Origin of the sequence: Burkholderia pyrrocinia (assembly GCF_001028665.1) — a bacterium.
Lineage (GTDB): Bacteria > Pseudomonadota > Gammaproteobacteria > Burkholderiales > Burkholderiaceae > Burkholderia > Burkholderia pyrrocinia.
This window is the reverse complement of the sequence record NZ_CP011503.1, coordinates 1,809,320-1,865,578: the sequence shown is the minus strand read 5'-3', so window position 1 is coordinate 1,865,578 and position 56,259 is coordinate 1,809,320. Positions and strand designations below refer to the sequence as shown.

Below are 56,259 nucleotides of genomic sequence, written 5' to 3'. Positions count from 1 at the left end.
GCGCGTTTTCGCGCCCGGGTAATGGGCCAGCATCTCGCGGTAGTCGAGCACTTCGTCGCCGGTCGCCGCGAACAGATAGTAGCGTTCGGCGCGCGTGATCGCCGGCACGCGCAGTGCGTCGAGCTCGTGCAGGTGGTGGCGCTCGACGACGATCGTGCCGCCGCCGTGCCACAGCGGCTGTTCGCCCAGATGCTGCTCGAGATCGCGCTGCGGCACGATGGCCGGATTCAGCAGCACGGCCTTCCAGCCGTGCTTTTCGGCGAGCCACGTGGCGTAATAGCCGCCGAGCGAGCTGCCGATGACGGTCACGTCGCGCGCACCGGCAACCTCGGCTTCCGCAACGGCGATCGCGTCGAGCGGCGACACGGACAGCGACGGGCACCGCCACTCGTCCGTGCGGCCGAGTTCGGCCATGCGTGCGGCGAGCAGCCGCGACTTCTGCGATTCCGGCGACGACCGGAAGCCGTGCAGGTACAGGATCACGTGCGGCTCCCGAGCGCATCGAGCAGCTTCTGGTGCACGCCGCCGAAGCCGCCGTTGCTCATCACGAGCACGTGGTCGCCCGGACGCGCAGCCTCGACGACAGCCTTCACCAGCACGTGCAGGTCGTCGTACGCGCGCGCTTTGTCGCCGAGCGGCGCGAGCGCCTCGCCGAGATTCCAGCCGAGCGCGTCGCGCCCGGTCGGCGCGCCGTAGCCGAACACGAGATCGGCATCGGCCAGGCTCGCCGGCAATTGCGACTTCATCACACCGAGCTTCATCGTGTTCGAGCGCGGCTCGAGCACCGCGAGGATGCGGGCATTCTGACTGCCGATACGCGCACGAAGGCCGGCGATCGTGGTGTCGATCGCGGTCGGATGGTGCGCGAAGTCGTCGTAGACGGTCACGCCGTCCACGCTGCCGCGCACTTCCATGCGGCGCTTCACGTTGCGGAACGAAGCGAGCGAGGCGGCAGCCTGCGCGGGCGGCACGCCGACGTGGCGCGCGGCGGCAATCGCCGCGAGCGCGTTCATCCGGTTGTGGTCGCCCTGCACCTGCCACGCGACTTCGCCGACGCGCTCCGCGTGCGAATACACGGCGAAGCGCTCGTCGACCGGCACGCCGTCCTCGGCCGGCAGCGCCTGCCAGCCGCCATCGACGCCGAACCGCTCGACCTCGCTCCAGCAGCCGCGCGCCAGCACGCGCTCGAGCGCGTCCGAGCGGCCGTTCGTGACGATCCGGCCGACACCGGGCACGGTGCGCACGAGGTGGTGGAATTGCGTCTCGATCGCGGCGAGATCCGGGAAGATGTCAGCGTGATCGAATTCAAGGTTGTTCAGCACCGCGGTGCGCGGCCGGTAGTGGACGAACTTCGAGCGCTTGTCGAAGAACGCCGTATCGTATTCGTCGGCCTCGATCACGAAGAAGCTCGAATCGGTGAGCCGCGCCGACACGCCGAAGTTCAGCGGCACGCCGCCGATCAGGAAGCCCGGGTTCAGGCCCGCGTCTTCCAGCAGCCACGCGAGCATCGACGACGTGGTCGTCTTGCCGTGCGTGCCGGCGACCGCGAGCACCCATTTGCCGGCCAGCACGTGCTCGCCGAGCCACTGCGGGCCCGACACGTACGGCAGGCCGCGATCGAGGATCGCCTCCATCAGCGGATTGCCGCGCGTGACGACGTTGCCGATCACGAACAGGTCCGGTTTCAGGTCGATCTGTTCGGCGCCGTAGCCCTCGATCAGCGTGATGCCCTGCGCCTCGAGCTGCGTGCTCATCGGCGGATAGACGCCCGCGTCGCAACCCGTCACCGTGTGGCCCGCCTCGCGCGCGAGTACGGCGAGACCGCCCATGAAGGTGCCGCAGATGCCAAGAATGTGGATGTGCATAGATGAATGCTTTCGCGCCGCCGGGCGCCGTCGATTCGGAAAAGATGCGTCTGCGGCGCGCCGGACAGGCCGTGCGACCGGCGCTCGTCGCCGCGACACAAAGAGCAGTATTGTAACTGACGGCCTGCCATGCCCGGCGGCCCGAACGATGCATGCAAACGCCGCCGGTGCGCCGGGCGGCAGGCCGCCGCAGCCGCGCTCTGGCGCTGCGGCGATCTAGTATGATTGCCGGATCATGTCTCGCAAACCTCTTGTCGACCCGCGGCGCGTCCGCGAGGAAATCGCCCAGTCCGCCGCCCGCCTGATCGCGGAGGACGGGCTGGACTACGCCAGCGCGAAACGCAAGGCCGCACGCCAGTTGCTGGGTGATTCTCGCGTTGCCGGTGAATGGCTGCCGGATAACGACCAGATCGAGGAAGAACTCCGCGAGTACCTCGCGCTGTTCCAGAGCGACACGCAGCCGGACGAACTGCGCCTGCTGCGCGAGATCGCGCTCGACTGGATGCGCCGGCTCGCCGAGTTCCGTCCGTATGTGACGGGCGCCGTGCTGAACGGCACCGCGAACGCGCATTCGGACATCCATTTGCAGGCATTTACCGACAACCCGAAGGATGTTGCGATCTACCTGCTGAACCAGAACGTCCAGTACGACGTATCCGAGACGCGGCACTTCGCGGGCCGCGGCGATGTCGAGACGCTCAGTTTCCTGTGGCGCCCGCGGCGCGACGTGGACGCGATCGGCATCCACCTCGCGCTTTATGCGAGCGACGACCTGCGCGGCGCGGTCAAGGCCGACTCGCGCGGCCGTGTCGCCCGCGCGGATGCCGCCGCGCTGCGCGCGCTCGTCGAAGCAGGCAAAGCCCCTTCCGAACCGGAATGATTCAACGATGATGATGAAACGCATGTTGGCGCTCGCGGTGGTCGCGGCCGCCGCCGTCGCCGGCGGAGTCGCCGCCGGCCATTGGTTCCGCGGCACGGCCGACGACGGCGTCGCCGTCGCCGCGCCCGCCGCACAGGGCAGCCCGGTCGACCAGTTGTGGGCGGCGTCGCTGACGAGTGTCGACGGCAAGCCGGCCACGCTGGCCGCCTTCAAGGGCCAGAAGGTCGTCGTCAATTTCTGGGCGTCATGGTGCGGCCCGTGCGTCGAGGAGATGCCCGAGCTCGTCGCGCTGTCGCACCAATACAAGCAGAAAGGCATCCGTTTCATCGGGATCGGCGTCGATTCCGATCAAAACGTGAAGACCTTCCTGCAGAAAGTGAAGGTCGACTACCCCATCTTCGTCAGCGGTTATGCGGGCGCAGATCTGGCCCGTAATTTCGGAAATACCGCTGGCGCGTTGCCGTTTACGGTCGTCATCGACGAAACCGGCAAGATTCGCGAGACAAAATTAGGACAAATCCAGCCGGCCGAGCTGAAAAAGACCCTCGACGCGCTGTAACCCGCCTGAACGGCGGCCCGCACGTTGGCGGCGATTTGTGCGTCGATCGACGCAATTTCGCGTGAATTCGCCGATACTTTGCGTCCGCATCGGTAATTCTTGCGGGTCCGACGCGCCCGGCCGTTCGGCAAAACTAGACAAATTTCTCTAAATAGCGCTAAAGTTCGCGCAATTCCGCAGAAATAGAAGCGACCATGACACGATTGCTGGTGCTGCACGGCCCCAACCTGAACCTTCTCGGCACCCGGGAACCGGAGGTGTACGGCCGCGTCACGCTGGCGCAGATCGATCAGGCGCTTGCCGCGCGCGCCCGGGAAGCCGGCGCCGAACTGTCGTCGTTCCAGAGCAACCATGAAGGCGCGCTGGTCGACCGCATCCAGGCCGCGCGGGAGGAACAGACCGATTTCATCCTGATCAATCCGGCCGCGTATACGCACACGAGCGTCGCGATCCGGGACGCGATCGCCGGCGTTGGCATCCCGTTCGTCGAGGTTCATTTGTCGAACGTGCATCGCCGCGAAGCGTTCAGGCACCACTCCTACTTTTCCGACCAGGCCGAAGGCGTGATCTGCGGGCTCGGCTGGAAAGGTTATCTGTACGCGCTCGAGTACGCGCTGGACAAGCTGCAAGGCACGTCGCGCGGCTGAATTCGCGATCTAGATTCAGCGCCGGCCCCTAACCGGCGCTTTCACGTATTGAAAGGGGAATTCCCGATGGATCTTCGTAAGCTGAAAACTCTGATCGACCTCGTTTCCGAATCCGGCATCTCCGAGCTGGAAGTGACGGAAGGCGAAGGCAAGGTGCGCATCGTCAAGAACGCGCCGCCGGTCTACGTGCAGCCGACGGCTGGGTATGCCCCGCAATTCAGCGCGCCCGCTCCGTCGGTCGCGCTGCCGGCCGAAGGTGCCGCTGCGCCGGCAGCCGGCGCCGCAGCCGCGCCGGCCGTCCCGCAGGGCCACGTCGTGACGTCGCCGATGGTCGGCACGTTCTATCGCGCGCCGTCGCCGGGCGCGGACCCGTTCGTCCAGGTCGGCGACACGGTCAAGGAAGGCCAGACGATCTGCATCATCGAAGCGATGAAGCTGCTCAACGAGATCGAGTCGGACAAGGCTGGCGTGATCAAGGAAATCCTCGTCGAGAACGGCCAGGCCGTCGAATACGGCCAGCCGCTTTTCGTGATCGGCTAAGTCCGCCGCGCGGCTAACCCGGCCGCGCGCCGCCGATGCTCGCCAGGCGCCGTTCGCGCGCCCCTCGAAGAGACGAATACTCGCTATGTTTGAAAAAATCCTCATTGCCAACCGCGGTGAAATCGCGCTGCGCATCCAGCGCGCGTGCCGCGAGCTCGGCGTCAAGACGGTGGTCGTCTACTCGGAAGCCGACAAGGAAGCCAAGTACGTGCGCCTCGCGGACGAAGCCGTCTGTATCGGCCCGGCCCCGTCGAACCTGAGCTACCTGAACATGCCGGCGCTGATCAGCGCCGCGGAAGTCACCGACGCCGAGGCGATCCACCCCGGCTACGGCTTCCTGTCGGAGAACGCCGATTTCGCGGAACGCGTCGAGCAGTCGGGCTTCACGTTCATCGGCCCGCGCCCGGAAACGATCCGCATGATGGGTGACAAGGTCACCGCCAAGCAGACGATGATCAAGACCGGCGTGCCGTGCGTGCCGGGCTCGGAAGGCGCGTTGCCGGACGATCCGAAGGAGATCGTCAAGATTGCGCGCGCGATCGGCTACCCGGTCATCATCAAGGCGGCAGGCGGCGGTGGCGGGCGCGGGATGCGCGTCGTGCACACCGAGGCCGCGCTCGTCAACGCGGTCAACATGACCCGCGAGGAAGCCGGCCGTGCGTTCGGCAACCCGCAGGTGTACATGGAGAAGTTCCTCGAGAACCCGCGCCACATCGAGATCCAGGTGCTGTCCGACGCGTACAAGAACGCGATCTGGCTCGGCGAGCGCGACTGCTCGATGCAGCGCCGTCACCAGAAGGTGATCGAGGAAGCGCCGGCGCCCGGCATTCCGCGCCGCCTGATCGACCGCATCGGCGACCGCTGCGCGGACGCGTGCAAGAAGATGGGCTACCTCGGCGCGGGCACGTTCGAATTCCTGTACGAAAACGGCGAGTTCTACTTCATCGAGATGAACACGCGCGTACAAGTCGAGCACCCGGTGTCGGAACTGATCACGGGCGTCGACATCGTGCAGGAGCAGATCCGCATCGCGGCCGGCGAGAAGCTCGCGCTGCGCCAGCGCGACATCCAGTTCCGCGGACATGCGATCGAATGCCGGATCAACGCAGAAGATCCGTTCAAGTTCACGCCGTCGCCGGGCCGGATCACGTCGTGGCATACGCCGGGCGGCCCCGGCGTGCGCGTCGACTCGCACGCCTACAATGGTTATTTCGTGCCGCCGAACTATGATTCGATGATCGGCAAGCTGATCACCTACGGCGCGACCCGCGAGCAGGCGATCAGCCGGATGCGCATCGCGCTGTCGGAGATGGTCGTCGAAGGCATCCAGACCAACATCCCGCTGCACCGCGAGCTGATGATCGATTCGAAGTTCGTCGAAGGCGGCACCAGCATCCACTACCTCGAAAACCGGCTCGCGCAGAAGCAGCAGGTCGCACCGGAAGAAGCGTAAGCATGAGTTATCGCGAACTCGTCGTCGAACTGGCCCGTGAGCATGCGGAGGCACTGTCCGACGCGCTGCTCGACCTCGGCGCGCTGTCGGTGTCCGTCGAGGACGCCGACGCCGACACGCCCGACGAACAGCCGCTCTTCGGCGAGCCCGGCCTCGTGCCCGATCGCACCGCGTGGCAGCACTCGCGCGTGGTCGCACTGCTGTCGCCCGACCATGAGCCGGCCGTGCTGCTCGCGGCCGCCGCGAACGAGATCGGCCTCGCCGGCGCGCCGAAGTTCGACGTCCGCGAAGTCGAGGAACAGGACTGGGTGCGGCTCACGCAATCGCAGTTCGAGCCGATCCCGATCGGCGAGCGGATCTGGGTCGTGCCGTCGTGGCACGACGCGCCCGATCCCGACGCGCTCGTACTCGAACTCGACCCCGGCCTCGCGTTCGGCACCGGCAGCCATCCGACCACGCGCCTTTGCATGGAATGGCTCGAACAGTCGGTGAAGCCCGGCCAGTCGGTGCTCGACTACGGTTGCGGCTCCGGCATTCTCGCGATCCTCGCGAAGAAATGCGGGGCGAACCCCGTCATCGGCATCGACATCGATCCGCAGGCGGTCGAATCGGCGCGGCAGAACAGCGAGCGCAACCGGGCGGAAGTCACGTACGGGCTGCCCGATGCGTGCCCGGACGGCGAATTCGACATCGTCGTCGCGAACATCCTGTCGAACCCGCTGAAGCTGATGGCATCGATGCTGGCGTCGAAGGTCAAACCGGGCGGGCGCATCGCGCTGTCGGGCGTGCTCGCGCGCCAGGCGGACGAAGTCGCGGCCGTCTATGCGCGCTACATCGACATCTCGGTCTGGCGCGAACACGAAGGTTGGGTATGCCTCGCCGGAACCCGGCGGGAAAGCCATTAGAATAGCGCTGTCCTTCACTCTGGCCAGCAGGCCGCCCGGCTCGACATGCTTCTTGCGACGCGCTGCCCTCATTGCGAAACCGTCTTCCGGCTGCAGCAGGAACAGCTCTCGCTGCATCAAGGGCTCGTGCGCTGCGGGCATTGCCACGAAGTCTTCAACGCATCGGAATCGCTCGTCCCCGAGCACGCGCAGCAGCCCGAACCGGCATTGACCGAAACGGCTGCCGCGCCGCACGACGGCGACGCGCACCACCCGGCCGCGCCCGCACGACTGTTCACGGCCGACGCGCCGGCCGGGTCGCCGTCCGACCTCGACTACAAGCCGGAAGGCTGGGACATGTGGGCGCCTTGGCTCGACGCCGGCGTCGATCCGTCGTTGCAGCACAACGTGCAGACCGTGCGCACCGAACCGCTGGTGCCGGTCGCGCTCCCGTCCACCGACGCCGGCGTCGTTCACCTGTCGGGTACGCCCGCGTCGTTCCCGTCCCCGGCCGAGCTGGACGCATCGGCTGACGCCGCGCAACCGACCGAACCGCATTCGAAGCAGACGGAACAGGAAACCGAAGCAGCGCCCGTGCCCGTCGATCGCGACCCGCACGAGCCCCGCTTCGTCGCCCACACTCCATCGGAAGCAGAAGCCGCTACCAACGACGCCGAACCCGTGGGCAACGCGCACTTCGCAGTGCCGGACGACGAGCGCGCTCCGCGCGAACCGCGTTTTGCGTTCACGCCGGCGCCGGCCGTAACCGCACCCGAAACCGGATCCGAACCCGATGCCGTCACCCGGCACGAAAAAACGCCTGCCGCGCCCACCGACACGCCCGCCGCGCCGTTCCCGGCCGCGCTGACCGACGACGATCGCCCGCACTTCGCCGTCACACGCGAGACGCGCGCGCCGCAGCGGCGCGGGTTGCTCGGCGGCTTTTTCGGCGGCCTCGTCGCCGCGGTGCTGGCCGTGCTGCTCGTCGCGCAACTCGCGTGGTGGCAACGTGAAACGCTGATGATCTACTGGCCCGTAACGCAGGGCTGGTTCCGTCAGGCCTGCGCGCCGCTCGGCTGCACGGTCGCGCCGCCGCGCGCGATCGACGGCCTGCGGCTCGACGCGACCGACCTGCGCCAGCTCGACGGCCCGCGCGTGCTCGAGCTGAAGGTGCCGCTGACGAACCGCTACCACGTCGCACTCGCGTACCCGTCGCTCGAACTGACGCTGCTCGACGACACCAATCACGTCACCGTGCGCCGCGTGCTCGCGCCGCGCGACTACGTGCGCCCGGGCACGCCGATCGACGCCGGGCTGCCGCCCGGCACGACGCAGACGATGGTCGTCCGCATCGAAACGAACGGCGCGCCCGCCTCGAATTTCCGCGTCCAGATCTTCTATCCGTGACGCGCCGCGGCGCGCGCCTGCGCGCCCGTCTCAACCCGCGCGCCCAAGCGGCGCGCTATTTCGGAGCACGAACATGAGCAAAGTTACGCTGGGTGGCAACCCGATCGATCTCGCCGGCACGTTCCCGGCCGTCGGCGCCCAAGCCGCCGATTTCAAGCTGGTCGGCAAGGATCTCGCCGACCTGTCGCTCGCCAGCTTCGCCGGCAAGCGCAAGGTGCTGAACATCGTGCCGAGCCTCGACACGCCGACCTGCGCGACGTCGACCCGCAAGTTCAACGAAGCCGCGTCGTCGCTCGACAACACGGTCGTGGTGGTCGTGTCCGCCGACCTGCCGTTCGCCGCCACGCGCTTCTGCACGACCGAAGGCCTCGCGAACGTCGTGACGGCTTCGACGTTCCGCACTGGCCGCGCATTCGCGAACGCATACGGCGTCGACGTGACGAGCGGCCCGCTGAACGGCCTGACCGCACGTGCCGTCGTCGTGCTCGACGCGCAGGACAAGGTGATCCACGCGGAACTCGTCGGCGAAATCAAGGACGAGCCGAACTACGACGCCGCGCTCGCCGCACTGAAGTAACCCGCTGCCGCCCGGCCCTGCCGCGCGAGGCCCGACGGGCCCTCCGCGCCGGCCGGGCGGCCGCTTCCCTTTGCTCTCTACAGGAACGCACGCCTTGACTACGCTGATTTGCGGCTCGCTCGCCTACGACAACATCATGACCTTCGAAGGTCGGTTCCGCGAGCACATCCTGCCCGACCAGGTTCACCTTCTCAACGTGAGCTTCCTCGTGCCGACGATGCGACGCGAATTCGGCGGTTGCGCGGGGAACATCGCTTACGCGCTCCACATGCTCGGCGGCGACGCGCGCATCATGGCGACGGTCGGCGCGAACGACGCGGACCGCTATCTCGAACGCCTCGACGGCCTCGGCCTGTCGAAGGCCAGCGTGCGCGTGGTGCCGGAAACGCACACCGCGCAGGCGATGATCACGACCGATCTCGACAACAACCAGATCACCGCATTCCACCCTGGCGCGATGATGCAGTCGCACCTGAACCGCGCGGACGAAGTGGCGGGCGTGAAGCTCGGCATCGTCGCGCCGGACGGCTTCGACGGGATGGTCCAGCACGCCGAACAGTTCGCGAAGGCCGGCATCCCGTTCGTCTTCGATCCGGGCCAGGGCCTGCCGCTGTTCGACGGTGCGACGCTGCGCCGCATCATTGAACTCGCGACGTTCGTAGCGGTCAACGACTACGAAGGCAAGCTCGTCAGCGACAAGACGGGCTGGTCCGAACAGGAAATCGCCAGCCGGGTTCAGGCGTTGATCATCACGCGCGGCGAGCACGGCTCTACCATTCTTCACAAAAACGGCGAAGAACAGATTCCCGTCGTGGGTGCCGAGCGTGTCGTCGATCCGACCGGCTGCGGCGATGCCTTCCGGGGCGGCCTGCTGTACGGCATCGAGAATGGCCTCGACTGGGCAACCACGGGCCGCCTCGCGAGCCTGATGGGCTCGATCAAGATCGCCCACCAGGGGCCCCAGACTTACGTACTGACGCGCGCCGAAATCGATGCGCGCTTCGAGGCTGCATTCGGTTACAGTCTCAAATGAATATTGTGGGAGAGCAAAGATGTTGACGAAAAAAACCCTCACGCTCGCGGCCATGCTGACGGCCACGCTGACCCTCGCCGGCTGCTTCACGGCCCCCGGTTCGGCAGATGTCTATAGCGTCGGCCAGGCGCAGCGCGAACAGACGGTCCGCATGGGCGTGGTCGAAAGCGTCCGTGCGGTGCGCATCCAGTCCGACGGCGGCGGCAGCGCGATCGGCACGCTCGGCGGCGGCGCACTCGGCGCAGTCGCAGGCAGCGCGATCGGCGGCGGCAAGGGATCGATCCTGACGGCGATCGCCGGCGGCCTCGTCGGCGCGGTCGCGGGCAACGCGGTCGGCGAAAACCTCAGCACGGCGAACGGTGTCGAAATCACCGTGCGCCTCGACAACGGCGACCTGCGCTCGATCACGCAGGCAGCGAGCGGCGAAGCGTTCCGCGCCGGCGAGCGTGTGCGACTGCTGTCGAGCGGCGGCGTCACGCGCGTCACGCACTAACCAGGTACCTCAGCACGCGGCGCAAGCCGCGGTCGAACGCATGTGCGAAGCTGCACATGCGTTTTTTTTCGTCCGTACTCGCCGCGGCCGGCACATGGGCGTATACGGACGAAAAAAATCCCGCCACCTGAGCCAGATGGCGGGACTGATTGAGTAGCGCTACTCAACCCACGGACACCACGTGAGTGTCCGGGTGGTGCTGGTCAGCCGCGATTACGGACGGCTGCCGGTCGGGAACGGCCATGCCGCTGCCGGATTGAGCGCGGTCTTCACGCCCGATGCCGGCGCAACCGATGCGGTCGACGCGGTCGTTGCCGGCGCAGCCTTCTTCACGACGGCCTTCTTCGGAGCAGCAGCCTTCTTCGCAGGCGCAGCAGCCTTCGTCGCCGGAGCGGCAGCCTTCTTCGCAGGGGCGGCCTTCTTGGCAGGCGCAGCCTTCTTCGCAGCAGCCTTCTTCGCAGGCGCAGCCTTCTTCGCGGCGGCCTTCTTGGCAGGCGCGGCCTTCTTCGCAGCAGCCTTCTTAGCCGGTGCAGCCTTCTTCGCAGCAACCTTCTTCACTGCGACTTTCTTGGCTGCAACCTTTTTCGCAGCGGCCTTCTTGGCCGGCGCTGCCTTCTTCGCAGCAACCTTCTTCACTGCGACTTTCTTGGCTGCGACCTTCTTGGCTGCAACCTTCTTCGTTGCGACCTTCTTCGCGGCGGCCTTCTTCGCCGGTGCTGCCTTCTTCGCGGCAACCTTCTTCACCGCGACCTTCTTCGCAGCAACCTTCTTCACTGCAGCGGCCTTCTTCGCCGGAGCAGCAGCCTTCTTCGCAACGGTCTTCTTGGCAGCAACCTTCTTAGCAGCCGGTTTCTTCTTGGCGGTAGCCATGTTGTTCTCCTTCAGGTTCAGATGAGAGTCAGTTCAAACTACACCCTTCGTCAAAACCCGCTTCCCGCGGACGCTGTTCAGGACGTGCGCTTCGAAGCGGGCTATTCATCGGCGTACGCGGATACCGCGCGCTTACGCTAATGAATACGGTATGGCGCGCGTGGCCCCATGGCCTCGCGCGCCAAATCAAGTCGGTAGCCGGCGCACCTCGCGCCGCTACCCCTAATCGCTTGATCAAGCGGACCGCCACACGGCTGTCCGCTTTATCCGGAGGGAAGTTTGCCCATCCCACTGAAGGGTTCGCAAAGTGCCGGTCGTATCGTTGGGCCGCTAAGGCACCGGGCATGCTTTGCATCAGGCGTTCTTGCTCCTAAACCTTGGGCCGGGGCCGAGAGGCCGCCGGCTGCTCCATCATGTAACGGGTTCGCTGCTGCGGGTTATTCCCAGGACAGCGCGCCCCCCGTCTGATACTCGATCACACGCGTCTCGAAGAAGTTGCGCTCCTTCTTCAGGTCGATCATCTCGCTCATCCACGGGAACGGGTTTTCCTCGTTCGGGTACAGCGGATCGAGGCCGATCTGCTGGCAACGGCGGTTGCTGATGAAGCGCAGGTAGCTCTTGAACATCGACGCGTTCAAGCCCAGCACGCCGCGCGGCATCGTGTCCTCGGCGTAGCGGTATTCGAGTTCGACAGCCTGCTTGAACAGCTCGCGGATCTCGGCGCGGAATTCCGCGGTCCAGAGATGCGGGTTCTCGAGCTTGATCTGGTTGATCAGGTCGATACCGAAGTTGCAGTGCATCGACTCGTCGCGCAGGATGTACTGATATTGCTCTGCAGCACCCGTCATCTTGTTCTGGCGGCCGAGTGCGAGGATCTGCGTGAACCCGACATAGAAGAACAGGCCTTCCATGATGCAGGCGAACACGATCAGCGACTTCAGCAGCTTCTGATCCGCTTCGAGCGTGCCGGTCTTGAAGGCCGGGTCGGTCAGCGTGTGGATGAACGGGATCAGGAATTCGTCCTTCGCGCGGATCGACGTGACCTCGTGGTACGCGTTGAAGATCTCGCCTTCGTCGAGACCGAGCGATTCGACAATGTATTGGTACGCGTGCGTGTGGATCGCCTCTTCGAACGCCTGGCGCAGCAGGAACTGCCGGCACTCGGGCGCCGTGATGTGGCGGTACGTGCCGAGCACGATGTTGTTCGCCGCGAGCGAATCGGCCGTCACGAAGAAGCCGAGGTTGCGCTTCACGATGCGGCGCTCGTCCTCGGTCAGACCGTTCGGGTCCTTCCACAGAGCGATGTCGCGGGACATGTTGATTTCCTGCGGCATCCAGTGGTTCGCGCAACCGGCCAGATACTTTTCCCACGCCCACTTGTACTTGAACGGCACCAGCTGATTAACGTCAGTCTGGCCGTTGATGATGCGCTTGTCGGCGACATTGACCCGGGCTTCCGAACCGCCGGCGGGAACAGCCGATGCCTGCGGCGGCACCGCAAGATCGCCTTCGAAAATGTCGCGGACCTGATGGGCGGCAGGCGACGCAGCCTGCATTCCGACAGCCACTCCTGCGGGGGCGCGCATCGCGTTGTGCTGCGCTCCGCTCGCGGGAGTTACGGCAGTCTTCTCGTCATCCCAGTTGAGCATAAATTCTCACCATCAATTTAGAACGGTTTGTACCATCTTTTCCTGAGCGATAAAAGGGTTCGCTCACGAAAAATCCTTTTTTCGATTCGCGTTGCGACCTCGATACAACACTTTGAGCAACGCATCGTCGTTCATGCAGAGCGCGACGTGTGTCGCGCGTGTATCGCGAGGTGCGCTCGACGCATCGAACGCTGATCGAAACGCGACGTCGTCGGGGATGTTTCGATCGCTTGTCACTGCCTGCAACGCAGGTGCCGCGTTACAGATTCCTTATCATTTTTTTAGTTGAGAGCGGCGCACACTTCAACCTCGATCGGTCGTCGTGCGCGCCGCCCGGCACATCTTCAGGTCAGGCGCGCTGCGTTACTGGCACGCTTCGCATTCGTCGAAGCCCGGATCGCCCGGACGCATCGTGCACACCGGACCGTCGGCCTCGACCGGCGCGAGCGCCGCCGCTGCACCGATCGCGCCCGACGACGCGTTGCCGCCCGCCGCACCGAAGCCGCCTGCCGCGCCTTGCGCGCCGCCGCTGCTCGAACCGCCACCCGTCGGCACTGCATTCAGCGCGCCGTGTGCGACCGTCGACTTCTCGACGTGCGTCGCCGCCATCGTGCGGAGGTAGTAGGTCGTCTTCAGGCCGCGCAGCCATGCGAGCTTGTAGACCTCGTCGAGCTTCTTGCCCGACGCGCCGCCCATGTAGATGTTCAGCGACTGCGCCTGGTCGATCCACTTCTGGCGACGCGATGCCGCTTCGACCAGCCACGTCGGGTCGACTTCGAACGCGGTCGCGTAGATCGCGCGCAGGTCGGCCGGGATGCGGTCGATGCGCGACAGCATGCCGTCGAAGTACTTCAGGTCGGCGACCATCACTTCGTCCCACAGGCCGCGGTCCTTCAGGTCGCGAACGAGGTACTCGTTCACCACCGTGAATTCGCCCGACAGGTTCGACTTCACGTACAGGTTCTGGAAGGTCGGCTCGATGCATGCCGACACGCCGATGATGTTCGAGATCGTCGCCGTCGGCGCGATCGCGACGCAGTTCGAGTTGCGCATGCCGTGCGCGGCGATCCGCGAACGCAGCGTCGTCCAGTCGAGCGACTCCGACGTGTCGACCTCGACGTAGCCGCCGCGCGCTTCGGCCAGCAGCTTCAGCGTGTCCTGCGGGAGGATGCCGCGATCCCACAGCGAGCCGCGGTAGCTCGAGTAGCGGCCGCGTTCCTCGGCCAGTTCGGTCGACGCGTGGTACGCGTAGTAGCAGACCGCTTCCATCGAACGATCGGCGAACTCGACCGCCGCTTCCGACGCGTACGGCGTGCGCAGCAGGTGCAGGCAGTCCTGGAAGCCCATGATGCCCATGCCGACCGGACGGTGCTTCAGGTTCGAGTTACGCGCCTTCGGCACCGCGTAGTAGTTGATGTCGATCACGTTGTCGAGCATGCGCATCGCGACGCTGATCGTGCGCTTCAGCTTGTCGTGGTCGAGCGCGTAGCTGCCGTCGGCCTGCTTCACCAGGTGGGCGACGAGGTTCACCGAGCCGAGGTTGCACACCGCGATTTCGGTGTCGCTCGTGTTCAGCGTGATTTCCGTGCACAGGTTCGACGAGTGGACGACGCCGACGTGCTGCTGCGGCGAGCGCACGTTGCACGGATCCTTGAACGTGATCCACGGGTGGCCCGTCTCGAACAGCATGCCGAGCATCTTGCGCCAGAGCTGCGCCGCCGGGATCTTCTTGAACAGCTTGATCTCGCCGCGCGCGACCTTCTCTTCGTAAGCCGTGTAAGCCTTCTCGAAATCGGCGCCGAACTTGTCGTGCAGGTCCGGGCAGGTCGACGGCGAGAACAGCGTCCAGTCGGTGCCTTCCATCACGCGCTTCATGAACAGGTCGGGAATCCAGTTCGCCGTGTTCATGTCGTGCGTACGGCGGCGATCGTCGCCCGTGTTCTTGCGCAGCTCGAGGAATTCCTCGATGTCGAGGTGCCAGGATTCGAGGTACGCGCAGACCGCGCCCTTGCGCTTGCCGCCCTGGTTGACCGCGACGGCCGTGTCGTTCACGACCTTCAGGAACGGCACCACGCCTTGCGACTTGCCGTTCGTGCCCTTGATATGCGAGCCGAGTGCGCGCACGCGCGTCCAGTCGTTGCCGAGACCGCCGGCGAACTTCGACAGCAGCGCGTTTTCCTTCAGCGCCTCATAGATGCCGTCGAGATCGTCCGCGACCGTCGTCAGGTAGCACGACGACAGCTGCGAGCGGTGGGTGCCCGAGTTGAACAGCGTCGGCGTCGAGCTCATGAAGTCGAAGCTCGACAGCACGTTGTAGAACTCGATCGCGCGCGTTTCGCGGTCGATCTCGTTCAGCGACAGGCCCATCGCGACGCGCATGAAGAATGCCTGCGGCATTTCGATGCGGGTGCCTTCGACATGCAGGAAGTAGCGGTCGTACAGCGTCTGCAGGCCGAGGTAGCCGAACTGCAGGTCGCGGTTCGCGTCGAGCGCTTCACCGAGGCGCTTCAGGTCGAACTGCAGCAACTTGTCGTCGAGCAGGCCGGCGTCGACGCCGCGCTTCAGGAACTGCGGGAAGTATTCCGCGTAGCGGGCCGACATCTCTGCCTGCACCACTTCCTCGCCGAGGATCTCGCGACGGATCGTGTGCAGCAGGATGCGGGCCGTGACCTGGCTGTATGCCGGATCCTTCTCGATCATCGTGCGCGCAGCGAGGATCGCCGAGTCGTAGACCTGGCTCATCGGCACGCCGTCGTACAGGTTCTTCACCGTCTCCGCGACGATCGGCTCAGGGTTAACCGCAGCGCCGAGGCCATCGCACGACGACACGATCAGCGCGCGCAGCGCGTTCAGGTCGAGCGGGCGCGAAACGCCGTTGTCGACGACGTTGATGCCGGTGCTCGACTCGCCGCCTGCCGCCGCTGCTTCCTCGCCTGCATGCTGGCGCTCGAGGTGACGCTTCTCGCGATACAGCACGTACGCACGCGCGACGTTGTGCTCGCCGCCGCGCATCAGCGCGAGTTCGACCTGATCCTGGATGTCTTCGATATGGAACGTACCGCCGTTCGGGCGGCTGCGCACGAGCGCGCGCACGACGCTGTGCGTCAGTTGTTCGACCTGCTCGCGTACGCGCGCCGATGCCGCGCCCTGCCCGCCGTTGACGGCCAGGAAAGCCTTGGTCACCGCGATCGCGATCTTCGAAGGCTCGAACGATACGACGCTGCCGTTGCGGCGGATCACCTTGTAGTCGGCGAACGTAGCCTGCGGCGCGAGCGCCTTCGCGCCCTGTTCGGTCCCGCCGAGCGGACGGCTCGAGGCGCTCTCGTACTGGGACGTCGCGTTGTCGGTGGTTTGCATGTGCAAAGCTCCTGGTGTTGGATGGTGCGGAGAGAACCGCGGATTAAAACGAACGCTGCGCAATGCGGTGCGCGAGCGGTAAGAGGCGAGCGATACGCCGGGGAAGCCGGTTCGGTCGATGCGCGACAACCGAGCCGGTCGTGTGCTTCGTCATGTGTACCCTGCCCCGTCGAAGTTCGCTGCGCTGATCGCGACGCCCGGACCGCCCGGCCTGACGCGCCGCCCTGAGAACCCTGTCCGCCGGCGTTGCCCGCCGGCCGGTGCCGCTCGGGTTTTCCCCTGCGACACACACTATATCTAGTGCAGAACTGCTCAACTGGCACCAAGTATAGTGGACATTCGGACGACGTCCAAACGGATAATTTGCGGTGAAGGTCTTGACATCGCTCACGCGCCGACACGACAAGGCATTGGTCGGAGAAAAAACTTTCTCCGATCAAAAAACCCCGCGATCAGTGCTGACGGAAAGGAAAGTATCCGGCGGAAAAACCGGCATCGCTCGCGAAGCGTTGCCAATCGAAGTGCGGGCCCGGGTCGGTCTTGCGGCCCGGCGCGACGTCCGAGTGCCCCGCGAATGCGTCGACCGGATAACGTGCGGCGAGCGCACGGGAGAGCGCGGCGAGCATCGCGTACTGCGCGTCGTCAAACGGCACGTCGTCCGCGCCTTCGAGCTCGATGCCGATCGAGAAGTCGTTGCAGCGCGGCCGGCCGAAGAATTCGGACGAGCCCGCATGCCACGCGCGCTCGTCGCACGACACGAACTGCACGAGTTCGCCGCTGCGGCGGATCAGGAAGTGCGCGGACACGCGCACGCCGCGCAGGTGGCTCTGGTAATAGGGGTGTGCATCGCAATCGAGGCGATTCAGGAACAGCGCCTCGATCGCGTCGCCGCCGAATTCGCCGGGCGGCAGGCTGATATTGTGGACGACCACGAGCGTCGGCACCGCACCCGCGGGCCGCGCCTCGAAGTTCGGCGACGGTGCATGGCGCGCTTCGCGCACCCAGCCGTTCGCGTCGACCGACAACGGCGGCGCGTCGCTCATCGTGCGTCGTGACCGCTCGCGCGCGCGGCGTGGCGCTGTGCGTGCTCGGCGCTGCAGAAGTATTCGCCGCCCGCGGCGACGGCGTCGCCCTTCGGTGCATGCACGCCGCATTCGGCGCAGCGCACCATCGGTTCGGGCAGCGACCGCGCGTTGCCATTCGGGCGCGCAGCGCCGGCACCCGGCGCGCCGTCGTCACCCGCGCCGCGGCCGCTGCGCGCCTGCGCGTGCTCCTGGGCCTGGCGCACCTTGCGCGCGAGCCACGAGCCGGCGAAGAAGAGAAGAATCAGGAGAAGAATCTGTCGCATCGGAAACCTGCGGTCAAACCACGGAACGGTGCAGCAGCACCTCGAAAACGAACCGGCTGCCGACATACGCGAGCAGCAGCGCGGCGAACGACACGAGCACCCAGCGCGCGGCGCCGCGCCCGCGCCAGCCCGACGTCTTGCGGGCGACCAGCAGGCCGCCGAACATCAGCCACGACAGGATCGCGAACACGGTCTTGTGATCGAGCCGCAGCGCGCGCGCGTCGACCTGCTCGCTGAACAGGATGCCCGACGCGAGCGTCAGCGTGAGCAGCACGAAGCCGGCGCCGATCAGGCGGAACAGCAGCTTCTCGAGCGTGAGCAGCGGCGGCAGCGTTTCGAGCCAGCTCGCGATCCAGCCCGTCGAGCCGTCGCGCCCGCCGTTGCGCAGCGATTGCAGGCGCCGCTCGACCATCAGCATCAGGATCGCGTGCAGCGCGGCGATCGCGAACAGGCCGTACGCGATGTTCGCGATCAGGAAGTGCAGCTTGAACAGCGGTGCTGCGGCATAAGGAAGCACCCGCACGCCGCCGAACACGAGCGGCAGCAGCGACGCGCCGCACGCAAGCGGCAGCACCAGCAGGCGCAGGCTGTCGAGCGGGAAGAAAAAGCTCTCGATCCAGTAGATGCCGGCGCCGAGCCAGAACATCGCGGACAGCGCGAACGCGAAGCCGAACACCATCGCGTCGTTCGGAAAAATCGTCGTGTGGAGCAGCACGCCATGCGCGACGAGCGCGGCGAACAGCAGCGCGCGACCGGCCCCGCTCATCCCGGACGCGGCGGACGCGGGAACCGGCACGGCCGGCACGCTCGCGACGAGCGGCGTCGCGCCCTGGCGGTGCGTGCGCCAGCCTGCGACGGCGAGGCCGCCGTACAGGAATGCGGTGAGGGCATACAGTACAATATCCATGTTCGAAGTTTACACTAGGCCCCCTTCCCGCGACGGCTCCCTTTATTCGGTTCCGCCGCGCCTTCGGGCCCCACTGTCCATCGCTCCCCATGCTCGACAATCTCACTCAACGGATGGCGCGCGTCGTCAAGACGCTGCGCGGCGAGGCCCGCCTCACCGAGGCGAACACGCAGGAGATGCTCCGCGAGGTGCGTCTCGCGCTGCTGGAGGCCGACGTCTCGCTGCCGGTCGTCCGCGAATTTATCGCCAAGGTCAAGGAAAAGGCGCTCGGCGAAGAAGTGATCAGCAGCCTGTCGCCGGGTCAGGCGCTCGTCGGCGTGGTCCAGAAGGAACTGACCGCCGTGATCGGCGGCGACTACGAAGGCAAGGCCGCCGAGCTGAACCTCGCGGTCACGCCGCCCGCCGTGATCCTGATGGCCGGCCTGCAGGGTGCGGGCAAGACCACGACCGTCGGCAAGCTCGCGAAGCTGCTGCGCGAGAAGTACAAGAAGAAGGTGCTGACCGTGTCGTGCGACGTGTATCGCCCGGCCGCGATCATGCAGTTGAAAACGGTGAGCGAACAGGTCGGCGCCGACTTCTTCCCGTCGACGCCGGACCAGAAGCCCGTCGACATCGCGATCGCGGCCGTCGACTGGGCGAAGCGCCACTACCATGACGTGCTGATCGTCGACACGGCCGGCCGCCTCGGCATCGACGAGGCGATGATGCAGGAAATCGCCGCGCTGCACGGCACGCTGAAGCCGGCCGAAACGCTGTTCGTCGTCGACGCGATGCTCGGCCAGGATGCGGTCAACACCGCGAAGGCGTTCAACGACACGCTGCCGCTCACCGGCGTCGTGCTGACCAAGCTCGACGGCGATTCGCGCGGCGGCGCCGCGCTGTCGGTGCGCCACATCACGGGCAAGCCGATCAAGTTCGTCGGCGTCGCCGAGAAGCTCGACGGCCTCGAGGTGTTCCACCCCGACCGGATGGCGAACCGGATCCTCGGCATGGGCGACATCCTCGCGCTCGTCGAGGAAGCGCAGCGAGGCGTCGACGTGCAGGCCGCGCAGAAGCTCGCCGACAAGGTCAAGAAAGGCGGCGACTTCGACCTGAACGACTTCCGCGCGCAGATCTCGCAGATGAAGAACATGGGCGGCCTGTCGTCGCTGATGGACAAGCTGCCCGCGCAATTCCAGCAGGCGGCGGCCGGCGCCGACATGGGCCAGGCCGAGAAGCAGATCCGCCGGATGGAAGGGATCATCAGCTCGATGACGCCCGCCGAGCGCGCGAAACCCGAAATCATCAAGGCGACGCGCAAGCGCCGCATTGCGGCCGGCGCGGGCGTGCCGGTGCAGGAAGTCAACCGGATGCTGAACCAGTACGACCAGATGCGTACGATGATGAAGAAGCTGAAGGGCGGCAACATGCAGAAGATGATGCGCGGCCTGAAGGGCATGATGCCCGGCATGCGCTGATTCCGCCCGTCGGCCGGCGCGCGGGTTTTTGCTGTAGCGCGCGCCGTCCGTTCTGCTTCATTCTTATTTGTATACCGACTGCCCGCCAGAACACATGAACCGCGAAGAAGCCCTCCACATTTTCGACCACTCCGAAGAGATCGTCTCGGCCGACGCCGTCAATGCGTCGATCGCCCGGATGGCCGACGCGATCCGCGCCGAGATCGGCGATGCGTTCCCGCTCGTTCTCTCGGTGATGGGCGGCGCCGCGGTGTTTACCGGGATGCTGCTGCCGCATCTCGATTTCCCGCTCGAATTCGACTACATCCACCTGACCCGCTACCGCAACACGACGCAGGGCAGCCCCGAGATGCACTGGCGCGTGGCACCCCGCGAATCGGTGAAGGACCGCATCGTGCTCGTGCTCGACGACATCCTCGACGAAGGCGAGACGATGGCCGCGATCCGCGACCGCATCCTCGACATGGGCGCGCAGCGTTTCATGTCGGCCGTGCTGTGCGAGAAGACGCTCGCGAAGGCCAAACCGCTGCACCCCGACTTCTGCGGCTTCTCGGTGCCGGACCGCTACGTGTTCGGCTGCGGGATGGATGCGAAGGGCTACTGGCGCAACCTGCCGACGATCCGCGCGCTGACCACGAACGTCTGATCGCCGCCCTGCCCGCCGTATAAATAGAAAGCGGCGCTCCGGTTTCCCGGAGCGCCGCTTTTTTTCGTGCGCGCGCCGCCCTACAGCTGGTGCACGAACGCGCGGATGCCGGCCAGCAGCATCTCGACCGAAATCGCGACGAGCACAAGGCCCATCAGCCGCTCGAACGCCGCGACCGTCCGCTCGCCGAGCCACTGCTGAATCCGTTCGGCCAGCACCAGCGTGATCGCGCAGACGATCATCGTGACCGTCAGCGCGCCGACCCACTCGAGCATCTTGCCCGGCGCCTGCGACGTCAGCAGCATCACCGTCGCGAGCGCCGACGGCCCGGCAAGTGCCGGAATCGCGAGCGGCACGATGAACGGTTCGCCGCCCGCACGCGGATCGCTGCCGAGCGCGCCGTCCGGATGCGGGAAGATCATCCGCAGCGCGATCAGGAACAGCACGATCCCGCCGCCGAGCCGCAACGACAGGTCGGTGAGGTTCATCATCCGCAGGAAGCGGTCGCCGACCACCATGAAGAACAGCAGGATCACGAACGCGATCCCCACTTCACGCAGGATCAGCTTCACGCGCCGTTCGCGCGGCACATCCCGCATCGCCGTAATGAACAGCGGGATGTTGCCGAGCGGATCGGTGATCAGCACCAGGAGCACGGTGGCCGACAGGAACGTGTATTCCATCGTGTCCCCCGGTCGCCGTGCTTAGTGCGCGAGCGCGGCGCGGATCTTCTCCGCGACCGTCGCCGCAGCCGCGTCGGCCGGCAGCAGCGTCGCTTCGGCGTCGCGGCGGCCCTGGTACTCGATCTTGCCTTCCTTCAGGCCGCGCTCGCCGATCACGAGGCGATGCGGCACGCCGATCAGTTCCCAGTCGGCGAACATCACGCCCGGGCGCTCGCCGCGATCGTCGAGGATCACGTCGATGCCGGCCGCGGCGAGTTCCGCGTACAGCTTGTCGGCGGTCTCGCGGACCATTTCGCTGCGGTCATAGCCCATCGGGCACAGCACGACCTCGAACGGCGCGATCGACTCGGGCCAGATGATGCCGCGATCGTCGAAGTTCTGTTCGATCGCCGCGCCGAGAATGCGCGTGACGCCGACGCCGTAGCAGCCCATCAGCATCGGCTGCGGCTTGCCCGACTCGTCGAGGAACGTCGCGCCCATCGCTTCCGAGTACTTGGTGCCGAGCTGGAACACGTGGCCGACCTCGATGCCGCGGCAGATGTCGATCACGCCCTTGCCGTCCGGCGACGGGTCGCCCTTCTGCACGTCGCGCACGTCGGCGACGTCCGGCTCCGGCAGGTCGCGGCCCCAGTTCACGCCCGCGATGTGATAGTCGACCTCGTTCGCGCCGACGACGAAGTCGCTCATGTTCGCGACCGTGCGGTCCGCGATCACCTTGACGGGCTTCTTCGTGCCGACCGGGCCGAGGTAGCCCGGCGGCGTGCCGAACCACTCGACGATTTCCTGCTCGGTCGCGAAGCGGTGGTTCTTCAGGCCCGGCAGCTTCGACACCTTGATCTCGTTCAGGTCGTGGTCGCCGCGCAGCATCACGAGCCAGATGGTCGGCTCGGCGCCTTCGTTGTCGGTCGCGAGCACGATCGACTTGATCGTGCGCTCGAGCGGGATGGCCAGCAGTTCGGCAACGGCTTCGCACTTCGCCTTGCCGGGCGTCGCGACCTTTTCCATCGCTTCGGCCGGCGCAGCGCGCTCGGCAATCAGCGGCAGCGCTTCGGCCGCCTCGATGTTCGCCGCGAACTCGGACGTCGGGCAGTAGGCGATCGCGTCCTCGCCGGTGTCGGCGATCACGTGGAACTCGTGCGAGAAGTTGCCGCCGATCGAGCCGCTGTCGGCCGCGACCGCACGGAATTCGAGGCCGAGGCGCGTGAAGATGCGCACGTACGCGTCGTACATCTTGCGATACGACTCGTTCAGGCCCGCTGCATCCTTGTCGAACGAATACGCGTCCTTCATGATGAATTCGCGGCCGCGCATCACGCCGAAGCGCGGCCGGATCTCGTCGCGGAACTTCGTCTGGATCTGGTAGAAGTTCACCGGCATCTGCCGGTAGCTCTTGATCTGGTTGCGTGCGATGTCGGTGATGACTTCCTCGTGCGTCGGCCCGATCACGAAGTCGTTGTCCTTGCGGTCCTTGAAGCGCAGCAGCTCGGGGCCGTACTGTTCCCAGCGGCCCGATTCCTGCCACAGCTCGGCCGGCTGCACGGCCGGCATCAGCAGCTCGATGGCGCCCGCCCGGTTCATTTCCTCGCGCACGATCGCCTCGACCTTGCGAATCGAACGCAGGCCGACCGGCAGGTAGTTATAGATGCCGCCGGCGACGCGACGGATCATGCCGGCGCGTACCATCAGCTTGTGGCTGACGATCTCTGCGTCGGCGGGTGCTTCTTTCAGGGTGCCGATAAAGAAACGGGAAGCTTTCATGCGGACGGTTCCAAAAACGGCGCCCCCAGGCGGGGCGCCCGAAAAAGTTTCAAGGTGAAAAAGCTGCGCGCGACGAACGACGATGGCGCAGATGACGTAGCAGACTAATCAGGGACAATTCAGCCGGCGCGCCCCGCGCGGATTCGCTCCGTCACGGTGCGCAGCGCCCGTTATCTGTTTATAATCAAAGCAATTTTAAAGGATTCGAAGGTGGTTGTATGCTGGATCGTGAAGGCTTTCGCCCGAACGTCGGCATCATCCTCTTGAACGCGCGCAACGAGGTGTTTTGGGGCAAGCGGCTCCGCGAGCACTCCTGGCAGTTTCCTCAAGGTGGGATCAAGTACGGCGAGACCCCCATGCAGGCGATGTACCGGGAACTGCACGAGGAAACGGGCCTGCATCCGGAACACGTCAAGATAATCGGCCGCACTCGCGACTGGTTGCGTTACGAGGTGCCTGACAAGTTCATCAAACGCGAAGTACGCGGTCATTACCGCGGCCAGAAACAGATCTGGTTCCTGCTGCGGATGGTTGGACGCGATTGCGACATTTGCTTGCGCGCGACCGATCACCCGGAGTTCGATGCGTGGCGCTGGAACGAGTACTGGGTGCCGCTCGATGCGGTGATCGAGTTCAAGCGGGATGTCTATCAGTTGGCGCTGACGGAACTGTCGCGCTTCCTGCGCCGCCCGGCGCAGCGAGCCGAAAAGCCGCGCGGGCCGCGTCTGTCGCGCTATCCGCGCGTCATTGGCGCACAGGCCCAGCAGACGTTGACGATTGTCGACACATCGGTAGTCTGTTCGGAGATCGAAGTGGAAGCGAGCACGCTCGACGCGATGCCGCCCCACGTGATCGTCGGCAAATGACGAGTCGGACTGCATGACCGGGCGCGACCTTGGTGTCGCGCCCTTTTTTTACGAGGAATGCATATTGAAAGCGATTGCTCTCGCGCTCGCATCGATTGCCGCGGCGGCCACGCTGGCCGGTTGCGCGAATTCGAAGACGCCGACCAACAAGGATGACAGCGAGTTCGTGTATCTGCTGGATCGCCAGGGTACCTGGAAGGAAAACACGGTCGACACGCTGCCGCCTATGCCGCAGACAGGCGACCTGCTGCCGTTCAACGTATCGCAGAACACGCCGCTCAAGTTCTTCGTCGACGCGAAGTCGCTCGCGGTCGGCACCGATGGTGTCGTGCGCTACGCCGTCGTCATCACGAGCCCGGCCGGCGCGCGCAATGTGAACTACGAAGGCATCCGCTGCGACACCTACGAATGGCGCCAGTACGCCGGCCTGAATTCGGATCACGACGGCTGGGACCGCACGGTCGAGAACGACTGGCGGCGCATCGAGAACGGCGAACTGAATGCGTACCACTCGTCGCTTTATCAGGACTACTTCTGCGCGAACAAGATGCCGCAGGGCTCGACCCAACAGATCCTGGAGAACATCCGGTTTCACCGCACCGCGATGAGCCAGTTGCGCTGACGGCGTACGGTACGGGCCGCCTGCCCGCCCCGCCGCATGAAAAAAGCCCGCGTCACGCGGGCTTTTTTATTTGGCTACCTGAACCGGAACGGGCAATCACACCAGCACGAGGTTGTCGCGGTGGATCAATTCAGGCTCCAACATGTAGCCGAGCACGCTCTCGATCTCGCCGCTCGGCTTGCGCTGAATCAGCTTCGTTTCCGAGCTGCTGTAGTTCGTCAGCCCGCGCGCCACTTCGCGCCCGTCGGGGCCGACACACGCGATCACCTCGCCGCGCGCGAACGCGCCCTGCACGTCGGTCACGCCGATCGGCAGCAGGCTCTTGCCGCCAGCCGTCAGTTTCTCGACCGCGCCCGCGTCGATCACGACATGGCCGCGCACCTGCAGGTGGTCGGCCATCCATTGCTTGCGCGCCGCCATCCGCGCCGTACGCGCGATCAGTTGCGTGCCGATCGCCTCGCCGGCCGCCAGACGCACGAGCACGTCTGACTCCCGGCCGCTCGCGATCACGGTGTTCGCGCCGCTGTGCGCCGCACGCTTCGCCGCGAGGATCTTCGTCAGCATCCCGCCGCGGCCGAGGCTCGAGCCCGCGCCGCCCGCCATCGCCTCGAGTTCCGGCGCGCCCGCGTTGGCCTCGGCAACGAGCGTCGCGTTCGGATCCTTGCGCGGATCCGCCGTAAACAGCCCCGACTGGTCGGTCAGGATGATCAGCGCATCGCCTTCGATCAGGTTCGCGACGAGCGCACCGAGTGTATCGTTGTCGCCGAACTTGATTTCGTCGGTAACGACCGTGTCGTTCTCGTTGATGATCGGGACAACGCCGAGCCGCAGTAGCGTGAGCAGCGTCGAGCGCGCATTCAGGTAGCGCTCGCGGTCCGCCAGGTCGGCGTGCGTGAGCAGGATCTGCGCGGTGCGGATGTCGTGTTCGGTGAAGCGGCTCTCATAGACCTGCGCGAGCCCCATCTGGCCGACTGCGGCGGCGGCCTGCAGCTCGTCGATTTCCCGCGGTCGCTTGCTCCAGCCGAGCCGCTGCATCCCTTCGGCAATTGCACCCGAACTGACGAGCACGACTTCCTTGCCCTGAGCGCGCAGTGCGGCGATCTGGGCAGCCCAGCGGCCGATTGCAGCATGATCGAGCCCTTTGCCGTCGTTGGTCACGAGGCTGGAGCCCACCTTCACCACCAATCGCTTCGAATCCGCGATGATCGAACGCATCCTGCACTGTCTCCTGTATCTGATGCCTGCCCGGCCGGGCGCGATTGAACGCCGACGCCGGGCGGCACGCCCGGCGCGTTCCGGAACCGCTCAGGCGTCGTCGCCCGGTGCTGCACCGCCGTTCGCAGGCGGCGCATCGCGGAAGCGCACGTCCGCCGCGAGATCTTCCGCTTCCGCCGCGCGATGCGCGTCCGAATGCTCGGACAGGTAGTCGTAGATCGCGTAGCACAGCGCTTCGCAGCCCTGGCCCGTCAACGCCGAAATCTCGAACACGGGGCCGTCCCAACCGAAGCGGTCGAGGAAATCCGCGACGCGCGCCTCGCGCTCGTCTTCCGGCACCATGTCGAGCTTGTTCAGCACGAGCCAGCGCGGCTTCTCGTAGAGCGCCTCGTCGTACTTGCGCAGCTCGCCGACGATCGCGGTCGCTTCCGCGACCGGATCGACGCTTTCGTCGAACGGCGCGAGATCGACAAGATGCAGCAGCACGCCGGTGCGCTGCAGGTGACGCAGGAACTGATGCCCGAGGCCCGCACCTTCGGCGGCGCCCTCGATCAGCCCCGGGATGTCGGCGATCACGAAGCTCTTGCTCGGACCGACGCGCACCACGCCGAGATTCGGCGCGAGCGTCGTGAACGGGTAGTCGGCGATCTTCGGTCTCGCGTTCGACACCGACGAAATGAACGTCGACTTGCCCGCATTCGGCATGCCGAGCAGGCCGACATCGGCGAGCACCTTCAGCTCGAGCCTCAGCATGCGCCGCTCGCCGGGCTTGCCGTCCGTCTTCTGGCGCGGCGCGCGGTTCGTGCTCGACTTGAAATGCAGGTTGCCGAGGCCGCCGGAGCCACCCTGTGCGAGCATCACCTGCTGGTCGTGCTCGGTCAGGTCGGCGATCAGCTCGCCGGTATCCATGTCGTTGATGATCGTGCCGACCGGCATGCGCAGCGTGACGTCGTCACCGCCCTTGCCGTAGCAATCCGAGCCGCGACCGTTTTCGCCGTTGCGCGCCAGGTGCTTCTTCGCGTAACGATAGTCGATCAGCGTGTTGATGTTGCGGTCGGCGATCGCGTAGACGCTACCGCCCCGGCCGCCGTCGCCGCCGTCCGGCCCGCCGAACGGGACGAATTTCTCGCGGCGCATCGACGCGCTGCCATCGCCTCCGTCGCCGGCGATGACTTCGATTCGTGCTTCGTCAATGAACTTCATTCGTCACTCCGCCCAGTATTTCCACTATTGTGCCGCGCGCCGGCGCGCTTGAACAATCTGCCGTTCGGCCGATCGTACGCCGGTTGCGCGACGGTCGCCGGAGCGCACATGCGCCCGGCGGCCAAATAAAAAAAGGCCCCGCGAAGACTGCGGGGCCTTTCGGCTACGAAGCCCGTGGGTGCCTGGTTAGGCAGCCGCCGGGACAACGATGACCAGATGCTTCTTGTCCGCGCCCTTCGTCGCGAACTTCACGTGACCGTCGACCAGCGCGAACAGGGTGTGATCCTTGCCCATGCCGACGTTCTCGCCTGCGTGCATGCGCGTGCCGCGCTGACGCACGATGATGCCGCCGGCATTGATTGCCTGGCCGCCGTACACCTTCACGCCGAGACGTTTCGACTCGGAGTCGCGGCCGTTCCGGGAAGAGCCGCCTGCCTTTTTGTGTGCCATCTGATTGCTCCTTTACCGAGGCGCTTACGCGTTGATCGCGTCGATGCGCAGCTCAGTGTAGTTCTGGCGGTGGCCGCCGTGCTTTTGGTAGTGCTTCCGGCGACGCATCTTGAAGATGGTGACCTTGGCATGACGACCGTGCGACACAACGGTGGCCTTGACGGAAGCCCCACTGACCAGCGGCGTACCGAACTTAATCGATTCGCCTTCGCCCACTGCGAGAACCTGGTCGAGCGTGATTTCAGCGTCAATGTCAGCCGGTATCTGTTCTACTTTGAGTTTTTCGCCAACGGCAACCTTGTACTGCTTGCCGCCGGTTTTTATGACCGCGTACATTGAGAACCTCACTCTGGATCCAAATTTTCCGCACACCACGCGCGGAAAACACGTGATTATACATGGGGTTAGCACCGAAGTCAAAACCGATCGACGATTGCCGCGCGCGGGCCTCTGCCGGACGGCCAAAATCGCTGCGGCGGCGCGTGCGACAGACCGGGAGATCTCGGATTCGACTTATAATCCGCGGCATCACCCAATTCGATCATCATGTCGTCGTCCACCGCCTCCCCCACCCTCAGCGCCGCCCACCTGCTCGCCCCGATCACCAGCGACATGGAGCAGGTGAATCGCGTTATCCGGCAAAGCCTCGCGTCCGACGTGCTGCTGATCAACCAGATCGCCGAGTACATCATCGGCGCGGGCGGCAAGCGGCTGCGTCCGGCGTTGCTGCTGCTCGTCGCCGGCGCGCTCGGCGAAACGTCGCACCAGCGGCACGTGCTGGCCGCCGTCGTCGAGTTCATCCACACGGCCACGCTGCTGCATGACGACGTCGTCGACGAATCCGAGCTGCGCCGCGGCCGCCAGACCGCCAACGCGCTGTTCGGCAACGCGGCGAGCGTACTGGTAGGCGACTACCTCTATTCGCGCTCGTTCGAGATGATGGTCGGCGTCGGCAAGATGCGCGTGATGGAGATCCTGTCGGAAGCGACGACGATCATTTCCGAAGGCGAGGTGCTGCAGCTCCTCAACATGCACGACGCGGACGTCGACGAAACGCGCTACATGCAGGTGATCCGCTACAAGACGGCCAAGCTGTTCGAGGCGTCGGCACGCCTCGGCGCGGTGCTCGCAGGCGCCGATGCGCCGACCGAAGCCGCCGCCGCCGAATACGGCCGCCGGATCGGCACCGCGTTCCAGATCATGGACGACTGGCTCGACTACGCGGGCACCGTCGAGGCGATGGGCAAGAATGCCGGCGACGACCTGCGTGAAGGCAAGCCGACGTTGCCGCTCATCTATCTGATCGAACGCGGCACGCCCGAACAGTCGGCGCTTGCACGCGAGGCGATCGAGCAAGGCGGCACCGATCGCTTCGACACGATTTTCGAAGCGATCACGCGCTCGGGCGCGCTGGATCACACGCTCGAATGCGCACGTCAGGAAGCGCAGGCGGCCGCGGCAGCGATCGCCGCGTTTCCCGATTCGATCTACAAGGAGAGCCTGCTCGCGCTGTGCTCGTACTCGACGTCGCGACAGTCGTAAACGCATAACGTGCGTCGTCGGCACTGCTGCGACGACGCACGTTCGACACGGTGCGATTCCCGTGTCTCGAAAAATTTCTTCGCCAAGGTATTCCATTTTCGAAGAAACGTCGTTATAGTTATGTTCTTGCTCGACGACGCAGCGGTCTTGAAGAAGACTACGAAATCGGAAGAGTCCAAATCGGGGTGTAGCTTAGCCTGGTAGAGCGCTACGTTCGGGACGTAGAGGCCGGAGGTTCGAATCCTCTCACCCCGACCAGATTTGTAAAAAACCGTGCACCATGTGCACGGTTTTTTTTCGTCCAGCCGCTGCGGGCCCATCGTGTCGCGCACGACACATCGCGGTCGCCGGCCTCTGCTATATTCCCTCCATCCCTGTCCTTCACTGCCCTTTCCGACGCGTGGACCAAATTCCCTTATGGGCGCAAATCGGCGCCGTCTTCCTGCTTCTCCTCTGTTCCAGCTTCTTTTCCATTTCCGAGACTGCGATGATGGCGCTCAATCGCCATCGGCTGAAGCATCTCGCCGGCCAGGGTGCGCTCGGCGCGAAGACCACCCAGGGGCTACTCACGCGTACTGACCTGCTGCTCAGCGTGATCCTGATCGGCAACAACCTGTTCAACACGATCATCCCGGTCCTGACGACGTCGCTCGCACTCCATACGTTCGGCCGCAACAACCTCGCGCTGTCGATCGCGACCGGCATCGTCGCGTTCCTGATCATCGTGTTCGCGGAAATCGCACCGAAGATCGTCGGCGCAACCTTCCCCGAGCGCATCGCCTTGCCCGCGAGCCTCGTGATCGCGCCGTTGATGCGTGTGTTCAAGCCGGTCGTCTGGTTCGTCAACGCACTCGCGAACGGCGTGCTATGGGTGCTGCGCATCAACACGAAGAAGGGCCGCGACCAGCGGATGTCGGCCGACGAGTTGCGGGCCATCGTGCTCGAGTCGAGCAGTTTCATGCCGACCAAGCACCGCAGCATCCTGCTCAACCTGTTCGACCTCGAGAACATCACGGTCGACGACGTGATGGTGCCGCGCCGCCAGATCGAGTCGCTCAACTTCTACGCGCCTCTCGACGACATCCTGCACGAGCTCGAAACCTGCTATCACAACCGGCTCGTCGTCTACGAGGGCGACATCGACAAGGTGCTCGGCGTGCTGCACGTGCGCAAGACGCTGACCGCGCTGCACAACCAGGAGTTCGACCGCGAAACGCTGCGCTCGCTGCTCGCCGAACCGTACTATGTGCCATCGGGCACGCCGGTGGTTCAGCAGCTCCAGTATTTCCAGGAGACCCGGCAGCGTACCGCGCTCGTCGTCAACGAATACGGCGAGCTCGAAGGGCTCGTCACGCCCGAAGACATCATCGAGGAGCTGATCGGCGAATTCACGACGTCGATGCCGCGCAGCGAACGCGCGGGCGGCTGGGACGAGAACGGTGAATGCATCGTCTCGGCCGGCATGCCGCTGCGCGAACTGAACCGCTGGCTGCACCTGAAGCTGCCGACCAACGGGCCGAAGACGCTGAACGGGCTGATTCTCGAAGTCCTCGAGGAAATTCCGGAAGACGATGTGTGCCTGAAAATCGGCGACGTGATGCTCGAGGTGATGCGCAGCGACGACCAGGCCGTGCGCACCGTCAAGCTCTTCAAGCCGCGCGGCACGCGCACCGCCCTGCGCTAGCCGAACGGCCGACTGCCGGCGCCGCCCGCGACGCGCGACCATCTGCAGGTCACGTTCAACAGGCGGCCTGCGCGCCGGCTCACATGCATTTCCCTCCTCCCGGGGCGCCGCTGCGCACGCAGCCGACGCCCGTCCACTCCGATGCGTCGCCCGCCGCCGCACCACCCGCGCTCGACGCGGCCCAGCTCGACGACGCACCGGCCGTGCGGCTGCTGACCGACACGCTTCACGCGGCACGCGTGCGCGACGCATCCGACATCCACGTCGAACCGTTCGAAGCCGGCTGGCGCATCCGGCTGCGCATCGACGGCGTGCTGCACGAACATGCGCGGCCGCCCCTGCACCTGCGCGACGCGCTCGTCACACGAATCAAGGTCCTCGCGCGCATGGACATCGCCGAGCGGCGGCTGCCGCAGGACGGCAGGCTGCGCATCGCGATCGACGGCGGCACGCGCGGCGACTACCGCGTCAGTTCGCTGCCCACGCTGTTCGGCGAGAAGCTCGTGCTGCGGCGCCTCGAAACGCTGCCGCCCGATCTCACGCTCGCCCGCCTCGGCTTCGACGCGCAGCAGGCGGCCGCGATGGAGGCGGCGATACGCGCACCGCACGGCCTCGTGCTCGTCACGGGCCCGACCGGCAGCGGCAAGACGCTGTCGCTCTACTGCGCGCTGCAGATGCTCGATCGCGACGCGCACAACGTCTGCACGGTCGAGGATCCGGCCGAAATCCAGCTCGACGGCATCAGCCAGGTCGGTGTCGCCGAAAAGGCGGGGCTCACGTTCGCGACGGCGCTGCGCGCGTTGCTGCGGCAGGATCCGGACATCATCATGGTCGGCGAGATTCGCGACGCGGAGACGGCCGACGTCGCGATCAAGGCCGCGCAGACCGGCCATCTCGTGCTGTCGACACTGCACACGAACGACGCGCCGGCCGCCGTCGCGCGGCTGCTCGACATCGGCGTCGCGCCATACAACCTCGCGGCCGCGCTGCACCTCGTCACCGCACAGCGCCTCGTCCGGCGCTTGTGCGTCGCCTGCCGCGTGCACTCGGACGCACCGGTGCGCGCGCTGCGGGAAGCCGGCTGCGACCCCGCGGCCCTGGCAGCCGGATGGCGGCCGTTCGTCGCGCGCGGCTGTTCCGCATGTCACGGTATCGGCTATCGCGGCCGCATCGGCCTGCATCAGACGATGCCGGTATCGCCCGAGCTGGCGGAGCGCATCGTCGCGCGGGCGAGCGTCGGCGAACTCGCGCAATGCGCGGCAGCCGAAGGCGTGCGCAATCTGCGCGACGCGGCCTTCGCGCGCGTCCGGGACGGCACGACGAGCATCGCGGAAGCCGTCGCCGCTACACCGGCTGCGTGAGCATGCGCACGGCGCCGCGTGAAACCCGCTTCGCATGGCGCGGCCGCCGCCGCGACGGCACGCCGCGCCACGGAACCATCATCGCCTTCGACGCCGCGGCTGCGCGCGCCGCACTCGCGCGCGACGGCATCGCTGTAACGTCGCTCGACGTCCGCGGGCCGGCCCGGCCGCCGACAGCCGGCGCACGGGACATCACGCGCTTCACGCGCCAGCTCGCGAGCCTGCTGCAGGCCGGGCTGCCGCTCGCGCCGTCACTCGAGATGCTCGCGCGTACGCGCACGCGCGACGGCGTACCGCGCATCGCAGCGGGCCTCGCCCGCGAGATCGTCGGCGGGCAGCGCTTCGCCGATGCGCTCGCACGCTACCCAACGCAGTTCGGCACGCTGTATCGCCAGTTGATCGAAGTCGGCGAAGCGTCCGGCTCGCTCGGCATTGTGCTGACACGGGTCGCGGAACACCGCGAGCGCGCCGACGCGCAGTGGCGCAAGCTGCGTGCCGCGCTCGCGTATCCGGCAGCCGTCATCCTGTTCGCACTCGCGATCTCGGCTGCGTTGATGGTGTGGGTCGTGCCGACGTTCCGGCAGATCTTCGACGGTTTCGGCACCGCACTGCCGGCGCCGACCCGCGCACTGCTTGCGCTATCCTCCGCGCTGTCGGCGTGGGGCGGTGTGCTCGTGGCCGGTGCTGCAGCAACGGGGTTTGCCGCCCATCACTCGCTTCGGCGGTCGGCGCCGCTGCGCCATGCGGTCGCGCGGCGCCTGCTGCACGCCCCGCTCGCGGGCAGCGCGCTCACGCGGTTCGCCGCCGCACGCTGGTGCCGCTCGCTTGCGACGCTGCTCGGCGCCGGCGTCCCGCTCGCCGACGCCTTCGCGACGCTCGAGCGCACGGCCGGCCATCCGGTGTTCGAGCAGGCCACCGCGCACATCGCGGCACGCGTGCTGCGCGGCGCGCGTCTTGCCGACGCGATGCAGTCGGCGGGCTGCTTTCCGGACGACGTCGTGCAACCGATCGCCGTCGCCGAGGAGACCGGCGCGCTCGACACGATGCTCGCCGACCTCGCCGCGCTGTGCGAACGCCAGCTCGACGCGCGCCTCGATACGCTCGCGGCGCTCGGCGAACCGCTGATCGTGATCGTATTGGGCGCACTCGTCGGCGGCCTCGTGATCGCGATGTACCTGCCCATCCTTCAGCTCGGCAACGTGGTGTAGCATCGCAACCGATTCTGTCGCCTTTTATAGTCCGAACCTTGAGCCTCATGACGCCCGCGCCCCTGTACGCCGTTCCCGATTCGCCCGAGAGCACGCTGCTCGCACTGGCGATGCTGCCGCCCGCGCTGCAGTATGCGTTCGCGGTCGTCATCGGCCTTTGCGTCGGCAGCTTCCTGAACGTGGTCGTGCACCGGCTGCCCGTGATGATGCAGCGCGCATGGCAGGCCGAGATCGACGAAGCGACCGGCAACGCCGGCACCGCCCTCGACGACGGCTATCCGCCGCGCTACGATCTGTGGCACCCGCGCAGCGCATGCCCGCATTGCGGCCACGTGCTGCGCGCGTGGGAAAACATCCCCCTCGTCAGCTACCTGATGCTGCGCGGGCGCTGCCGCCGCTGCGGCCACGCGATCGGCATCCGTTATCCACTCGTCGAGCTCGCGTGCGCGCTGCTCGCCGCCGGCTCGCTCGCCGCGTTCGGCCCGACCGTTGCCGCGCTTGCCGCCTTCGCGCTGTGCGCCGCGCTGCTGGCGATGAGCGCGATCGATATCCGCACCGGCTACCTGCCCGATTCGATGACGCTGCCGCTCCTCTGGGCCGGACTCGTGCTGAATCTCGGCGGCACGTTCACGTCGCTACGCTCGGCCGTGATCGGCGCAATGGCCGGCTACCTGTTCCTGTGGTCGATCTACTGGCTGTTCAAATGGTTGCGCGGCATCGAGGGCATCGGCTTCGGCGACCTTAAGCTGCTCGCCGCGCTCGGCGCGTGGATGGGTTGGGCCGCGCTGCCGCAGGTCGTGCTGTTCGCCGCGGTGACGGGCGCGATCGTCGGGCTCGTCGCGACTTGGCGCGGCCGCATGCGCTTCGAGGAGCCGATTCCGTTCGGCCCGTTCCTCGCGGCGGGCGGCGTCGCGACGTTGTTTTTCGGCACCCCTTTCTATGCGGCGCTCGGAGGCTGACATGTTCGCAGTAGGACTCACCGGCGGCATCGGCAGCGGCAAAACCACCGTCGCCGACCTGTTCGGCGCCCGCGGCGCATCGCTCGTCGATACCGATCTGATCGCCCACCACATCACCGCGCCGGGCGGCCTCGCGATGCCTGCGATCGAACAGGCGTTCGGCCGCGGCTTCGTTGCCGCGGACGGTTCGCTCGATCGCGCGAAGATGCGCGCACTGATTTTCAGCGACGACGACGCGCGCCGGCGCCTCGAGGCAATCACGCACCCGCTGATTCGCGCGGAAACCGATCGCGAGGCGCGCGAAGCGCAGGGCCCGTACGTGATGTTCGTCGTGCCGCTGCTCGTCGAGTCGGGCAACTGGAAGTCACGCAGCAATCGCGTGCTCGTGGTCGACTGTCCGGTCGAAACGCAGATCGCGCGCGTGATGCGGCGCAACGGGTTCACGCGCGCGCAGGTCGAGGCGATCATCGCAAGACAGGCGACGCGCGAGGCCCGTCTCGCGGCGGCCGACGACGTGATCGTCAACGACGCGACGGCGCCCGATGCGCTCGCCGCACAGGTCGATGCACTGCACCAGCGCTATCTCGGGTTCGCGGCCGCCGCGCAGTGAGCCTCGAGCGCAATCGTGATGGCGTACGAAATTGGTGCGTTGCTAGGGTAGAGAGTGAGCATTAGAATGTCCTGCATTGTTTCAATCCCTACCCAAGAGGCGAGCGCGCTTGATTCTTTACGAGTATCCGTTCAACGAGCGAATTCGCACGCTGTTGCGCCTCGAAGACCTGTTCGAGCGCTTCGCGTTCTTTTTGGCTCAGGAGGACCCGCGTGAACACCACGTCGCGCTGACGACGCTGTTCGAAATCGCCGAGGTAACCGGCCGCGCGGACCTGAAATCGGATCTGATGAAGGAGCTCGAACGTCAGCGCCAGACGCTCGCCCCCTTTCGCGGCAATCCGGGCATCGAGCAGAACGCGCTCGAAGCCGTGCTCGGCGAAATCGAGCAGACGCTCGCGAATCTCGCGCAGATGCAAGGCAAGACCGGGCAGCACCTCGTCGACAACGAGTGGCTCGCCAGCATCCGCAGCCGAGCAGTGATTCCCGGCGGCACCTGCAAGTTCGACCTGCCTTCGTACTATGCGTGGCAACAATGGCCCGCCGAGCAGCGACGCCAGGACATCGCGAAGTGGATCATGCCGATGCTGCCGCTGCGCGACGCCGCGTCGATCGTACTGCGCCTCGCGCGCGAATCGGGTCAGGCGTCGAAGGTCATGGCGATGCAGGGCAGCTACCAGCAGATGCTGTCCGGCCGCACGTACCAGTTGATGCAGGTGCGCGTACCGCCGGAATTGCGCGTCATTCCCGAAGCGAGCGCGAACAAATACATGCTGTGGGTACGGTTCACCATGCAGGACGGCGATGTACGGCCGCGCGCGGTGGACATCGACGTACCGTTCCACCTGACACTGTGCAATCTGTAACGGCCGCGTGCCGGATCGACGCTTTCGTATGACTACCGTTGTGAAATGCCCGTCGTGCGGCGCCGAAGTGCGCTGGACCCCTGAAAATCAGTTCCGTCCGTTCTGTTCGGCCCGCTGCAAGCAGCTCGACCTCGGCGCATGGGCCGCGGAAAAGTACCGGATCGGCGGTACGTCCGACGAAGGCCCTTCGTCGGAAGAAGACGGCACGGACGGCCGCCCCGACAGCTAAGCGGTGCGCGGCACCGCCCGCCGGCGATATGGCCCGCCTTTCCGGCAGGCCGACGCGGCATCAGTGCGACGCCGCTTCCTTCTCGAGCAGTTCGAGCACCGGCAGCGCCGCCGGCAGCAGCGGCGCGACGTCGACCGGCAACTGCTGCCACACGAACGCCTGCCCTTCCTTGCTGTGCGGCTCGCCCGTCCAGCCCGTCACCTTGCAGAAATAAAGCCGCACGTACGCGTGCGGATAATCGTGCTCGAGCGTGTGCCAGCGGTGGCTGGCCGTGACGACGATGCCGAGCTCCTCGTGCAGTTCCCGCGCCAGCGCGTCCTCGACGCTCTCGCCGGCCTCCAGCTTGCCGCCCGGAAACTCCCAGTAGCCTTCATACGGCTTGCCCTGCAGCCGCTGCGCGAGCAGGTAGCTGCCATCCGGCTTCACCATCACGCCGACCGCGACTTCCGTCACCTTGCGGCCATCCGGCGCGCGCACGGCGCCCTGTGCGAGATCCGTGCTCATGCCTGCTCCTTGCGTCCCGACCAGTCACGCGCGAACTGCCACGCGACGCGTCCCGACCGCGAACCGCGCTCGAGCGCCCACACGAGCGCGTCGCCGCGCGCAGACTCGATCTCCGCATCCGCGCAGCCGAAATGACGCAGCCAGTGCGCGACGATGCCGAGGTAGTCGTCCTGCTTGAACGGATAGAAGCTGACCCACAGGCCGAAGCGCTCCGACAGCGAGATCTTCTCCTCGACGACTTCGCCGGGGTGAATCTCGCCATCCGGGAGATGCTTGTACGACTCGTTGTCGCTCATGTACTCGGGCAGCAAATGGCGGCGGTTCGACGTCGCGTAGATCAGCACGTTGTCCGACTGCGCGGCAATCGAGCCGTCGAGCGCGACTTTCAGCGCCTTGTAGCCCGATTCGCCTTCCTCGAACGACAGGTCGTCGCAAAACACGACGAACCGCTCCGGACGCTGCGAGATCAGATCGACGATGTCGCCGAGATCGTGCAGGTCGTCCTTGTCGACTTCGATCAGGCGCAGCCCGTCCTTCGCATAGGCGTTCAGGCACGCCTTAATCAGCGACGACTTGCCGGTGCCGCGCGCACCGGTCAGCAACACGTTGTTGGCCGGCTTCTGCTGCACGAACTGCCGCGTGTTCTGTTCGATCAACCCTTTCTGGCGATCGATGTTGTGCAGGTCGCCGAGCGTGATCGACGACACTGCCGGCACCGGCTGCAGGTAGCCGCGCCCCTGGCGCTTGCGCCAGCGGAACGCGTGCGCGGCGTTCCAGTCGATGGCCGCCGGCGCGGGCGGCAGCATCCCCTCGAGGCGGCCGAGCAGCACTTCCGCGCGCGTCAGAAACTGTTCAAGCTTGTCCATGTCGTTCGAACGCTCCCGATCAGGAGCGGTAATCCGCGTTGATGCTTACGTAATCGTGCGACAGGTCGCACGTCCACACTGTGGCCTGCGCGTCGCCGCGGCCGAGCAGCACGCGGATCGTGATTTCGCTCTGCTTCATCACGCGCTGGCCGTCCTCTTCCTGGTAGGCCGGGTTGCGGCCGCCCGCCTTCGCGACAAGCACGTCGTCGAGATAGAGGTCGATCTTGCCGACGTCGAGATCCGCGACGCCCGCGTAGCCGATCGCCGCGAGAATCCGGCCGAGGTTGGGGTCGGATGCGTAGAAGGCCGTCTTCACGAGCGGCGAATGGCCGATCGCGTACGCGATCTGGCGGCATTCGGCGACGCTCTTGCCGCCTTCGACCTGCACCGTCATGAATTTCGTCGCGCCTTCGCCATCGCGCACGATCAGTTGCGACAGCACCTGGGCGACTTCCGTCACCGCATCGCGCAGCGCCGCATAGGCCGGCGAATCGGTCGACGTGATCGCGGGCAGCGTGCTCTTGCCCGACGCGATCAGGATGAACGAGTCGTTTGTCGACGTGTCGCCGTCGATCGTGATGCAGTTGAACGAGCGGTCGGCGACTTCCTTCACGAGCGTGTCGAGCACCGTCTGCGCGACGTTCGCATCGAACGCGAGGAAGCCGAGCATCGTTGCCATGTTCGGCTTGATCATGCCGGCGCCCTTGCTGATGCCCGTCAGCGTGACCGTGTGGCCGTCGATCGTAACCTGGCGCGACGTGGCCTTCGGCAGCGTGTCGGTCGTCATGATCGCCTGCGCGGCGTCAAACCAGTTCGCGGCCTTGCGGTTCTCGAGCGCGGCAGGCAGGCCGGCCTTCAGGCGGTCGATCGGCAGCGGCTCGAGGATCACGCCGGTCGAGAACGGCAGCACCTGCGCCGGCTCGATGCCCGCGAGGCGTGCGAGTTCCGTGCAGGTCTCGCGGGTGTTCACGAGGCCCGGCTCGCCGGTGCCCGCGTTCGCATTGCCCGTATTCACGACCAGTGCGCGGATGCCCGCGCCGCCTGCGCGCACCTTCGCCAGGTGCTCGCGGCAGACGGTGACCGGCGCGGCGCAGAAACGGTTTTCGGTGAACACGCCCGCGACCGTCGCCCCTTCGTCGACGGAGATCACCAGCACGTCCTTGCGATTCGGCTTGCGGATATTCGCTTCCGCCCAGCCGAGCGTGACGCCGGCGACGGGATGCAGTTGGGCGGGATCGATCGACGGAAAATTGACAGCCATGGGGCACACCTGCCGGATGGAAAATGCCGGCACGCGCCGGCATCGATTGGAAGAACCGGCGGCCGCGCACGCGGGCCGCCGCAACTCACATCACTCACTCGAAGCTGCGAACGAAGCGGCACGCGTGACGCATGCCGCCGTCGATCATGACAGCTTCCCGTGACAGTGCTTGTACTTCTTGCCGCTGCCGCACGGGCACGGATCGTTACGGCCGACCTTCGGCATCTCGCCGCCGGGGCCGCTGTGGAGCATCGCGCTGTCGACCATGTCGGCCGTCGCCGCCGCGGCCGCGACGGCTGCCCCGCCGGCCACCGGTGCGGCGGCTTCGGCGAACTCGGCGTGCTGGTACTCGACGTTCTCGAGATGGCTGCTGCGCTCTTCGATCTGCTCGGCTGCTTCCTCGAGCTGCTCCGGCGACTGGATCTGCACGTTCATCACGACCCGCGTGACTTCCTGCTTGATCGCCTCGAGCATCGCGGCGAACAGCTCGAACGCTTCGCGTTTGTACTCCTGCTTCGGGTTCTTCTGCGCATAACCGCGCAGGTGGATGCCCTGGCGCAGGTGGTCGAGCGCAGCGAGGTGTTCGCGCCACAGGCGGTCGACCGTCTGCAGCATCACCGAACGCTCGAACGCGCTGAACGATTCGCGGCCGACCATTGCGACCTTTGCGTCGTACTGCTCGTCGGCGGCCGTCATCACCGCGTCGAGAATTTCCTCGGCCGTGATCGACGACGACTCGTTCACCATTTCCTGGATCGCGAGATCGAGCTGCCAGTCGTTGCGCAGCGCTTCCTCGAGCTCGGGCACGTCCCACTGCTCCTCGATGCTGCCTTCCGGCACGAACTGGCGGACGACTTCGGTAATCACGCCGTGGCGCATCGCGGTGATCGTCTCCGTGATGTCGTGTGCTTCGAGCAGTTCGTTGCGCTGCTGGTAGATGACCTTGCGCTGGTCGTTCGACACGTCGTCGTATTCGAGCAGTTGCTTGCGGATGTCGAAGTTGCGCGCTTCGACCTTGCGCTGCGCGGATTCGATCGAACGCGTGACGATGCCTGCCTCGATCGCCTCGCCTTCCGGCATCTTCAGGCGATCCATGATCGAGCGCACGCGGTCGCCCGCGAAGATGCGCAGCAGCGGATCGTCGAGCGACAGGTAGAAGCGCGACGAGCCCGGATCGCCCTGGCGGCCCGCACGGCCGCGCAACTGGTTGTCGATCCGGCGCGATTCGTGGCGCTCGGTGCCGATGATGTGCAGGCCGCCCGCGGCCTTCACCTGCTCGTGCAGCGTTTCCCACTCGTCGTGCAGCTGCTGGATGCGGCGCGCCTTTTCGTCGGCCGGGATCGCTTCGTCGGCCTCGATGAACGCGGCCTGCTTCTCGGCATTGCCGCCGAGCACGATGTCGGTGCCGCGGCCGGCCATGTTGGTCGCGATCGTCACGCGGTTCGGGCGCCCGGCTTCCGCGACGATCGCCGCTTCACGCTCGTGCTGCTTCGCGTTCAGCACTTCGTGCGGCAGGCCGGCCTGCTTCAGCAGGTGCGACAGCAACTCGGAGTTCTCGATCGACGTCGTGCCGACCAGCACCGGCTGGCCGCGCTCGTAGCAGTCGCGGATGTCGCGGATCACCGCGTCGTAGCGCTCCTTGGCCGTCTTGTAGATCTGGTCCTGCTTGTCGATCCGCTTCGGCGGACGGTTGGTCGGGATCACGACCGTCTCGAGACCGTAGATCTCGTTGAATTCGTACGCTTCGGTGTCCGCGGTCCCCGTCATGCCCGCCAGCTTCGCGTACATCCGGAAGTAGTTCTGGAACGTGATCGATGCGAGCGTCTGGTTCTCGCTCTGGATCTTCACGTGTTCCTTCGCCTCGACGGCCTGGTGCAGGCCGTCGGACCAGCGGCGGCCGGCCATCAGGCGGCCCGTGAATTCATCGACGATGACCACTTCGCCGTTCTGCACGACGTAGTGCTGGTCCTTGTAGAACAGCGTGTGGGCGCGCAGCGCCGCGTACACGTGGTGCATCAGCGTGATGTTCTGCGGCGCGTACAGGCTCTCGCCGTCGCCGATCAGGCCCCATTCGGAGAGCAGCCGTTCGGCCTTCTCGTGACCCGCTTCCGTCAGGAACACCTGGCGCGACTTCTCGTCGAGCGTGTAGTCGCCCGGCTTCTCGACACCCGTGCCGTCGGCCTTCTCCTCGCCGATCTGGCGCTCGAGCAGCGGCGGCAGCGCGTTCATCCGCACGTACAGTTCGGTGTGGTCCTCTGCCTGGCCCGAGATGATCAGCGGCGTGCGCGCCTCGTCGATCAGGATCGAGTCCACTTCGTCGACGACCGCGAAGTTCAGTGCCCGCTGCACGCGCGCGTCGGTCTCGTAGACCATGTTGTCGCGTAGGTAGTCGAAGCCGAACTCGTTGTTCGTGCCGTACGTGATGTCCGCCGCGTAGGCCTGCTGCTTCTGGTCGTGCTCCATGCCGGACAGGTTGATGCCGACCGACAGACCGAGGAAGTTGTAGAGGCGCGCCATCCATTCGGCGTCACGCTGCGCGAGGTAGTCGTTGACGGTCACGACGTGCACGCCGCGCCCGGCCAGCGCATTCAGGTACACGGGCAGCGTCGCGACGAGCGTCTTGCCTTCGCCGGTGCGCATTTCCGCGATCTTGCCGTAGTGGAGCACCATGCCGCCGATCATCTGCACGTCGAAGTGCCGCATCTTCAGCACGCGGCGGCTCGCCTCGCGACAGACCGCGAACGCTTCGGGCAGCAGCTTGTCGAGCGACTCGCCGGCCGCGACCCGCTGGCGGAACTCGTCCGTCTTGCCGCGCAACTGGTCGTCCGTCAGCTTCTCGATCTGCGTTTCGAGCGCATTGATCGTCGTGACGGTCTTTTGGTATTGCTTGACGAGCCGCTGGTTGCGGCTGCCAAAAATTTTCTGGAGAAAACCGGTTGTCATCGGATCGGATCCTGCGTCGCAGCACCGGCGCCCGGCGCGTGTTGCGCGCCCCGGCGCCCGAGCCTCGGCGGCTTAGCGAATTAGTGGACTCAAACGGTGAATTTTAGCACGCGGGGACGCGTGCGCCCGCGTCTCGGCCGGACGGGCATTGCCCGCCGACAGCCGGGCGGACCGGGCGAAAGCCGCCCGTGGGCCGGCCGGCGCGGGTACAATCGGCGTCAACGTCCGCGCGCGTGCGCGCCCGAAGAATGCCTCGATGAACCGATTTTCCAAGCGTTTCGGCCCGCTCGCCGCGCATCGCCCGCAACCCGTGTCCGAAGTACTCGGCCGCACCGACGCGTTCACGGCGCTGCGCGCCGGCGTCGAGCAAATCGCGTCGCTGCAGCGCGATCTGTCCGCGCTCCTGCCCGACTATCTTGCGAATCATGTCGATCCGGGCTTCATCAAGGACGGCACCCTGACCCTCTTTGCCGCGCACAATGCGCTGGCCGCGCGGCTGCGGCAGGTCGAGCCGCGGCTGCTCGGCGATCTCCAGAAGCGCGGCTGGCCCGTCGCGACGCTACGCGTGCGCGTGCGTCCGAAGGACGCGCCGGAGCCGCCGCACGTGAAGCAGGCGCGGATGACCTCGGTCGGCGCCGCCGCATTGCGCGACCTCGCCGATCACCTCGAACCGTCGCCGCTGCAGGCCGCGCTCGCGCGAATGGCGGCCCGGCACGGCGCGAAATCGCCGCGCTGAGCGCGCCGCCGCCGACGGCCTGCCAATAAAAAAACGGCCCGCAGGCCGTTTTTTTATCGCTGATGCGGAACGCCGGTCAGGCGAACGCAGTCTGCGCGTCGAACGCGAAGCCGCTCGGCGCAGCCTGCGGATCGTCGAACGTGACGATCTCGTAGGCGTCTTCGTGCGCGAGCAGCTCGCGCAACAGCGCGTTGTTCAGCCCGTGCCCCGACTTGTACGCGGTGTACGACGCCAGCAGCGGATGGCCGACCACGTACAGGTCGCCGATCGCGTCGAGCATCTTGTGCTTCACGAACTCGTCGTCGTAGCGCAGCCCGTCGTTGTTCAGGATCCGGTATTCGTCGAGCACGATCGCGTTGTCCATGCTGCCGCCCCGCGCCAGGCCCAGCTCACGCAGCATCTCGGCTTCGTGCGCGAAGCCGAACGTGCGTGCGCGCGCGATCTCGCGCACGTACGACGTATTCGCGAAGTCGACCTCGAGCTCCTGGCCGGTCTTGTCGACGGCCGGGTGACGGAAGTCGATCGAGAACTTCAGCTTGAAGCCGAAATACGGATCGAGACGCGCGAACTTGTCGCCGTCGCGGATTTCAACCGGCTTCGTCACCTTGATGAAGCGCTTCGGCGCGTTCTGCTCCTCGATGCCGGCGGACTGGATCAGGAACACGAAGGTCGCCGCGCTGCCGTCCATGATCGGGATTTCCTCGGCCGTCACGTCGACATAGAGGTTGTCGATGCCGAGGCCGGCGCATGCCGACATCAGGTGCTCGACCGTCGACACGCGCGCACCATCCTTCTGCAGCACCGACGCGAGCCGCGTGTCGCCGATCGACATCGCCGATGCGGGAATGTCGACGGGCGTAGGCAGGTCGATGCGCGAGAAGACGATGCCCGTGCCCGGCGCGGCGGGACGGAGCGTCAGTTCAATCTTGCGACCCGAGTGGAGACCGATACCCACGGTCTTCACGATCGATTTGATGGTGCGCTGCTTCAGCATGGTGTTCTTCGTCTTGATTGAAGATATCAATCAGGAGTTATATTCAATAGACGGGATTATAGCGTAATTCCCTATTCAACGCTGTTTGAAACTGCGTATCAATCTGTTTCGGCAGTTTACCCGCGCCGATACGGGACGGGCCGATGCCCGGAACGGAGGCGTTTCCGGTCATCAGCCCGTGTTACAACTGCCCTGAGGCCGGTGAGCAGCGTTGCCGGCAGGCAACGGCGCACCGCACGATCAGGACGTCAACGTCGCGAGAACACTCGCCGCATCGCTCACTTCGAATTTGCCCGGCGCCTCGACGGCCAGCGTCTTGACCACACCGCCGTCAATCACCATCGCGTAGCGCAGGGAACGAATTCCCATGCCACGCGCGGACAAATCCTGCGTCAGCCCCAGCGCATGAGTGAAAGCCGCGCTACCGTCCGCCATCATGCGCACCTTGCCCGCGGTGTGCAGATCACGTCCCCATGCGCCCATCACGAATGCGTCGTTGACGGACACGCACCAGATCTCGTCGACACCCGCCGAGCGCAGTTGCTCGGCGTGTTCGACGTAGCCCGGTACATGCTGCGCCGAGCAGGTCGGCGTGAAAGCGCCCGGCAATCCGAAGATCACCACCCGCTTTCCCGCAACCTGGTCGCGCACGCTGAAGGCATTCGGCCCCAGCGTGCACCCTTCGCGCGTGTCGTCGATGAACTCGAACAACTGCGCGTCGGGCAGCGCGTCGCCCACTTGAATCATGGCTGGTCCCTCATAGCGATACGGTTTTTCAGCGTGTTGCGGACAGCACGGCCCATCCCGCCCCGCTTGAGCGAAGAGGGCACGTTTCCCGGCCCGGCGTCGCATCCGACGCGGCCTGTCGTGGTCCGTAGCATCCGTCACGCCGGCGATACCGCGGCGATACCGCGGCGATTCCGCCGCGGCTTCGCCTGTGTTTGCGTCAGTCAGCCTGCTTGCGCAGGAAAGCCGGGATGTCGTAGGTGTCGACACCCTTCTCCTGCAGCGCCTGCACGTGCGATGCCGCGGTTTCGCGCGAGTTGCGCCACACCGCCGGCGTATCGAGCGCGCCGTAGTCGGCCGTGCTGACGTGATGCGGCTGCGCATAGCCGTGCGACACCGCGCTGACCGGCTGGTTGTCCGTACCCGTGCGCAGCAGCGTCATCGGCGCCGACTGCTGCTTCTTCGCCGCACGGCCCAGACCCGTCGCCACGACCGTCACGCGCAACGCATCGCCCATCGCGTCGTCGTACACCGCACCGAAGATCACCGTGGCATCTTCCGCCGCGTAGCTCTTGATCGTGTTCATCACTTCGCGCGTTTCCGACAGGCGCAGCGAACGGCTCGACGTGATGTTGACCAGCACGCCGCGCGCGCCCGACAGATCGACGCCTTCGAGCAGCGGGCTCGCCACGGCCTGTTCCGCCGCGAGGCGTGCGCGATCGACGCCGGCGACCGTCGCCGTGCCCATCATCGCCTTGCCCTGCTCGCCCATCACCGTCTTCACGTCTTCGAAGTCGACGTTCACGAGGCCATCGACGTTGATGATTTCAGCGATGCCTGCGACCGCGTTGTTCAACACGTCGTCCGCGCACTGGAAGCACTTGTCCATCTCGGCGTCGTCGCCCATCACGTCGAACAGCTTGTCGTTCAGTACGACGATCAGCGAGTCGACGTGATCCTCCAGTTGCTGCGAACCTGCTTCGGCGACGCGCATGCGCTTGCCGCCTTCGAACTCGAACGGCTTGCTGACGACACCGACCGTCAGGATGCCCATCTCTTTCGCGATCTGCGCGACCACCGGTGCCGCGCCCGTGCCCGTACCGCCGCCCATGCCGGCCGTAATGAACACCATGTGCGCGCCGCGCAGTGCGTCGGCGATGCGCTCACGCGCTTCTTCCGCTGCCGCACGGCCCATTTCCGGCTTCGCACCGGCGCCGAGGCCCGTGTTGCCAAGCTGGATCACCGACGATGCGCGCGAACGCGACAGCGCCTGGGCGTCCGTGTTCATCACGATGAAGTCGACGCCCTGCACGCCGCGGTTGATCATGTGCTGTACGGCATTGCCGCCAGCGCCGCCAACGCCGACCACCTTGATGATGGTGCCGTTGGTCTCGGTTTCCAGCATTTCGAATTCCATGTTGCCTCCGTCAAGAGAATGACTGCTAATCGGCCGTTATTCGGCAGGAGATCGGGCAACCCCCTGTCGCGCGCCAGCCGCCGGCACCAGCGCGAATTTCGATTCGGTTCGTCAAAAGTTGCTCAGGAACCATTCCTTCATCCGCGAGAACACCTGCCCCGCGTTGCCGGACTGCACGGCGACCTTGCGGCCGCGCATGCGCTGAGCACTGCCTTCGACGAGCAGCCCCATCGCCGTCGAGTAGCGCGGATTGCGCACGACGTCGGAGAGGCCGCCTGCATACTCCGGCGCGCCGATGCGCACCGGTTTCAGGAAAATGTCTTCGCCGAGCTCGACCATGCCCGGCATCATCGCGGCACCGCCGGTAATGACCACGCCGGAGCTCAGCAGTTCTTCGTAACCCGACTCGCGCACGACCTGCTGCACGAGCGAGAACAGTTCCTCGACGCGCGGCTCGATCACGGCCGCGAGCGCCTGGCGCGACAGCGTGCGCGGGCCGCGCTCGCCGAGGCCCGGCACTTCGACCATCTCGTCCGGATCGGCGAGCGCCTGCTTCGCGATCCCGTAGCCAACCTTGATGTCTTCCGCATCCGGCGTCGGCGTGCGCAGCGCCATCGCGATGTCGCTCGTGATCTGGTCGCCGGCGATCGGAATCACCGCGGTGTGGCGGATCGCGCCTTCGGCGAAGATCGCGATGTCCGTCGTGCCGCCGCCGACGTCGACCAGCACCACGCCGAGATCCTTCTCGTCTTCCGTCAGCACGGCCAGCGACGACGCGAGCGGCTGCAGGATCAGGTCGTTCACTTCCAGCCCGCAGCGGCGCACGCACTTGACGATGTTCTGCGCGGCGCTCACCGCGCCCGTCACGATGTGCACCTTCACCTCGAGGCGGATGCCGCTCATCCCGATCGGCTCGCGCACGTCTTCCTGGCCGTCGATGATGAATTCCTGCGTGAGGATGTGCAGCACCTGCTGGTCGGTCGGGATGTTGATCGCCTTCGCGGTCTCGATCACGCGTGCGACGTCGGTCTGCGTGACTTCCTTGTCCTTGATCGCGACCATCCCGCTCGAGTTGAAGCTGCGGATGTGGCTGCCCGCGATCCCCGTGAACACGTTGGTGATCTTGCAGTCGGCCATCAGCTCGGCTTCCTCGAGCGCGCGCTGGATCGACTGCACGGTGGCCTCGATGTTGACCACCACACCTTTCTTCAGACCCTTCGACTCGCTCTGGCCGAGACCGATCACCTCGTAGTGACCCTCGCCCTTCAGCTCGGCGACGATGGCCACCACCTTCGACGTGCCGATGTCGAGGGAAACCAGCAGATCCTTGTAGTCTTTGCTCATAAAGTGCTCTTGCGTGTGATCTCTCGTTACTTCTTGCGCTTGTCGGTATCGGTCAGGAACCGCATGCCTGCCGCGCGAATCGCGAATCCGTTCGGATAGCGCAGGTCCGCGTACTCGATGTCGTTGCCCCAACGCTCCGTGACGGCCGGCCAGGCCGCGACAAGGCGCTGGCTCCGGTCATGCAGCGATTCGCTGTTGCGCTCCTTGCCCAGCTCGACCTGCATGCCGTTCGACAGCTTCACCGTCCACGCGTACCGCGCCGACAGCGTCACTTCTTCCGGCGCCGCCTTCAGCGGCGCAAACCATTTCCCGAAGTCGCGATACCGCGTGACGACTTCCTTCGCACTGCCCTCCGGGCCGTCGAACGCCGGCAGTTCCTTGTCCAGTTCGCCCTGGTTCGCGGTGAACAGCTCGCCGTCGACGCTCACGAGCTGGTCGCTGCCCCAGGTCCCGAGCGGTTTGTACTCCTCGAGCGTGACAGCCAGCGCATTCGGCCACACCCGGCGCACGCTCGCATGCCGCACCCACGGCATCTGCTCGAACGCGGCGCGCGCCGTGTCGAGATCCACCGTGAAGAAATTGCCCTTCAGCCGGCCGACCACGCCCGCGCGCACCGTCGGCGAGTTGATGTGTTCGGTGTCGCCGTCGATCCGGATTTCCCGCAGCGCGAACGTCGGGCGCTGGATCAGCCAGTAGCAGCCGGCCGCCGCCAACACGAGCAGCAGCAGCGCGTACAGCGCGCTGGCGGCAAGGTTGAGTTGGCGAACGTTGTTCCACATACGTCGTTCCGTTCCTGCGTCAGTCGTTGAGCGTGAGCGACAGCACCTTCACGACCAGCTCCGAATAGCTGATGCCGACCGCGCGCGCAGCCTTCGGCGGCAGCGAGTGGTCGGTCATCCCGGGGGCCGTGTTCACTTCCAGGAAATACGCATTGCCGGTCGCGTCGAGCATGAAATCCGCGCGGCCCCAGTCGGTGCAGCCGAGCACGTCGAACGCGCGGCGCGCGATGCGCTTCAGTTCCGCTTCCTGTTCGGCCGGCAAGCCGCACGGGATCAGGTACTGCGTATCGTCGGCGACATACTTCGCGTGGTAGTCGTAGAACTCGCCCGCCGGCACGATCTTGATCAGCGGCAGATCGAGATCGCCGGCGATGCACGCGGTGTATTCGCCGCCGCCTTCGATGCTCTTCTCGACGATCACGATCTTGTCGTGCGTCGCGGCTTCCGCGAGCGCGGCCGGCAACGCGTCGGCCGTCTTCACCTTCAGCACCGCGACGCTCGAGCCCTCGCTCGCCGGCTTCACGAACAGCGGCAGGCCGAGCTTCGCGACGATGTCGGTCGCGCGCGCCGCGAGGTCGTCGCTGCGCATCACCGTCTCGAACGGCGGCGTCGGCACGCCCGTCTGCTGCCACACGAGCTTCGTGCGGAACTTGTCGAGGCCGAGCGCCGACCCGAGCACGCCGCTGCCCGTGTAGCGAATCCCGTAGAAATCGAGCGCGCCCTGGATCTGGCCGTTCTCGCCGTAGCCGCCGTGCAGCGCGATGAACGCGCGCTCGAAGCCCTCGTCCTTGAGCGCCGCCAGCGGTCGCTCGGCCGGATCGAACGGATGCGCGTCGATGCCCGCATCGCGCAGGCCCTGCAGCACGAGGCGGCCCGAGGTAAGCGACACCTCGCGCTCGGCGGACTCGCCGCCGAACAACACCGCCACCTTGCCGAAACGTTTCGGATCGATCCCGCTCATGTCATGCCTTCTGTTGTGTGTGTTGCACGAGCTTCGCCGGCACGCCGCCGATCGAACCCGCGCCCATCGTGATCACCACGTCGCCGTTCTGCGCGACCTTCGCCAATGCGTCCGGCACGTCGTCGACCGTCGCGACGAACACCGGGTCAACCTTCCCGACCGCGCGCAGCGCACGCGACAGCGCGTCGCCGTTGGCCGTCGAGATCGCGGCCTCGCCGGCCGCGTAGACTTCCGTCAGCACCAGCGCATCGACCGTCGACAGCACGTTGACGAAATCGTCGAAGCAGTCGCGCGTGCGCGTGTAGCGGTGCGGCTGGAACGCCAGCACGAGGCGACGGCCCGGGAACGCGCCGCGCGCGGCCGCAATCGTCGCGGCCATCTCGACCGGGTGATGGCCGTAGTCGTCGATCAGCGTGTACTGGCCGCCGTCCGCGGTCGGCACCTCGCCGTAACGCTGGAAGCGCCGGCCGACGCCGTTGAATTCCGCCAGCGCCTGCTGGATCGCGTCGTCCGCCACGCCGAGGTCGGTCGCGATCGCGATCGCTGCGAGCGCGTTCTGCACGTTGTGCAGGCCCGGCATGTTCAGCACGACCGCGAGCGGCGCGCGCCCTTCGCGGATCACCGTGAAATACATCCGGCCGGCGCGCGCGTCGATGTCTTCCGCGCGCACCTGCGCGTCCGGCGACAGGCCGTAGCGCACGACCGGCTTCGAGATGAACGGGATGATCTGCCGCACGTTCGGATCGTCGACGCACACGACCGCGCTGCCGTAGAACGGCAGGCGCTGCGTGAATTCGATGAACGCCTGCTTGAGCCGCGCGAAATCGTGGCCGTAGGTGTCCATGTGGTCGGCGTCGATGTTCGTGATGACTTCGATCACCGGATACAGGTTCAGGAACGACGCATCCGACTCGTCGGCCTCGGCGACGATGAAATCGCCGGTGCCGAGCCGCGCGTTCGCGCCTGCGCTGATCAGCCGCCCGCCGATCACGAAGGTCGGATCGAGGCCGCCCGCCGCGAGCACGCTCGCGACGAGGCTCGTCGTCGTGGTCTTGCCGTGCGTGCCGGCGATCGCGATCCCCTGCTTCAGGCGCATCAGCTCCGCGAGCATCACCGCGCGCTGCACGATCGGCACGCGCTGGTGGCGCGCGGCCAGCACTTCCGGGTTGTCCGAGCGCACGGCCGTCGACACGACGACCGCGTTCGCGCCCTCGATGTTCGCCGCGTCGTGGCCGATCGCGATCCGTGCGCCCAGCGCCTGGAGACGATCGGTCACCGCGTTGCGCGACAGGTCCGAGCCGCTGACTTCGTAGCCGAGGTTGACGAGCACTTCGGCGATGCCGCTCATGCCCGCGCCGCCGATTCCGACGAAATGAATGTGTTTGACGATGTGTTTCATTGCAATATTTCCAGGTTCGCGCCGGCCACCTTCGCGCAAATGCGCGCGACTTCATCGGTGGCCTCCGGCTTCGCCAATGAGCGCGAACGTTCCGCCATGTCCGCGAGCGACGCCCGCGTCTGGCCGCGCAGCCAGTCGGCGAGCAAATCCGCCGACAGGTCGCGTTGTTGCACCAGCACCGCCGCGCCCGCATCGGCGAGGAACGCGGCGTTGGTCGTCTGGTGATCGTCGACCGCATACGGGAACGGCACGAACAGCGCCGCCACGCCCACCGCCGCGATCTCCGACACCGTCATCGCGCCCGACCGGCAGATCACGAGATCCGCCGCCGCATACGCGGCCGCCATGTCGTCGATGAACGGTACGAGCCGCACGTCCTCGCCAGCCGCAAAACCGGCCGCTTCGTAATTCGCCTTCAGCACGTCGATATGCTTCGCGCCCGCCTGGTGCACGATCCGTGGGCGTTCACCCGGCGCCAGCATCGCCAGCGCGCAGGGCACGACTTCATTCAGCGCGGCCGCGCCGAGGCTGCCGCCGACGACCAGCACGTTCAGCGGGCCGCTGCGCGATGCATAGCGTGCTTTGGGCGGTTCCGTGCGCGCAAGTTCCGTGCGAATCGGGTTGCCGGTCCATTCCGCGTGCGGCAGTGCGTCAGGGAACGCGACGAGCACGCGTTTCGCGAATTTCGCGAGCACCTTGTTCGTCAGGCCCGCAATCGAATTCTGTTCATGCAGCACGAGCGGACGGCCCGACAGCGCGGTCATCACGCCCGCCGGGAACGTGATGTAGCCACCCATCCCGAGCACGACGTCCGGCCGCACGCGGCGCAACGCGCCGAGGCTCTGCCAGCACGCGCGCAGCAGGTTGAGCGGCAGCGTCAGCTTGGTCTTCAGGCCCTTGCCGCGCAGTCCGCCGAACCGCACGTACTCCATCGGGATGCCGTGCTTCGGCACGAGCGTCGCTTCCATCCCGGCCGGATTGCCGAGCCACACGACGCGCCAGCCCGCCGCTTCCATCCGGTGCGCGACCGCGAGCCCCGGGAACACGTGCCCCCCGGTGCCGCCTGCCATCACCATCAGCGTGCGTCGCGACGCGGTCATACCTTCCCTCCCCGCATCAGCAAGAATGAACGAGCGTTTTGGCTACGGCCGCTGCGCTTAACTTCGCACGCTTCGCGCACGAAGTTAGCCTTCGCCGAAATCGCGTACTGACACGGGGAGGTCATACCTTCCCTCCCCGCATCAGTACGCGATTTTCATAGTCGACCCGCAGCAGCACCGCGAGCGCGACGCAGTTCAGCAGAATGCCCGAGCCGCCGTAGCTCACCAGCGGCAGCGTCAGGCCCTTGGTCGGCAGCAGCCCGAGGTTCACGCCCATGTTGATGAACGCCTGCGCGCCGAACCAGATACCGATGCCCTTCGCCGTCAGCCCCGCGAACGTGCGGTCGAGCGCGAGCGCCTGACGGCCGATCTCGAACGCACGGCGCACGATCCAGTAGAACAGCAGGATCACGACCATCACGCCGATGAAACCGAGTTCCTCGCCGATCACCGCGAGGATGAAGTCGGTATGCGCTTCCGGCAGGTAATTGAGCTTCTCGACGCTGCCGCCAAGGCCGACGCCGAACCATTCGCCGCGGCCGAACGCGATCAGCGAATGCGTGAGCTGGTAGGCCTTGCCCTGCGCGTAGCGCTCGTCCCACGGGTCGAGATACGCGAAGATCCGCTCGCGACGCCACGGCGACAGCCACACGAGCATCGTGAACGTGCCGACCGCCGTCGCGACGAGGCCGCCGAACAGCTTGCCGTTCACGCCACCGAGGAACAGCACGCCCATCGCGATCGCGGCGATCACCATGAATGCGCCCATGTCCGGCTCGAGCAGCAGCAGCGCGCCGACGAGGCCCACCGCGCAAGCCATCGGCAGGAAGCCCTTCGCGAAGCTCTGCATGTATTCCTGCTTGCGCACCGTGTAGTTCGCCGCGTAGATCGTCACCGCGAGCTTCATGACTTCCGACGGTTGCATGTTCGTGATGCCGAGCGGAATCCAGCGGCGCGCGCCGTTCACGCCCTTGCCGACGTGCGGGATCAGCACGATCACGAGGCTGACGAGCGCGATAAGGAAGAGATGCGGCGCGTACTTGTCCCACGTCGACACGGGCACGCGGAACGCGATCACCGCCGCGATGAACGCGACGACGAGCGACACGCAGTGGCGCATCAGGAACGCGTAATCGTGATACGACGCGTATTTCGGCGAATCGGGCATTGCAATCGACGCCGAGTACACCATCACGACGCCAAGCCCGAGCAACGCGATCGCCACCCACAGAAGCGAGTAGTCGAAGTCGAGCATCCGCGAGCGGCTCGGGCGCACGCCATTGACGACGCTCGCGAGGCCGCCCGTCGCGGCGCGCGTGGCCGACGCGACGCGACCGCCCGCGGCGTTGCCGCCGGCATCGCGCCGATCGTTGAAACGGGAGACGAGGCGATCGGACCAGCTCATGGCGTCGCTCCTTTGTCGATGGCGATTTCGTCGACCGCCGCGCGGAACACATCCGCGCGATGGGCGTAGTTCCTGAACATGTCGAGGCTCGCGCACGCGGGCGACAGCAGCACCGCGTCACCCGGCTCCGCCAGGTCGGCCGCCGCGTGCACCGCGCCTTCGAGCGTCGCATGCTCGGCGAGCGGCACGCCCGTTTCGGCGAGCGTGTCGCGAATCGCCGGTGCGTCGCGACCGATCAGCATCACCGCGCGGCACCAGCGCGCGACCGGCGCGACCAGCGGCGCGAAATCCTGCCCCTTGCCGTCGCCACCGGCGATCAGCACGATCCTCTGCGCGAGCCCGTCGAGCGCGGCAACCGTCGCGCCCACGTTCGTGCCCTTGCTGTCGTCGACGTAGTCCACGTCATCGATCGTCGCGATCACTTCGACGCGATGCGCCTCGCCGCGGTATTCGCGCAGCGCGTGCAGCAGCGGCGCGGCCGGCAGGTCGATTGCACGCGCGAGCGCGAACGCGGCCAGCGCGTTCGCCGCGTTGTGCAGCCCGCGGATGCGCAGCGCATCGGCCGGCATCAGGCGCTTCTGCGCGATGTCGGGCGTATGCGCGGCGTCGCGCTTGCGCCGGCGGGTCGGCGCCGCTTCATCCGGCGCGTCGCGATCGACGGCTTCCACCAGCCACGCAATGCCGTTGTCGCGCGACAGCCCGTAGTCGCCGTCCTGCGTCGGCTCGTTCAGGCCGAACGTGACCGTGCGCGGCGCGTCTGCCACGCCCGCTGCCGGCGCGAACTTCATCACGGCCGCATCGTCGCGGTTCAGCACGCGCGTCGTCGTCGCGCCGAAGATCCGGCCCTTTGCCTGCGCGTACGCATCGAAGCTGCCGTGCCAGTCGAGGTGGTCCTGCGTGATGTTGAGGATCGCGGCCGCATCCGGCGCGAACGTGCGCGCGGTCTCGAGCTGGAAGCTCGACAGTTCGAGCACCCACACGTCGGGCAGCGCCGTTTCGTCGATCGCGCCCGCGAGCCGGTCGAGCATCGCCGGGCTGATGTTGCCTGCGACGGCGACCTTCTTGCCCGCGCGCTGGCACAGCAGGCCCGTAAGGCTCGTCGTCGTGGTCTTGCCGTTGGTGCCGGTGATCGCGAGCACCTTCGGCTGGTAGCCGCTCGTGCCGAGCGCGCGCAGCGCCTGCGCGAAGAATTCCAGCTCGCCCCACACCGCGATCCCGCGCTCGTTCGCGGCCGCGACCAGCGCCGCGAGCGCCGGCTCGAGCGGCGACAGGCCAGGGCTCAGCCCGACGATCTCGACGCCGCCGTCGAGCAGCGCGGGCGCGAACGCCCCGCCGACGAATTCCGCATCGATACCTTCGGCCTGCAGCGCGGCAAGGTTGGGCGGCGCCTCGCGGGTATCGGCAATTCGCAGCCGGCACCCGTGCCTCGCGCACCATCGCGCGATCGCGAGACCCGATTCCCCGAGCCCCAGTACGAGCACCATCGGCCGTTGCCGATCTCCAAACATCTCGCCAGACATCCTTGTTACCTTTCCTTTACCGCAACTTGAGGGTGGTCAGACCGAACAGGCACAGCATCAGCGTGATGATCCAGAAACGCACCACCACCTGCGTTTCCTTCCAGCCGGACAATTCGAAATGGTGATGCAGCGGCGCCATCTTCAGCAGGCGCCGCCCTTCCCCGTAGCGCTTTTTCGTGTACTTGAACCACGAAACCTGCAGCATCACCGACAGCGTTTCCGCGACGAAGATGCCACCCATGATGAACAGCACGATTTCCTGGCGCACGATCACCGCGACCGTGCCGAGCGCGCCGCCGAGTGCCAGCGCGCCCACGTCGCCCATGAACACCTGCGCGGGGTGCGTGTTGAACCAGAGGAACGCGAGCCCTGCCCCGCCCATCGCGGAACAGAAGATCAGCAGTTCGCCCGCGCCCGGGATGTGCGGGAACAGCAGGTATTTTGAATAGACCGCGCTGCCCATCACGTACGCGAACACACCGAGCGACGCACCGACCAGCACGACCGGCATGATCACGAGACCGTCGAGGCCGTCGGTCAGGTTCACCGCGTTGCTCGCGCCGACGATGACGAAGTAGGTCAGCACGATGAAGCCCCACACGCCGAGCGGGTAGCTGATCGACTTCAGGAACGGCAGCATCAGGTCGGCGCGGGCCGGCAGCCCCATCGACAGGCCGCTGCGCACCCACGCCATGAACAGGTCGAACACGCGCACGTTGTTCGCCTCGGACACGCTGAAGGCGAGGTAGACGGCCGCGAACAGCCCGATCACCGACTGCCAGAAATACTTCTCGCGGGACGACATCCCGCGCGGGTCCTTGTGGACGACCTTGCGGTAATCGTCGACCCAGCCGATCACGCCGAAACCGAACGTGACGAGCATCACGATCCAGATGAAACGGTTCGTCAGGTCGCCCCACAGCAGCGTCGCGACCGCGATGCCGATCAGGATCAGCACGCCGCCCATCGTCGGCGTGCCGGACTTGACGAGGTGAGTCTGCGGGCCGTCCTTGCGCACGGCCTGCCCGACCTTCATTTGCGTCAGCTTGCGGATCACCCACGGACCGCACACGAGCCCGATCCCCAGCGCGGTGATGGTGGCCATCACCGCCCGGAACGTGAGGTACGTGAACAAGCGCAAAAAGCTTGCGTCTCCTTGCAGCCATTGCGCCAGCGCCAGCAGCATGCTTCCTTCCTTCTACTCAGTGTGCAGCGGGCGTCGCGCCCGCCGCGGGTTGGTTCGTCAGCGCGTCGACCACGCGCTCCATCTTCATGTACCGCGAGCCCTTCACGAGCACCGTCGCCTGTGCGCCGTAGCCCGCCGCGAGCAGCGCCGACACGAGCGCGCCGACGTCGTCGAAATGGCGGGCCGTGTCGCCGTATGCCGTACACGCATCGCGCGATGCATCGCCGAGCGCGAACAGCGCGTCGATCCCGCGCTCGCGCGCGTATGCGCCGATCTCGCGATGGAATGCCGGCCCTTCGTCGCCGACCTCGCCCATGTCGCCGATCACCAGCACGCGCGGCGCCGGATGCGCGGCGAGCACGTCGATCGCGGCACGCATCGAATCGGGGTTCGCGTTGTACGTATCGTCGACGACCGTCGCGCCCGCGAGACTGCCCGCGATCGCCGGCTTCACCTGCAGCCGGCCCTTGACCGGTTCGAACGATTCGAGGCCCTGCCTGATCGCCGACAGCGCGACGCCGGCGCCCAACGCCGCGGCCGTCGCGGCCAGCGCGTTGCGCGCGTTGTGCTCGCCGAGCGCACGCAGCCGCACCGTGACGGCGCCGGCCGGCGTGTCGATCGCGAGTTCGCCGCCGTGAAGACGGCCCGTGACCTGTGCGTCGTTCTGCCGTTCGGCATCGTGCAACGCAAAATCGAGGATCCGGTTGCCGGTCGCCGCGACGCGCCAGATGCCCGCGTACGCGTCGTCGGCCGGGAACACCGCGACGCCGTCCGGCGGCAGTGCGTGAATCACGGCCGCGTGTTCGAGCGCGACGGCTTCGACCGTCGCCATGAATTCCTGGTGCTCGCGCTGCGCGTTGTTGACGAGCGCGACCGTCGGCGCCGTGAGGCGCGCAAGGATCTCGGTCTCGCCCGGGTGGTTCATCCCGAGTTCGATCACCGCGAGGCGATGCGCGGCCGACAGGCGCAGCAGCGTCAGCGGCAGGCCGACGTCGTTGTTCAGGTTGCCGGCCGTCGCGAGCCGCGCGTCGGTGCCGACCGCCGCCGCGAAGATCGACGCGATCATTTCCTTGACGGTCGTCTTGCCGTTGCTGCCCGTCACCGCGACGAGCGGCACCGGGAATCGTTTGCGCCAGCCGTGCGCGAGCGCGCCGAGCGCGGCACGCGTTTCGCCGCCTTCGATCGCCGGCATCGCGAGGCCCGCCGGCACGTGCGCGACCAGCGCCGCGGCAGCGCCGCGCGCGGCGACATCGCCAAGGAAGTCGTGCGCATCGAAGCGCTCGCCTTTCAG

The 56,259-nt window shown here is 66.3% G+C and carries 54 protein-coding genes and 1 tRNA gene (2 of these 55 only partly in view); 24 read left to right on the top strand and 31 right to left on the bottom strand.

Annotated features, from left to right (window positions below; genetic code table 11):
- Positions 1-483 carry the 5' portion of a YqiA/YcfP family alpha/beta fold hydrolase gene (locus tag ABD05_RS08635; protein ID WP_047899759.1) on the bottom strand. It extends 87 nt beyond the left edge of the window, so the window shows 483 of its 570 coding nt (coding positions 1-483); it begins with the start codon at positions 481-483; its stop codon lies beyond the left edge, outside the window.
- Positions 480-1,865, bottom strand: a complete 1,386-nt coding sequence (gene mpl, locus ABD05_RS08630) for a UDP-N-acetylmuramate:L-alanyl-gamma-D-glutamyl-meso-diaminopimelate ligase (RefSeq protein ID WP_047899758.1) — start codon at positions 1,863-1,865, stop codon at positions 480-482. The genes ABD05_RS08635 and mpl overlap by 4 nt, the downstream gene beginning before the upstream one ends.
- Before the next feature lie 235 nt (positions 1,866-2,100).
- On the opposite strand from mpl, the gene ABD05_RS08625 reads away from it, so the two are divergent.
- The 10 genes from ABD05_RS08625 to ABD05_RS08580 all read left to right on the top strand — a co-directional run bounded on the left by ABD05_RS08625 (position 2,101) and on the right by ABD05_RS08580 (position 10,338).
- Complete coding sequence (locus ABD05_RS08625; protein WP_047899757.1) at positions 2,101-2,745, top strand: hypothetical protein; 645 nt, start codon at positions 2,101-2,103, stop codon at positions 2,743-2,745.
- Positions 2,746-2,752: 7 nt separating this feature from the next.
- Entirely contained in the window at positions 2,753-3,304 is a 552-nt protein-coding gene (locus ABD05_RS08620; protein WP_047899756.1) for a TlpA family protein disulfide reductase, read from the top strand.
- Between the two features lie 194 nt (positions 3,305-3,498).
- Entirely contained in the window at positions 3,499-3,951 is a 453-nt protein-coding gene (gene aroQ, locus ABD05_RS08615; RefSeq protein ID WP_011350880.1) for a type II 3-dehydroquinate dehydratase, read from the top strand.
- Positions 3,952-4,017: 66 nt separating this feature from the next.
- Entirely contained in the window at positions 4,018-4,491 is a 474-nt protein-coding gene (gene accB, locus ABD05_RS08610; protein ID WP_047899755.1) for an acetyl-CoA carboxylase biotin carboxyl carrier protein, read from the top strand.
- An 85-nt stretch (positions 4,492-4,576) separates the two neighbouring features.
- Complete coding sequence (gene accC / locus ABD05_RS08605; RefSeq protein WP_047899754.1) at positions 4,577-5,944, top strand: acetyl-CoA carboxylase biotin carboxylase subunit; 1,368 nt, start codon at positions 4,577-4,579, stop codon at positions 5,942-5,944.
- Between the two features lie 2 nt (positions 5,945-5,946).
- Positions 5,947-6,849, top strand: coding sequence for a 50S ribosomal protein L11 methyltransferase (prmA, locus tag ABD05_RS08600; protein WP_047899753.1), 903 nt, complete (start codon positions 5,947-5,949; stop codon positions 6,847-6,849).
- Positions 6,850-6,894: 45 nt separating this feature from the next.
- Positions 6,895-8,235, top strand: a complete 1,341-nt coding sequence (locus tag ABD05_RS08595) for a zinc-ribbon and DUF3426 domain-containing protein (protein WP_047899752.1) — start codon at positions 6,895-6,897, stop codon at positions 8,233-8,235.
- Positions 8,236-8,308: 73 nt separating this feature from the next.
- A complete protein-coding gene (gene tpx / locus ABD05_RS08590) occupies positions 8,309-8,812 on the top strand; it encodes a thiol peroxidase (protein ID WP_034182673.1) in 504 nt (167 codons plus the stop codon).
- A gap of 94 nt (positions 8,813-8,906) precedes the next feature.
- Positions 8,907-9,845 (top strand): carbohydrate kinase family protein, encoded by a 939-nt coding sequence (locus tag ABD05_RS08585; RefSeq protein ID WP_047899751.1) that lies wholly within the window; start codon positions 8,907-8,909, stop codon positions 9,843-9,845.
- A gap of 19 nt (positions 9,846-9,864) precedes the next feature.
- Positions 9,865-10,338 (top strand): outer membrane lipoprotein, encoded by a 474-nt coding sequence (locus ABD05_RS08580; protein WP_047899750.1) that lies wholly within the window; start codon positions 9,865-9,867, stop codon positions 10,336-10,338.
- 213 nt (positions 10,339-10,551) lie between these two features.
- Here the strand turns inward: ABD05_RS08580 and ABD05_RS08575 are convergent, their stop codons facing one another.
- The 7 genes from ABD05_RS08575 to ABD05_RS08550 form a co-directional block, all read right to left on the bottom strand.
- Positions 10,552-11,208 (bottom strand): histone H1-like DNA-binding protein, encoded by a 657-nt coding sequence (locus ABD05_RS08575; RefSeq protein ID WP_047899749.1) that lies wholly within the window; start codon positions 11,206-11,208, stop codon positions 10,552-10,554.
- Positions 11,209-11,236: 28 nt separating this feature from the next.
- Positions 11,237-11,563 carry a hypothetical protein gene (locus tag ABD05_RS35910; protein ID WP_082146071.1) on the bottom strand — a complete coding sequence of 109 codons (327 nt, stop codon included), beginning with the start codon at positions 11,561-11,563 and terminating at the stop codon, positions 11,237-11,239.
- A gap of 82 nt (positions 11,564-11,645) precedes the next feature.
- Complete coding sequence (locus ABD05_RS08570; RefSeq protein ID WP_047899748.1) at positions 11,646-12,857, bottom strand: ribonucleotide-diphosphate reductase subunit beta; 1,212 nt, start codon at positions 12,855-12,857, stop codon at positions 11,646-11,648.
- A gap of 363 nt (positions 12,858-13,220) precedes the next feature.
- A complete protein-coding gene (locus tag ABD05_RS08565; RefSeq protein ID WP_047899747.1) occupies positions 13,221-16,214 on the bottom strand; it encodes a ribonucleoside-diphosphate reductase subunit alpha in 2,994 nt (997 codons plus the stop codon).
- A 452-nt stretch (positions 16,215-16,666) separates the two neighbouring features.
- Complete coding sequence (ampD, locus tag ABD05_RS08560) at positions 16,667-17,257, bottom strand: 1,6-anhydro-N-acetylmuramyl-L-alanine amidase AmpD (RefSeq protein ID WP_047899746.1); 591 nt, start codon at positions 17,255-17,257, stop codon at positions 16,667-16,669.
- The gene (locus ABD05_RS08555) at positions 17,254-17,562 is read right to left on the bottom strand and encodes a PP0621 family protein (protein WP_047899745.1); all 309 of its coding nucleotides are present in this window, start codon (positions 17,560-17,562) and stop codon (positions 17,254-17,256) included. Before ABD05_RS08555 ends, ampD begins: the two co-directional genes overlap by 4 nt.
- Positions 17,563-17,575: 13 nt before the next feature.
- Positions 17,576-18,469, bottom strand: coding sequence for a cytochrome C assembly family protein (locus ABD05_RS08550; RefSeq protein WP_047899744.1), 894 nt, complete (start codon positions 18,467-18,469; stop codon positions 17,576-17,578).
- 89 nt (positions 18,470-18,558) lie between these two features.
- Here ABD05_RS08550 and ffh point away from each other — a divergent pair, with 89 nt between their 5' ends.
- Positions 18,559-19,926 carry a signal recognition particle protein gene (ffh, locus tag ABD05_RS08545; RefSeq protein ID WP_047899743.1) on the top strand — a complete coding sequence of 456 codons (1,368 nt, stop codon included), beginning with the start codon at positions 18,559-18,561 and terminating at the stop codon, positions 19,924-19,926.
- A gap of 94 nt (positions 19,927-20,020) precedes the next feature.
- On the top strand, positions 20,021-20,572 hold the full coding sequence (locus ABD05_RS08540) for a hypoxanthine-guanine phosphoribosyltransferase (protein WP_047899742.1): 552 nt from the start codon (positions 20,021-20,023) through the stop codon (positions 20,570-20,572).
- Positions 20,573-20,652: 80 nt separating this feature from the next.
- Here the strand turns inward: ABD05_RS08540 and ABD05_RS08535 are convergent, their stop codons facing one another.
- Positions 20,653-21,255 (bottom strand): MarC family protein, encoded by a 603-nt coding sequence (locus tag ABD05_RS08535; protein WP_047899741.1) that lies wholly within the window; start codon positions 21,253-21,255, stop codon positions 20,653-20,655.
- 21 nt (positions 21,256-21,276) lie between these two features.
- A complete protein-coding gene (locus ABD05_RS08530) occupies positions 21,277-23,013 on the bottom strand; it encodes a proline--tRNA ligase (protein ID WP_047899740.1) in 1,737 nt (578 codons plus the stop codon).
- 218 nt (positions 23,014-23,231) lie between these two features.
- Here ABD05_RS08530 and ABD05_RS08525 point away from each other — a divergent pair, with 218 nt between their 5' ends.
- The gene (locus ABD05_RS08525) at positions 23,232-23,879 is read left to right on the top strand and encodes an RNA pyrophosphohydrolase (protein WP_047899739.1); all 648 of its coding nucleotides are present in this window, start codon (positions 23,232-23,234) and stop codon (positions 23,877-23,879) included.
- Positions 23,880-23,892: 13 nt separating this feature from the next.
- Positions 23,893-24,501, top strand: a complete 609-nt coding sequence (locus ABD05_RS08520) for a CNP1-like family protein (RefSeq protein ID WP_047899738.1) — start codon at positions 23,893-23,895, stop codon at positions 24,499-24,501.
- Positions 24,502-24,597: 96 nt separating this feature from the next.
- On the opposite strand, the gene proB is transcribed toward ABD05_RS08520, so the two are convergent.
- From proB to rplU, 4 genes are all read right to left on the bottom strand, one after another.
- Positions 24,598-25,716, bottom strand: coding sequence for a glutamate 5-kinase (proB, locus tag ABD05_RS08515; protein WP_047899737.1), 1,119 nt, complete (start codon positions 25,714-25,716; stop codon positions 24,598-24,600).
- Between the two features lie 90 nt (positions 25,717-25,806).
- Positions 25,807-26,919 (bottom strand): GTPase ObgE, encoded by a 1,113-nt coding sequence (obgE, locus tag ABD05_RS08510; protein ID WP_047899736.1) that lies wholly within the window; start codon positions 26,917-26,919, stop codon positions 25,807-25,809.
- A gap of 186 nt (positions 26,920-27,105) precedes the next feature.
- On the bottom strand, positions 27,106-27,369 hold the full coding sequence (gene rpmA, locus ABD05_RS08505) for a 50S ribosomal protein L27 (RefSeq protein ID WP_006476999.1): 264 nt from the start codon (positions 27,367-27,369) through the stop codon (positions 27,106-27,108).
- 24 nt (positions 27,370-27,393) lie between these two features.
- A complete protein-coding gene (gene rplU / locus ABD05_RS08500; RefSeq protein ID WP_006025184.1) occupies positions 27,394-27,705 on the bottom strand; it encodes a 50S ribosomal protein L21 in 312 nt (103 codons plus the stop codon).
- 210 nt (positions 27,706-27,915) lie between these two features.
- Here rplU and ABD05_RS08495 point away from each other — a divergent pair, with 210 nt between their 5' ends.
- The 9 genes from ABD05_RS08495 (at position 27,916) to ABD05_RS08455 (ending at position 35,827) form a co-directional block, all read left to right on the top strand.
- Positions 27,916-28,911 carry a polyprenyl synthetase family protein gene (locus ABD05_RS08495; protein ID WP_034182656.1) on the top strand — a complete coding sequence of 332 codons (996 nt, stop codon included), beginning with the start codon at positions 27,916-27,918 and terminating at the stop codon, positions 28,909-28,911.
- A gap of 181 nt (positions 28,912-29,092) precedes the next feature.
- A tRNA-Pro gene (locus ABD05_RS08490) sits at positions 29,093-29,169 on the top strand.
- A 142-nt stretch (positions 29,170-29,311) separates the two neighbouring features.
- Positions 29,312-30,595, top strand: a complete 1,284-nt coding sequence (locus tag ABD05_RS08485) for an HlyC/CorC family transporter (protein ID WP_047899735.1) — start codon at positions 29,312-29,314, stop codon at positions 30,593-30,595.
- Between the two features lie 83 nt (positions 30,596-30,678).
- On the top strand, positions 30,679-31,956 hold the full coding sequence (locus tag ABD05_RS08480) for a GspE/PulE family protein (RefSeq protein WP_047899734.1): 1,278 nt from the start codon (positions 30,679-30,681) through the stop codon (positions 31,954-31,956).
- Between the two features lie 2 nt (positions 31,957-31,958).
- Positions 31,959-33,164 carry a type II secretion system F family protein gene (locus tag ABD05_RS08475; RefSeq protein ID WP_047899733.1) on the top strand — a complete coding sequence of 402 codons (1,206 nt, stop codon included), beginning with the start codon at positions 31,959-31,961 and terminating at the stop codon, positions 33,162-33,164.
- A 47-nt stretch (positions 33,165-33,211) separates the two neighbouring features.
- Complete coding sequence (locus tag ABD05_RS08470) at positions 33,212-34,123, top strand: prepilin peptidase (protein WP_047899732.1); 912 nt, start codon at positions 33,212-33,214, stop codon at positions 34,121-34,123.
- A gap of 1 nt (position 34,124) precedes the next feature.
- Positions 34,125-34,733, top strand: coding sequence for a dephospho-CoA kinase (coaE, locus tag ABD05_RS08465; protein WP_047899731.1), 609 nt, complete (start codon positions 34,125-34,127; stop codon positions 34,731-34,733).
- A 109-nt stretch (positions 34,734-34,842) separates the two neighbouring features.
- Complete coding sequence (gene zapD / locus ABD05_RS08460; RefSeq protein ID WP_047899730.1) at positions 34,843-35,598, top strand: cell division protein ZapD; 756 nt, start codon at positions 34,843-34,845, stop codon at positions 35,596-35,598.
- Between the two features lie 28 nt (positions 35,599-35,626).
- Positions 35,627-35,827, top strand: a complete 201-nt coding sequence (locus ABD05_RS08455; protein WP_047899729.1) for a DNA gyrase inhibitor YacG — start codon at positions 35,627-35,629, stop codon at positions 35,825-35,827.
- A 60-nt stretch (positions 35,828-35,887) separates the two neighbouring features.
- Here the strand turns inward: ABD05_RS08455 and ABD05_RS08450 are convergent, their stop codons facing one another.
- The 4 genes from ABD05_RS08450 to secA all read right to left on the bottom strand — a co-directional run bounded on the left by ABD05_RS08450 (position 35,888) and on the right by secA (position 41,401).
- The gene (locus tag ABD05_RS08450) at positions 35,888-36,331 is read right to left on the bottom strand and encodes an NUDIX domain-containing protein (protein ID WP_047899728.1); all 444 of its coding nucleotides are present in this window, start codon (positions 36,329-36,331) and stop codon (positions 35,888-35,890) included.
- Positions 36,328-37,197 carry an ATP-binding protein gene (locus ABD05_RS08445; RefSeq protein WP_047899727.1) on the bottom strand — a complete coding sequence of 290 codons (870 nt, stop codon included), beginning with the start codon at positions 37,195-37,197 and terminating at the stop codon, positions 36,328-36,330. The genes ABD05_RS08450 and ABD05_RS08445 overlap by 4 nt, the downstream gene beginning before the upstream one ends.
- Before the next feature lie 19 nt (positions 37,198-37,216).
- Positions 37,217-38,458 (bottom strand): bifunctional glutamate N-acetyltransferase/amino-acid acetyltransferase ArgJ, encoded by a 1,242-nt coding sequence (gene argJ / locus ABD05_RS08440; RefSeq protein ID WP_047899726.1) that lies wholly within the window; start codon positions 38,456-38,458, stop codon positions 37,217-37,219.
- 144 nt (positions 38,459-38,602) lie between these two features.
- Entirely contained in the window at positions 38,603-41,401 is a 2,799-nt protein-coding gene (secA, locus tag ABD05_RS08435) for a preprotein translocase subunit SecA (RefSeq protein ID WP_047899725.1), read from the bottom strand.
- A gap of 256 nt (positions 41,402-41,657) precedes the next feature.
- Between secA and ABD05_RS08430 the strand changes: the two genes are divergently transcribed.
- Positions 41,658-42,137 carry a DciA family protein gene (locus ABD05_RS08430; RefSeq protein ID WP_047899724.1) on the top strand — a complete coding sequence of 160 codons (480 nt, stop codon included), beginning with the start codon at positions 41,658-41,660 and terminating at the stop codon, positions 42,135-42,137.
- A 76-nt stretch (positions 42,138-42,213) separates the two neighbouring features.
- Here the strand turns inward: ABD05_RS08430 and lpxC are convergent, their stop codons facing one another.
- From lpxC to ABD05_RS08370, 12 genes are all read right to left on the bottom strand, one after another.
- Positions 42,214-43,131, bottom strand: a complete 918-nt coding sequence (gene lpxC, locus ABD05_RS08425; protein ID WP_047899723.1) for a UDP-3-O-acyl-N-acetylglucosamine deacetylase — start codon at positions 43,129-43,131, stop codon at positions 42,214-42,216.
- A 240-nt stretch (positions 43,132-43,371) separates the two neighbouring features.
- Complete coding sequence (locus tag ABD05_RS08420) at positions 43,372-43,878, bottom strand: peroxiredoxin (RefSeq protein ID WP_047899722.1); 507 nt, start codon at positions 43,876-43,878, stop codon at positions 43,372-43,374.
- A gap of 199 nt (positions 43,879-44,077) precedes the next feature.
- On the bottom strand, positions 44,078-45,274 hold the full coding sequence (gene ftsZ / locus ABD05_RS08415) for a cell division protein FtsZ (protein ID WP_006477012.1): 1,197 nt from the start codon (positions 45,272-45,274) through the stop codon (positions 44,078-44,080).
- Between the two features lie 111 nt (positions 45,275-45,385).
- Complete coding sequence (gene ftsA / locus ABD05_RS08410) at positions 45,386-46,618, bottom strand: cell division protein FtsA (protein ID WP_034182640.1); 1,233 nt, start codon at positions 46,616-46,618, stop codon at positions 45,386-45,388.
- Between the two features lie 26 nt (positions 46,619-46,644).
- The gene (locus ABD05_RS08405; protein WP_047899721.1) at positions 46,645-47,397 is read right to left on the bottom strand and encodes a cell division protein FtsQ/DivIB; all 753 of its coding nucleotides are present in this window, start codon (positions 47,395-47,397) and stop codon (positions 46,645-46,647) included.
- A 19-nt stretch (positions 47,398-47,416) separates the two neighbouring features.
- Positions 47,417-48,358 carry a D-alanine--D-alanine ligase gene (locus tag ABD05_RS08400; RefSeq protein ID WP_047899720.1) on the bottom strand — a complete coding sequence of 314 codons (942 nt, stop codon included), beginning with the start codon at positions 48,356-48,358 and terminating at the stop codon, positions 47,417-47,419.
- A gap of 1 nt (position 48,359) precedes the next feature.
- On the bottom strand, positions 48,360-49,757 hold the full coding sequence (gene murC / locus ABD05_RS08395; protein WP_047899719.1) for a UDP-N-acetylmuramate--L-alanine ligase: 1,398 nt from the start codon (positions 49,755-49,757) through the stop codon (positions 48,360-48,362).
- Complete coding sequence (gene murG / locus ABD05_RS08390; protein WP_047899718.1) at positions 49,754-50,857, bottom strand: undecaprenyldiphospho-muramoylpentapeptide beta-N-acetylglucosaminyltransferase; 1,104 nt, start codon at positions 50,855-50,857, stop codon at positions 49,754-49,756. The genes murC and murG overlap by 4 nt, the downstream gene beginning before the upstream one ends.
- Positions 50,858-50,978: 121 nt before the next feature.
- On the bottom strand, positions 50,979-52,262 hold the full coding sequence (gene ftsW / locus ABD05_RS08385) for a putative lipid II flippase FtsW (RefSeq protein ID WP_047899717.1): 1,284 nt from the start codon (positions 52,260-52,262) through the stop codon (positions 50,979-50,981).
- Positions 52,259-53,770, bottom strand: a complete 1,512-nt coding sequence (gene murD / locus ABD05_RS08380) for a UDP-N-acetylmuramoyl-L-alanine--D-glutamate ligase (RefSeq protein WP_047899716.1) — start codon at positions 53,768-53,770, stop codon at positions 52,259-52,261. Before murD ends, ftsW begins: the two co-directional genes overlap by 4 nt.
- A 28-nt stretch (positions 53,771-53,798) precedes the next feature.
- Positions 53,799-54,968, bottom strand: a complete 1,170-nt coding sequence (gene mraY / locus ABD05_RS08375; protein WP_047899715.1) for a phospho-N-acetylmuramoyl-pentapeptide-transferase — start codon at positions 54,966-54,968, stop codon at positions 53,799-53,801.
- Positions 54,969-54,984: 16 nt separating this feature from the next.
- Positions 54,985-56,259: the 3' portion of a UDP-N-acetylmuramoyl-tripeptide--D-alanyl-D-alanine ligase gene (locus tag ABD05_RS08370; protein WP_047899714.1), read on the bottom strand. Its footprint extends 132 nt past the window's final position; the window shows 1,275 of its 1,407 coding nt (coding positions 133-1,407); its start codon lies beyond the right edge, outside the window; it ends in the stop codon at positions 54,985-54,987.

Coding starts and splice junctions, on each gene's coding strand:
- ffh (WP_047899743.1), top strand. CDS start 18,559: ATGCTCGACAATCTCACTCAACGGATGGCGCGCGTCGTCAAGACGCTG.
- mraY (WP_047899715.1), bottom strand. CDS start 54,968: ATGCTGCTGGCGCTGGCGCAATGGCTGCAAGGAGACGCAAGCTTTTTG.
- ABD05_RS08535 (WP_047899741.1), bottom strand. CDS start 21,255: ATGGAATACACGTTCCTGTCGGCCACCGTGCTCCTGGTGCTGATCACC.
- proB (WP_047899737.1), bottom strand. CDS start 25,716: ATGCGTTCGATCATCGCGGATTCGAAGCGATTGGTGGTGAAGGTGGGC.
- ftsW (WP_047899717.1), bottom strand. CDS start 52,262: ATGAGCTGGTCCGATCGCCTCGTCTCCCGTTTCAACGATCGGCGCGAT.
- rpmA (WP_006476999.1), bottom strand. CDS start 27,369: ATGGCACACAAAAAGGCAGGCGGCTCTTCCCGGAACGGCCGCGACTCC.
- ftsA (WP_034182640.1), bottom strand. CDS start 46,618: ATGAGCAAAGACTACAAGGATCTGCTGGTTTCCCTCGACATCGGCACG.
- ABD05_RS08530 (WP_047899740.1), bottom strand. CDS start 23,013: ATGAAAGCTTCCCGTTTCTTTATCGGCACCCTGAAAGAAGCACCCGCC.
- lpxC (WP_047899723.1), bottom strand. CDS start 43,131: ATGCTGAAGCAGCGCACCATCAAATCGATCGTGAAGACCGTGGGTATC.
- murC (WP_047899719.1), bottom strand. CDS start 49,757: ATGAAACACATCGTCAAACACATTCATTTCGTCGGAATCGGCGGCGCG.
- ABD05_RS08475 (WP_047899733.1), top strand. CDS start 31,959: ATGCGCACGGCGCCGCGTGAAACCCGCTTCGCATGGCGCGGCCGCCGC.
- argJ (WP_047899726.1), bottom strand. CDS start 38,458: ATGGCTGTCAATTTTCCGTCGATCGATCCCGCCCAACTGCATCCCGTC.
- ABD05_RS08495 (WP_034182656.1), top strand. CDS start 27,916: ATGTCGTCGTCCACCGCCTCCCCCACCCTCAGCGCCGCCCACCTGCTC.
- accB (WP_047899755.1), top strand. CDS start 4,018: ATGGATCTTCGTAAGCTGAAAACTCTGATCGACCTCGTTTCCGAATCC.
- ABD05_RS08420 (WP_047899722.1), bottom strand. CDS start 43,878: ATGATTCAAGTGGGCGACGCGCTGCCCGACGCGCAGTTGTTCGAGTTC.
- mpl (WP_047899758.1), bottom strand. CDS start 1,865: ATGCACATCCACATTCTTGGCATCTGCGGCACCTTCATGGGCGGTCTC.
- ABD05_RS08625 (WP_047899757.1), top strand. CDS start 2,101: ATGTCTCGCAAACCTCTTGTCGACCCGCGGCGCGTCCGCGAGGAAATC.
- ABD05_RS08595 (WP_047899752.1), top strand. CDS start 6,895: ATGCTTCTTGCGACGCGCTGCCCTCATTGCGAAACCGTCTTCCGGCTG.
- ABD05_RS08455 (WP_047899729.1), top strand. CDS start 35,627: ATGACTACCGTTGTGAAATGCCCGTCGTGCGGCGCCGAAGTGCGCTGG.
- ABD05_RS08450 (WP_047899728.1), bottom strand. CDS start 36,331: ATGAGCACGGATCTCGCACAGGGCGCCGTGCGCGCGCCGGATGGCCGC.
- ABD05_RS08480 (WP_047899734.1), top strand. CDS start 30,679: ATGCATTTCCCTCCTCCCGGGGCGCCGCTGCGCACGCAGCCGACGCCC.
- ABD05_RS08430 (WP_047899724.1), top strand. CDS start 41,658: ATGAACCGATTTTCCAAGCGTTTCGGCCCGCTCGCCGCGCATCGCCCG.
- accC (WP_047899754.1), top strand. CDS start 4,577: ATGTTTGAAAAAATCCTCATTGCCAACCGCGGTGAAATCGCGCTGCGC.
- ABD05_RS08580 (WP_047899750.1), top strand. CDS start 9,865: ATGTTGACGAAAAAAACCCTCACGCTCGCGGCCATGCTGACGGCCACG.
- prmA (WP_047899753.1), top strand. CDS start 5,947: ATGAGTTATCGCGAACTCGTCGTCGAACTGGCCCGTGAGCATGCGGAG.
- ABD05_RS08540 (WP_047899742.1), top strand. CDS start 20,021: ATGAACCGCGAAGAAGCCCTCCACATTTTCGACCACTCCGAAGAGATC.
- ABD05_RS08470 (WP_047899732.1), top strand. CDS start 33,212: ATGACGCCCGCGCCCCTGTACGCCGTTCCCGATTCGCCCGAGAGCACG.
- ABD05_RS08520 (WP_047899738.1), top strand. CDS start 23,893: ATGACCGGGCGCGACCTTGGTGTCGCGCCCTTTTTTTACGAGGAATGC.
- ABD05_RS35910 (WP_082146071.1), bottom strand. CDS start 11,563: ATGCAAAGCATGCCCGGTGCCTTAGCGGCCCAACGATACGACCGGCAC.
- ABD05_RS08400 (WP_047899720.1), bottom strand. CDS start 48,358: ATGAGCGGGATCGATCCGAAACGTTTCGGCAAGGTGGCGGTGTTGTTC.
- ampD (WP_047899746.1), bottom strand. CDS start 17,257: ATGAGCGACGCGCCGCCGTTGTCGGTCGACGCGAACGGCTGGGTGCGC.
- rplU (WP_006025184.1), bottom strand. CDS start 27,705: ATGTACGCGGTCATAAAAACCGGCGGCAAGCAGTACAAGGTTGCCGTT.
- secA (WP_047899725.1), bottom strand. CDS start 41,401: ATGACAACCGGTTTTCTCCAGAAAATTTTTGGCAGCCGCAACCAGCGG.
- obgE (WP_047899736.1), bottom strand. CDS start 26,919: ATGAAGTTCATTGACGAAGCACGAATCGAAGTCATCGCCGGCGACGGA.
- ftsZ (WP_006477012.1), bottom strand. CDS start 45,274: ATGGAATTCGAAATGCTGGAAACCGAGACCAACGGCACCATCATCAAG.
- murG (WP_047899718.1), bottom strand. CDS start 50,857: ATGACCGCGTCGCGACGCACGCTGATGGTGATGGCAGGCGGCACCGGG.
- ABD05_RS08570 (WP_047899748.1), bottom strand. CDS start 12,857: ATGCTCAACTGGGATGACGAGAAGACTGCCGTAACTCCCGCGAGCGGA.
- ABD05_RS08565 (WP_047899747.1), bottom strand. CDS start 16,214: ATGCAAACCACCGACAACGCGACGTCCCAGTACGAGAGCGCCTCGAGC.
- ABD05_RS08620 (WP_047899756.1), top strand. CDS start 2,753: ATGATGATGAAACGCATGTTGGCGCTCGCGGTGGTCGCGGCCGCCGCC.
- ABD05_RS08525 (WP_047899739.1), top strand. CDS start 23,232: ATGCTGGATCGTGAAGGCTTTCGCCCGAACGTCGGCATCATCCTCTTG.
- ABD05_RS08555 (WP_047899745.1), bottom strand. CDS start 17,562: ATGCGACAGATTCTTCTCCTGATTCTTCTCTTCTTCGCCGGCTCGTGG.
- coaE (WP_047899731.1), top strand. CDS start 34,125: ATGTTCGCAGTAGGACTCACCGGCGGCATCGGCAGCGGCAAAACCACC.
- ABD05_RS08575 (WP_047899749.1), bottom strand. CDS start 11,208: ATGGCTACCGCCAAGAAGAAACCGGCTGCTAAGAAGGTTGCTGCCAAG.
- murD (WP_047899716.1), bottom strand. CDS start 53,770: ATGTTTGGAGATCGGCAACGGCCGATGGTGCTCGTACTGGGGCTCGGG.
- ABD05_RS08445 (WP_047899727.1), bottom strand. CDS start 37,197: ATGGACAAGCTTGAACAGTTTCTGACGCGCGCGGAAGTGCTGCTCGGC.
- ABD05_RS08550 (WP_047899744.1), bottom strand. CDS start 18,469: ATGGATATTGTACTGTATGCCCTCACCGCATTCCTGTACGGCGGCCTC.
- aroQ (WP_011350880.1), top strand. CDS start 3,499: ATGACACGATTGCTGGTGCTGCACGGCCCCAACCTGAACCTTCTCGGC.
- tpx (WP_034182673.1), top strand. CDS start 8,309: ATGAGCAAAGTTACGCTGGGTGGCAACCCGATCGATCTCGCCGGCACG.
- ABD05_RS08405 (WP_047899721.1), bottom strand. CDS start 47,397: ATGTGGAACAACGTTCGCCAACTCAACCTTGCCGCCAGCGCGCTGTAC.